The sequence below is a fragment of the Spongiimicrobium sp. 3-5 genome, assembly GCF_046557915.1.
Lineage (GTDB): Bacteria > Bacteroidota > Bacteroidia > Flavobacteriales > Flavobacteriaceae > JBHEBG01.
Genome location: NZ_JBHEBG010000002.1, coordinates 115,343 through 169,462 on the forward strand (window position 1 = coordinate 115,343; position 54,120 = coordinate 169,462).

Genomic DNA, 54,120 nt, shown 5'->3' on the forward strand with positions numbered 1-54,120 from the left:
CCCAGATATTGTTCTTTGTAATGCTATAGATGACAGGCATATAGATCATGCCAAAGGAAGTAAACTGGTAAGTGACGCTTGTTTTTTAAGCGGGTTGATAAAAATTGATAGTAAAGAGGAAGGCACGGATATCTGGCAAGAACCTTGGCGTCCAAAACAGGTCTATCATTATATACAATGGAAGAACTTGGAACCGCATTTTGTTGTTGACGTTTCTGGGTATATTGAAAAAAAGACCGAGGCTATTATGGCCTATGGGTCGCAATTCTATGATCCGAAAAGTAAAGAGCCAGAGACTCCGATCAGTAGCAAAAACTTTATTGATAGTGTTATTTACAGGGCTAGAGATATGGGCAGATTGGTAGGTGTTGGGTATGCAGAAGGTTTTACAACGGAGAGATCTATTGCCGTAGATCGATTGGATAACTTAATTTAAGCGGTTCTTTCATAGGTTTTCTCCGACTTCGGTAAAGTGAAATAAAAGCAAGATCCTTTTCTTAAGGTACTTTCTACCCAAATGGTTCCGTTGTTTTTCTCAACCATTTCCTTACAAAGGGAAAGGCCCAGGCCAGTTCCTTTTTCATCATTGGTACCATAGGTGGTAATATTGGAATTATTGGCAAAGATTTTCTCTTGCGTAATTTTATCCATTCCTATACCGGTATCCCTAACGGATACTTCCCAATGCTTGCTTTTTTCCGAAGCTTCTATGGTAACCATTCCATTTTCCGGGGTAAATTTAAGTGCATTACTAATAAGGTTCCGTACAACAATATCTATCTGATTGACGTCTGACCAGGTTAGCGTGTTTTCTGCTAATTTACTAACAAGTTTTATGGATTTGTTATCCGCAATTTCCGAAAGGAGGTTAATGTTTTCTAGCACCAAACTCTCCAAAGCCACTACCGAAGGTTTGGTAACCGCACCATTGAGCTGTGTTTGCCCCCAAGAGAGTAAGTTGTTCAATGTAAAGGAAATATGATCTACATCGCCTTTTAGTTTGGGAATGAACTCAAAAAACTCCGTTTTATTCACTTCACCATCTTTAAAGAGTTTAAGCAAACCTTGCAAGGCACCAATAGGGCCCCGCAGATCGTGTCCGATAATAGAAAATAATTTGGTCTTGGTTTCATTGATTGCGCTAAGCTCCTCTTCCCTTTTTTCCAGGGCTTCTTTTTTAGACTGCAGTTCCCTGTTCAGTTTTTTCTGAATTTTCTCACCTCTACGCACTAAAATGGTGATGACAATGAAAACAAGTATCACCGAAAGGGCAAAATAAACATAGTTACGTTGTTTTGCCAGCGCCTTTTGATTTTGGATCATAAGCTCCTCACGCTGTTGATCGTGCCTTACCTTGGTTTTTAACATGGTAAGACTTTTTTTGTTTTCATTTCTAGATAAGGTATCCGAAAGGCGTTGATACAGCTCATGATAATCCAAAGCGGTATCAAAATCCTTACGGTTCTTGTTTATCTTGTAAAGGGTCTTTGCACATTTTTGGGTTCCTTCCACAAATTTTATCTTGGTAGAAATCCTAAAGGCTTCCAAGGCGTACTCTTGTGAAATACTATCTTTTTGAAGACCTAGATATGCTTCTGCCATACCATTGAACAAATCAATTTTACCCCGATCGTCTTGCAGTTCCTTATGGAGCATATCGGCTTGGTTGTACCAGTAAAGGGCCCATTTAAACTTGTTTTCTTTTAGATAGGTCTTTCCTTTTATTTCATAGGCAAAGGCCAACCAATCCATAATCTTATGTTGCTCAAAAATGGTGATGCTCTTGTTTATATTGAACATGGCATAATCTAATTTGCCCATGTCTGCATACAACGATGCCACATTACTCATGGATTCTGCCATGTTTACGGGGTCACCAATATCGTTGTTTATCTTTGTAACTTTCTTATAGAACTCCAAAGCTTGCTCATAGTCCTTTTGCGAAGTATAGAGGTTGGCAATATTTTCGTTCATTATGGAAAGCATCACTTTTTCTTCAAATTTCGTGGCCAAATCAATTCCTTCTAGATAGCCATTGAGTGCTTCGGCATAATTACCCTTATAGGCATGTTCACCTGCAAGATTGTTCTGACTTCTTAGCATTAGACCAGAATTTTTTATTTCACTGGCTAGTGCTAAAGACTTTTCATAATTGTCTATGGCCTTGGTATTTTCTCCTTGGTCCGAATAATAATCGCCCAATCGTAATAATGAGCTGCTTTCTCCGGCTTTATAACCCGTAGATCTGCTGTATTTAAGCGCTTGTTTGCTCAATAGCAATAGGCTATCGGTATTTACAAATCTTATTTCTCTGGAAAGTTCGTTCAGTAGGTCTATATATACGGTGTCTTTAGGACTAAAGTCATGCTTGGCTTGTAAAGCATACAAGTCCCTTTTAATTTTTTCCCTTACATTTTCTTGTGCAATACATAGCTGTGTGCAGCAAAATAGCAGCATTAAAAGGATAGAGTACCTCGAAAACAGTTTTTGCAAGGCCAAAAAGTAGGTCACAAATGGGGACATTTAGTCTTAAATTAATAAGTTTATAAAACTAGTACCTAAACGTAGCTATAGCTAATTTATGTTGTGAAACTCCACTTTTTGTGTGTTTTAACGTTTAAAATGTGTATTTCATCGATGATTTATACTATGAGTTGACTTCTATGCTGTATTGGGAAGGTCTTTTAGGAAAGGTATATGAAGTGTTTTTATGTTGAAATATAAGTCTTTTTATTTGGATAGATTCCGTAAAAAAAATTACCTTTGCCACCGCTTACAAATGGTGGTTGTAGCTCAGTTGGTTAGAGCATTGGTTTGTGGTACCAAGGGTCGCGGGTTCGAATCCCGTCTTCCACCCAAAAAGGCAGCCCCGTCCGAAAGGACGGGGCTTTTTTGTATTTTTATTTTACTCACACAGGAAGGTGTAGCCAAGAAGTTCTTCGTTAGCCCTATTTACTTTGTGGTTTTATCTACAACAACGCGCTGCCCTCTATTGGCAACCTCCCAAGCCGTATGGAAAATTAGACGGGTTCTGTTCTGTAGCAAATCATAATTTATTTTATCGGGAGTATCCGTAGGCCTGTGGTAATCATCGTGGGTTCCGTTAAAGTAAAAAATTATCGGAATGTTGTTTTTGGCAAAATTGTAATGATCACTTCGGTAATAAAAACGGTTTGGATCATATTCATCGTTGTACGTATAATCTAACTCTATATTGGTATATTTGCTATTTACCTCTTCCGAAAGTTTATGCAAATCCATACTCAATTTATCGGACCCAATTAGATAAACATAGTTTCTACCACCGTCTCTTTTGGGATCGATTCTACCGATCATGTCAATGTTTAGGTTGGCCACTGTCTGGGCTAAAGGAAAAATAGGTTCTACATCCGTATAGTATTGAGATCCCAACAATCCTTTTTCTTCCCCGGTAACATGCAGAAAAACAACGGATCTCCGGGGCCCGTTGCCTTCATCCGCAGCTTTTTTAAAAGCTTCCGCTATCTCCAATAAGGCTACCGTGCCCGAACCATCATCGTCTGCACCGTTATTTATTTGCCCACCAGAAGTAACACCTATATGATCTAAATGCGAAGAAATTATTATATACTCATTGGGTTTTTCACTGCCCCTAACAATGGCAACAACATTCTCCGATTCAACATCACGGTTAGAACTTTGCACGTTCAAAGTAAGAGATACCGCTATAGTTTTGGGCTTATTGTCATTTGCAATGCCAGGAAGTAACTTTTCGGCCAAATCATTGTTTATATAAAAACTGAGAAAGCCATCGCCCATTTCGTTTTTTATACCCATACTTCCATTATCGTTGTTCTTCAGGTATCGAAATCTACTTCTGAACCTCTTAAAATTGGCATTATCAAAATAAATTACCCCTTTGGCTCCTTTAGCGGTAGCCAGTTCCATGCGTTTCCCCAAGGATTCCGATACATTGCTCCAGATCGATTTTTTCCCATCCTCGGAAAGTATGTAAGTACCTTCTTTGTCCTGGGGTTCTCCGGCTTTCATTAGAAGAAGTTTTCCGGCTACATCCAACCCCTTATAATCCGAATAATCACCGTCTTCAATACCATAGCCCACATAGACAATATCCGTATAGGCTCCGCTAGCTTCGGTAAAAGAAAGGAAGTCGTCCCCAATGGGATAATCCGTGCCATTGAGGGTAATGGACCCGTACGGCAGTTTACTTATTTCCAAAGGCACTTTTTGAAGATATTCCCCGTTGGCCTTGGCAGCTGAAATGCCCATCTTTTTGTACTGTTCTTCTATATATGCAGCGGCTTTCCTTTGGCCCGGCTCTCCAGTTTCGCGGCCTTCGAACTCGTCCGAAGCATAGGTGTATAAATACTCCTTTAATTCAGCCTCGGTAATGGTTTGGGCGTAAGTAACAGGGGTAATCGTGGCTTCGGCATTCTTTACGGTATCATCAACAGTCTTCTGAGAAGAGTTACATGCCATGGCCAAGCCTACGATCATCAATATTAATTTCTTCATTATCTTATAATTAGTTCCTAGAAAATTCCCCAAAAATAGTGAAAAGAAAACGAATTCTAATTCCATAAACACAAAATGACCTTGGCAATAATGTTATTTTTGCCATGAAAATTAAGCTTGGTATAGAGCCAAAAGAAGTGTATTTTGCAAGCAAGTAATAACACATTTTTGAACTCTTAAATTATTAGGTTTATGAATTTAAATTGGGAAGGCATAATGCCTGCGGTCACTACAAAATTCACCAAAAACGACGAGCTTGATCTTGACATGTTCGAACTCAATATAGAGGCCCAGATACGTGCTGGTGTTCATGGTATCATCCTAGGGGGAACTTTGGGAGAGGCAAGTACGTTGACAGAAGAAGAAAAAAGACAGCTCATAGAGAAGACCGTTACCATTGTAAAGGGAAAAGTACCTGTAATAATGAATATAGCCGAGCAGACCACAAAAGGGGCAAAAGAGGCCGCCGCAAAAGCTGCTGCTTATGGAGCCACGGGCCTAATGATGCTTCCGCCAATGCGCTATAAGGCCAATGATTATGAAACGGTTACTTATTTTAAAGAGGTGGCCAACAGTACCGATTTGCCTATTATGATCTATAATAACCCCGTGGATTATGGCATTGAGGTAACCCTGGATATGTTTGAAGAACTATTGGCATGTGATAATATAGAGGCCGTTAAGGAATCTACCAGGGATATTTCCAATATATCGAGAATAAAGAATAGGTTTGGTAATCGGCTAAGGGTCCTTTGTGGGGTAGATACACTGGCCTTGGAGAGCCTTCTTGTTGGAGGAGACGGTTGGGTAGCTGGCCTTGTATGTGCTTTCCCCGAAGAAACGGTAGCAATTTATGAACTTGCAAAAGCAGGGAGGGTTAAAGAAGCAGTATCCATTTACAGATGGTTTTTGCCTTTGTTGGAATTAGACATAAGCCCTCAATTGGTACAAAATATTAAATTGGCAGAAGTTGCCACAGGTATTGGCACTGAAATGGTTAGGGCGCCAAGGTTACCGCTGATAGGTGAGGAAAGACAACGGGTACTTAAGATCATTGAAGAAGGAATGATAACCAGACCAGTATTGCCAGATTATAAAGCACTTCAGGAATGTTAGAAATAAGGCCCAGTTGCGAAAACTGTAATGAAGAACTACCGTTCAACTCCGAAGAGGCTATGATCTGTACCTTTGAGTGCACGTATTGTAAAAATTGTGTAGAAAATATACTTAGACATGTTTGTCCAAACTGTGGTGGCAATTTTGAGAAGCGGCCCATACGACCCGAAGCACTCTTAAAGAAATATCCGGTTTCTCAAAAGGTGGTACATAAACCGGTAGATGTTGAGGCACATTTAAAAAGAATAGGGTTAAAATGATATCTGGAAAAAATTACATAGGCAACAGGTCTTCGGCCTTAGGTGACGTCACCTTTAAAACCTTCAATCCAGAACTAAATCTGGAGAACGAAGGCGTCTTTACGGAAGCTACCGAAGCAGAGGTAGCTGAGGCGGCACAGTTGGCTTCTAAAGCGTTTAAAACCTACCGTAATCTTACAGGAGCCAGGAGAGCACTATTTTTAGAGGCCATAGCAGATAATATAATGGCTTTGGATGAGAATTTACTGAACCGATATTGCGAGGAAACGGGTTTGCCTCAGGGAAGAGCGGCAGGTGAAAGAGGAAGAACGGTAGGGCAGTTAAGGGCCTTTGCGGAGCTTTTGAAAGATGGTTCTTGGGTAGAGGCCACAATCGATACCGGGGAACCCGAAAGAAAGCCCTTACCTAAACCGGATTTACGTAAAATGTTAGTGCCCCTAGGACCCGTTGCCGTATTTGGAGCCAGCAATTTTCCCTTGGCATATTCCACCGCCGGTGGTGATACGGCTGCGGCTCTGGCCGCCGGATGCCCAGTAATCGTTAAGGGCCATATGATGCATGCAGGGACTGGGGAATTAGTAGCTAAGGCAATTCTTAAAGCAGCAGAAGAAACTGGCATGCCCAACGGCGTCTTTTCCAATTTAAATAGCAAAGGTATCGATGTTGGTGTACAGTTAGTGCAGCATCCAGATATAAAAGCCGTAGGTTTTACGGGGAGTATTATTGGTGGTAGAGCCTTGTACGATCTAGCAAGCCGTCGTAAAGAACCTATTCCCGTTTTTGCGGAAATGGGGAGTGTAAACCCGGTAATCCTATTTCCAAAAGCACTTCAAAACAGGGGAGAGGCCCTTGCAACAACATATGCAAACTCCATTACTCTTGGAACAGGACAGTTTTGTACCAAACCTGGATTGCTATTGGGAATAAAGGACGCATCCCTTCTTAATTTTATTGAACAACTTTCCAATGAAATATTGACCATAGATCCTTCGTGCATGCTACATCCGAATATTGAAGGGAATTATGTTCGGAATAAAGCCAAGGCCCTAGACCAAAACGATATAGTGTTAAAGGCGGATTACAAGGGCAAATTGCCCGAAAACTATGCCCGACAGGCAGTAACAACAGTCGACGGCAAGACATTTATTGAAAACCCAACGTTGCACCAAGAAATTTTTGGGCCATATTGTATTGTTGTCCAATGTAATGATATGGACGAGTTGCAAACAATAGTTGGAGATTTGGAGGGGCAGCTTACCGGTACCGTAATCTCTCATAACGATGAACTTTTCCTTTATCCAGATGTAATAGATGCACTCCAAAACAGGGTAGGACGGATTATCTTTAATGGCGTACCCACAGGTGTAGAGGTGTGCCCGGCAATGCATCATGGAGGGCCATATCCGGCGTCCACGGATAGCCGCTTCACTGCAGTGGGTGTTCATTCTATAAAAAGATGGGTAAGGCCCTTTAGTTTTCAAAATTGGCCCAATGATCGCTTACCACATGAACTGAAAAACGAAAACCCTTTGGATATAACCAGATCAGTAAACGGTAGCTTATCCAAAGTTAAATTGTAAAAGGTGGGAAAAACTACTTTTCATTGTATAGATGGGCATACCTGCGGAAACCCTGTACGACTTGTTACTAAAGGAACTCCAGAATTGGTTGGCAATTCGATGAGCGAAAAACGACAGCACTTTTTAAACAACTATGATTGGATTCGTAAGGGATTAATGTTCGAACCCCGTGGACACGATATGATGAGCGGAAGTATGCTGTTTCCTCCGCACGATCCTAAAAACGATTTTGCCGTTTTGTTTATTGAGACCAGCGGCTGCTTGCCCATGTGCGGGCATGGTACAATTGGCACCGTCACCATGGCCATCGAAGAGGGACTTGTAAAACCAAAGGAACATGGAAAAATACGAATGGAAACACCGGCCGGCCTCGTAGAGATTACCTATGGACAGACTAATGAAAAAGTAGAGTGGGTACGCCTTAACAATGTAAAATCGTACTTGGCCGAGGCAGATTTGGTCATAAAAAGCAGCGAGTTGGGCGAGTTGGTCTTTGATGTTGCCTATGGGGGTAATTTTTATGCCATAATAGATCCCCAAAAGAACTTTTCCGGAATCCAAGATTTCTCGGCCAGTAAGTTAATCCAAATGAGTGGGGAAATACGCGATAGCATTAATTTAAAGTATCCCGACCTATTTGTTCACCCGGAAAACGATACCATTCGCAATGTAAGCCATATCCTTTGGACGGGCGATACCATATCACCTAAGGCCACTGCCCGAAATGCCGTGTTTTACGGAGATAAAGCCATAGACAGATCGCCCTGTGGGACAGGAACTTCGGCCAGAATGGCCCAGTGGAACGCTAAAGGGAAATTAAAAGTAGGAGAGCCTTTTATTCACGAAAGTTATATTGGTTCCACATTTATAGGCAGGGTAGAATCCGAAACTACCTTGGCAAACAAAAATGCCATTGTTCCCAGTGTTCAAGGGTGGGCCAGAAGCTATGGTTACAATACAATTTCTATTGATGACAATGATCCGTATGCGCATGGATTTCAGGTAATATAAAAACATAACCTGGTTCATGAAGTATTTTTTATAGATCGAGATCTACTGATATATATCATTGACATTTTTTTCCCTGACCTTTAACTTTGGTGCCATCAAAATGAAAGAAAAATGTCGGTGGAAACTAAAAAGATCGGTTTGGTGTTATCCGGGGGCGGATACCGGGCTGCTGCACATGCAGGTGCCATAAAAGCCTTGGAGGAACATGCCATCTATCCCGATATGGTCTCTGGAACCAGCGCCGGAGCTTTGGTAGGAGCACTATACGCAGCTGGGTACTCACCACAAGAAATAGTTGCGGTCTTAAAAAAAATTAAGCTTTTCAGTTTTTCGCGTTACGCGCTAGGAAAACCAGGTTTTGTAGATACCGATACGTTTAAGGAGTTCTTGTTGGAATATCTGCCCGACAACGATTTTCAAACCCTCCAAAAAAGATTGTATATAACTGCCACCGATTTGGTGAATGGTACTGCAAAGATATTTACTAAAGGCGATTTAATAAGCGCCATCTTGGCATCATCGGCATTCCCTGGTGTCTTTACCCCTGTTATCATTGACAACACCCTTTATTCAGACGGGGGAATAGTCGATAATTTTCCTGTGGATCCCCTAAAAAATAAATGTGATGAGCTCTATGGGGTATATGTAAGTCCGGTAAAAAAAATGAACATGGAAGAATTTAGGCATTCTTATAATGTTGTGGATAGGGCATTGCATTTGAAGATGCATCGGAACTCGGTGGCCAAATTTCCGATTTGCAATTTGGTAATATACCCGGATAAATTGGGGGATTATGGGCTGTTTAGTCCAAATCACCTGGATGAAATTTTTGAAATAGGATACTCGGCCACCAAAATGGAATTGGAAAAATGGTATGCCGAAATGGCTTTTTTGAAACACTAAGGTAACGTTCAAAACCTATCTAGCCTATTGATTTTGATAGGATTAACTTTTTTGGACCACTGTTTTTTTGTAACTTAAAAAACACTGTCTACAATCAAAAAAGGTATCCCATCTTTTTTTGGATTGATGTTTTAAAGCTAGAGACTCCATGTAGTTGGTATCAGCATCCTTATAGAAATTCTACCTAATCCTATAGACTAGGTCAAAAAAACAACGTAAACTTTAATAGCATGAATCCATTAGTATTGTTCAGTATCATTTTTGGGCTAATTCTAATAGCCGGAATTCGCATAGTTTTTGAATATAAAAGAGCTCTGAAATTCCGTTTTGGAAAATACATAAAAACCTTACAGCCCGGTTTCCGATGGATTATTCCAATTGTAGAAACAATTCAGATCGTAGATATCCGTGTTATAACCATCAATGTAGTTTCCCAGGAAGTAATGACGGAGGATAACGTACCCTGTAGCATTGACGGTGTAGTATTTTTCAGGGTTAGGGATCCGGAGAGGGCCGTATTGGAGGTAGAGGAATATTCCTTTGCCATAACCCAGTTGTCCCAGGCAGCACTAAGGGATGTTTGTGGCAAGGTAGAGTTAGATACCATCTTGTCTAAGCGAGAGGAAATGGGTAAGAATATCAAAACAATTGTGGAACAAGAAACCAAAGAATGGGGTATAGAAATCATTGATGTTAAGATTAAGGATATTCAGCTACCCGAAAACATGCGGCGTATGATGGCCAATCAGGCAGAGGCGGAAAGATCTAGACGGGCAAGGATTATTCTGGCTCTCGCCGAAGAACAGGCCGCTGGCAAACTTCTAGAGGCAGGTAAACTCATAGATCAATCACCATCGGCCATAAAATTACGTCTATACCAAACCCTATCGAACATAGCGGCGGAAAAAAATTCCACCATCCTTTTCCCGTTTCCGGAAGAAGTGTTGCCCCAGAAAACACAGAAAAGTAGCAAGAAGAAAAGGGGCTAAGAAGAATATTATGGAAGGGTGTTATAGTCCAAATGGGTAATTTCTAGATGTAACCAATCAAAATCGCCTTGATCTAACCTCCAGACTACCCTGCTCTTGTGCGGAATTTTAATACCATCGAAGGTTTTATGTCCCAGTGCTTCAATAAACCATTTTTCCAAACGCGCATCTTTTCCAGTTCCATAATAGCGTTCACATTCAAAAGAAACCATTTCACCTTTATCGGTAAACGTAAAGATTCCTGTTACACTTTTATCATTTATGGTGAGCGTTGCCTTGGCCGTGTTTGGGGCAATTTCTTCCCAAATGATGTTTTCGTTAAGTGCTGCTGTGGGAAACCAACTCGTTTCCGCCAGATATCGGAGCATGGAGGCGGAATTTACTTTGGGGTGATTTCTTTCATCGACTACCGTGAAGAATCCCAAGAGCTTAATCAACATTTCTCCTTCTCCATGGATCAACTTGTCTCGCCCTAGTAAATGCACTAATGGCATAGCCTTTACATTCGCCTGCCAAATAAAAGCTGACCGATCTACCCTAAAATGTTGTGTAGCCGTAAAAGGCATCCATTTAGAGTTGGGCTTGGTACGCATTTGCCCTTCTTGCCCAATGCTTACATAAACAATACGCTCCCTTCCTACAAAACCCGAGTTTAAGATCCATTTCCTTACTATTTCTGGTAAATGGGCTATATCTTCATTGGTTATGTGGGGCAAGTTTTTAATATTATCGGTCCGAGACAATACTTCGATCTCCTTTTGCACCATGCCGTTAAAACGGTATGTAGCGTATGACGAAATGGCGACCAAAAAAACGATTAGATTTACAATGGTGCCGTATTTGGCATCTTTCCAATAGTAGATTATCAGAATCTGAGAGAGCATTATAGCAATCATTCCTAGGACGGGCCACCATTGCTGTTTTAGTAGTAAGGCTACAAAAGCGATCACAAACAAAAGACCTGTAAAGAACCAGAAAACGCCTGTGGTTTTGGAGATGGATAGTGTTAATTGGGATACCTCTTGGAGTTTAAACGCTTTAACAAAGCCCATGAAGTGTATTATGCCATGTATTAAAAGGATAAAAACAAAAAGATATTTCATTAGAGTCTTTTTTAGATCAATACCGTTTGTGTATCACGGGTATGCTAAAATGGAATCATTTTATGATACGACCATCCTCCATTTTAATAATTCTGTCGGTTCGTTTTGCAAAATCCTTATCGTGGGTCACTACAAGCAGGGATAATCCCTTTTCTTCTTTCAATTGTTTAAAGATCTGGAATACGTTTTCGGCATTGTAACTGTCCAGATTTCCTGTAGGTTCGTCGCCCATCAGAATCGAAGGGTTATTTATAAGCGCACGGGCAATGGCAACACGTTGCTTTTCACCACCCGATATTCTAGATGCGCGCTTCCTTGCCAAATTTTCAATATTCAGTATTTTAAGATTTTGTATGGCATTATGTTCTATTTCGCCATGCGATTTTTCACCCAGTTTCTTTGCCGGAAGCATCACATTCTCTAGAACACTGAATTCTGATAACAAATAATGAAATTGAAATACAAAACCAATATGTTTGTTTCTAATTCTAGACAGTTCGGTAGAGGGCTTACCACTGACCAATTGTCCGTTTAAATGCAAAAGACCCTCGTAATCCGTATCCATAGTAGAAAGAATGTACAGCAAGGTAGATTTACCAGAACCCGATTTCCCCATAATTGAAGCAAATTCGCCTTGTTTTACTTCAAAGGAAATGTCTTTGAGCACATGGAAGAGCACGGGCTTTTTAAAGTGTTTGTTTATATCTATTGCTTGTAAAACAGACTTCATTTAATTAGATTAAGTTCCTCGGATAATACGTACAGGATCAATATGTTTGGCCTTGTTTGAAGGTAAATACCCTGCTATAAATGTAGAAACAAGGGCAAAGGAAATACCTATAAGGTAATACGTAATGTTGTAGTTGATAGGGTAGGTGGTTATCGTTGGCAGGGCCTCGGTCTCAAAAGCAAGGTTATCTATAAGTGTAGATAGCAAATAACCAATTGCCAACCCCAGTGTACCACCTATTCCGCCAATGATCATGGCCTGACTCATAAAAATCAGTTGCACATCTACCCCGGAAAACCCCGTAGCTTTTAGAATGGCTATATCTTTCATCTTTTCATAGATCAACATATTAAGAATGTTATAGATGCCAAAACCCGCCACAATAAGTAATGTTATGGAGACCGAATATGTAATTAGGTTACGGATGTTTGAACCTGTTTCAAATTGGGCGTTGGCCTCATTAATATCGGTTGCCTTAAGATCAAATTGCCGCTCTAATTGGTTAGACATAGGTTCTGCCAAGGCAATATCATACAGCTTAACATTGATATCGGTTACGTAGTTTTCTGGCTCACCCAAAATACGCTGCACCGTTTTTAAGTTGGCATAACTCTGTACATTGTCAATTTCAGCAATTCCACTTTGATATATACCTACTATTTTCAGTGGAAAAATAGCTCCTTTGGTAGTACTTACCTGTACACGATCTCCTGGTGACAAAGACATTTTGTCCGCTACCCCTGCGCCCAGGAGAATACCATTCTCATTATTTTTTAATGCAGCCGGACTCCCTTGAATAATGTAAGATTGCATATTGGAAAGACGTACTTCTTCCATAATGTCTATGCCCGCTAAATTTCCCCCTAACTCTATGGATCCGGATAAATAAAATATTTGCGCCCTTAATTGAGGCGTAGCACCCTTTACTTTTTTATCTGCCTTAAGGTGGTTAAGAATTGGAATGGCGTTATGAATTTTTTTTTGACCTTGTTTCGGTTTTATGGAGTGCACAATATTGAGGGCACCCTTAAAATCGTCATACCTAGAAATGGGCTGTTCCTTAGAAGGTTCAATTTCGTTATAGATATGAATGTGGGGTGTTTGGTTTAGTACGAGATCGTCCAACATTTGGTTCAATCCGGTCATAAAGCTTACCAGGGTAATATAAGCTCCAATGCCAAAAGTTACCCCAAGGGCTGCAGTTATGGTAGACTTCATTTTAGTAATTAAATGGGTCTTTGCAATATTGAGTATAACTTTCCAATTGATCATTCCTTCGGCTTTTGGATGTAAGTATCCGGGTCTAAACCAGAAATTATTTCAACCACATCCATATTGCTCAAGCCCGTAACTACCTCTACGATGCCCTTGTCCGTGAGTACCTTATTTTTATCAATAAGATATTCGTTAGGGATGGTAAGGGCATTATTTTTTTTGGCAACAATGATATTGCCCTCTCCGGCAAGACCGGGATAAAGCATATCTGGAGCCTTATCAAAAAGGGCCTCAACTTTAAAGGTTTGCGACCTTTCGTCCTTGGAAGGGTATATTTTGCTTAGCGTTGCCTCAAAAAGATCGGATTTGTATGCATCTAAAGTAATAATTGCCTTCTGACCAATTCTCAATTTTACGATGTCTACTTCGTCTACAAGCAATTCTATTACAAAGGAGTTGGTAGATCCTACCGAAGCCAATGGTTCTAGGGTATTTACAATTTCACCTGTGTTTTTATATAGATCGTAAACCGTGCCGTTTATTTTACTTTCTACGCTATAGTCCTTGGTGGTGATTAATGAGGTCTTGTAATTGTTTTCGGCCTGTTTTAGGGTAGTCTCCAATTCGTTTTTGGTTCGTTGGTATTTGTTCTTAAGTAGAATACTGTTGTTTTGGGAAAGTTCATAGGCAAGTTTTCGGTTGTCATATTCTACTTTGGATCCGATTTGCTGGTCCCAAAGGTTTTTTTGCCGGTAATAGTTTACGGAGTCGTTTTGCAACTGCAATTTAGCCGTACTGAGCTGTTCTTTTAATTCGCTAAGAAGCGTTGCCTTACCGCTATAATTTTCTTTGGCCAATTGCAATTGTAGTTTCGCATTTTCGGTGTTCAACTTTGGCGTGGCGTTCACAATTTGAATGATTGGGTCGTGTCGCCTAACCGTATCGCCTTCCTCTACCAAGTTTTTCTCCAATATTCCTGCAACTATAGCATAAACTTTGTAAAGGCTGTCTGGCTGCACGGTAACAGAGGAATAAACAGATTCTGTGATTTTGGTTTTTGTAGGAAGTATTCGTTCTTCATTGGTATTACAAGAGCCTAACAATAGGGCAACAATAATAGAAAGCGCTATAAATTTAAGTGCTTTTATATAGACCATAATCCGAAACCATTTATAATATTCCAATAGGGCAAAGCCGATAGCTAAGCATATGGTAATATGGATGCTATCTTTTAAAATCAAGATTTCCTTGGACCACAAAAAAATCGGAAGAAACACAAACTTTTACAGTTGTAGCGTACGTATTTTCCAACCGTTTTCCTTAGTGCGCAAGGCAATTAGATTATCGGCGAGCAATTTGGCGCCCAGCTTTGGAAGTTGGTATCTTCTCTTGGTCATCTGAATGTTGTATCGTCTATCAAAAAACTCTACGATTTCTCCAGAAAGATCCATAAGGACATCATGAAACTTATAATCATATATTTTGAGGTTGAACTCATTGTTCCCTCTAAACACCTTGTCAAATACCACTCCGGTAGTATAGCCATTGTTAAAATTGGACACGTTTAAGAATTGATAATCTATTACCAGATTCCCCTTGGTATCTATAAATCCATAAATAGGGATTTCATCCACCATCTTTTTTACGATACATCTTCCTTCCTTAAAAACTGGATATCCTGTTCCGGTAATATCCCTCGAAGATTTGTTTGGGGCGGTGTTCCAGTGTAGATCGTCCCTAAAGTCAATGACCAAAACCCCATCGGTGTTTATAAAACCCCATTGCTTACCTTTTCTTACGGCCGCTATACCGTCGTTAAAAGGAGCTATCTCATCAATATTATCGAGGGATTGGGAAAAAACCAATACGGGTACCATTAAAAAAAGTACAAAATGGAAATATGCGTTTTTCATGACCAGTTTTTTAAAATTAATGCGAAGATAGGTTTCCCAAGAATCGGGAAAAATGACATTGGTCATTTTTACTTCTGTTACGGCGCACTACATTTGGCCGACCCATAAAACATCAAAATTTTGAAAAAGAAAAGAATTTTAGTGCCCGTAGATTTTTCCCAACATTCAGAATATGCCTTGGAAGTGGCGGCTGCATTGGCAAAAAAAAAGGATTCGGAAATTATAGTTCTTCATATGTTGGGCCTTTCAGAAGCTATGTTCACTAAAGATGAAGCCCAGGAATTTATGGAGGCTACTTATTTTATGCGGTTAGCGAAAAAAAGATTCGGAACATTTCTGGATAAACCATATTTAGATGGAATAGTGGTAAAGGAAATGATCCAGAACTATAAAGTGTTCGGAGAAATTAACCAAGTGGCCCAAGAGCAGGATGCCTATTTAATAGTTATGGGCTCGCATGGAACTGCTGGGTTGAGTGAGATTTTTGTTGGCTCAAATACAGAGAAAGTAGTACGTACTTCTGAGGTGCCCGTTTTAGTGGTAAAGGAGAGGAAGCCAAATTTTGAGATCAAAAAAATGGTATTTGCAAGTGATTTTAAGAACAAAGGCCTGTTAACGTTTAGGGAAGCCAAACGTTTTGCAGATTATTTTGGGGCAGAATTTCACCCTATTTTTATCAACTTGCCCGGAGATAACTATTTAAGCACTAAAGACGCTGACCATAGGATAAATGGTTTTTTAGAGAAATTAGGATTAAAGATGCCCGTTAATATATATAATGATTACAGTGTGGAGAAAGGCGTATTAAACTATGGTCAGGAGATTAACGCGGATGTGGTTGGTGTAGCCACCCACGGAAGAAAGGGGTTGGCACATTTTTTTATGGGCAGCATTGCTGAGGATATGGCCAACCATTCCAATACGCCTGTGATTACTTTTAAGATATGATTCCTATACCTGATCTAAAAGCAGTTTAAGTTTGGCCAATATAACCAGTTCGGACTTATTGGTCCCCGCAAAAGACCGTGCAATTGCATTAGCGGTAGCCATAATTAAATCTTTGATCTCTGGGGTAAAATGCGAGGGATGCTCCTTAAAGAAAACCTTAAATTCATTGAAACAGTTATGGCCGTCTTTTTCGTATTCTAACAACCAATCGAACACAACCTCTATCTGAAATGCAGCATCCTCACCGTATTCGTCCTCAATATCATCAACATCAAGCCAATGCTTGCGTACCATTTCCTTTAATTTTTCCAACTCTTTTAGATGTATGGTCCTATCCGCAATGGCAACGGCATAGAATAGTTTCCCTAAATATTGATAAAGTTCGTTTCCTACTTTTTCCGAATTCAACATATTATTACAGCATTATGAAGAGGACAAATTTAGGCCGCATATCCAATATTTTTTATGATAAAAATCAGTTATATGCTTTAACTTTGGGGTGTGAAGGTTTTTAAGAAGAATAGCAATATTTTCAATCTACTATCCGAAGGTGTTTCGGAGGGAATTGTGGTAGTCAATAGCAAGCAACTTATAGTGGCCAACAATTCTTCAACAGAGGAAATATTTGGGTATGAAAAGGACGAACTTGTAGGTAAACCTCTTAACATTTTAGTCCCTCAAACCTATCATGCCTCACATCACGGACACTTCGAAAATTTTTTTGAGAACAGTGGTAAGCGACAAATGGCGGCGGGTAAGGAACTCTACGGTCTAAGAAAATCCGGGGAAGAATTTCCTTTGGAAGTAGGTCTTAATCCTTTTGAGTTGTATGGAAATAAATATGTGATGGCTTTAATCATGGACATTTCTTCTCGAAAAGAACAAGAGCTTAAGATAACCGAGCTAAATACCAAACTAGAGGAAAAGATAGAAAAAAGAACATCCGAGCTAAATACAACCATCGGTAAGCTTACGGAAGAAGTGAAACTGAGGGAGGAAGCAGAAAAATCCGCCAAGGAGGCACTTAAAAAAGAGCGCGAGCTCAACGATCTAAAAACCAAGTTTTTGTCCATGGTATCCCATGAATTTAAAACTCCCCTTAGTAGCATTCTTACCTCTACGGTCCTCCTGTCCAAATACTCCTCCACAGAACAGCAAGACAAACGAGAAAAACACATAAACACTATTAAGAACAAGGTAAAATACCTAGACAATATTCTAAATGATTTTCTATCGGTAGAACGGTTGGAATCTGGAAAGGTAAACTATAAGTTTTCCCGTTTTCCCCTTAGCAAATTGGTGAATGAGGTAGTATACAGTGCCAATATGTTACTAAAGACCGGACAGCAGATTTTATATCCACGAAATATTGATGAGGTTACCATAGAGTTCGATGAGAAAATCCTGGAATTAATCTTATCCAACTTAGTGCACAATGCCATAAAATATTCCCCAGAAAATACCGAAATCGATATTAAGATAGCCGTACGAAAAAAAGTACTTTATATCCAAGTTATAGATCAGGGTATTGGTATTCCGGAAGAAGAACAAAAATATGTGTTCAATAGATATTTTAGGGCAGAAAATGCCCTTTTGGTACAAGGTACGGGTATTGGTCTAAATATAGTTAAGGCCCACCTAGAAAATTTGGGTGGTACCATTAATTTTAAGAGTAAAGAAAATGTTGGGACTACTTTTTCCATACAAGTACCTTTTCTAAACAAACCTGTAGCACTATGAAATCGGTATTATTGATAGAGGACGATATGGCTTTGCGCGAAAACACCCAGGAACTTATGGAGCTTGCCGGTTACAAGGTGCTTACCGCCGCAAATGGACAAATAGGAATAGATTTGGCCTTGGCCAATAAACCCGATGTAATAATTTGTGATATAATGATGCCGGAAGTTGATGGTTATGGGGTGTTGCGAGAGCTTTCCAAAAATGAAGACACCAGATCCATACCGTTCATCTTTTTGTCGGCGAAAACAGAACATAAGGAAGTGCGCAAAGGGATGGATCTTGGCGCTGATGATTATCTTACCAAACCCTTTGATGAAGAAGATTTAATAAGCGCTATAGAAAGTAGGCTGGCGAAGGCCAAGTTAATTGCCACATTAAACCCACAGGCTCAGCTTGAAATTTCGGAAAAATGTGAGCTTAGGAACCTAAATGAGCTTAAAAATTTCTTTGATGATAATGGTACCCTCTTTAAATTTAAAAATGGTGATGCAGTCTATCAAGAGGGAGCTAACTCCAACAAAGTATATTTAATTTTAAAGGGAGTTGCAAAATGTCATAAAATAGATGAAGAAGGAAAAGAATTGATTACTTCCTTACACAGGGCCGATGATTTTTTAGGTTTTTCCTCTTTTGTGGAAAATATCCCTTATCAGGAAACTGCCACGGCAGTGGAAGATCTGGAAATGGCCGGTATTTCCAAGGACGAACTCAAATCAATTTTAGAACAAAACCATGCCGTTGCCCTGGAACTAATTGGATTGCTATCTGAGAATCTCGCTGAAATAAAAGAGCAGTTATTGCAAATGGCTTACGGTTCGGTACGCAAAAAGACAGCACAGACACTTATACAATTCGCGGATATCATGAACAATGATAAAGAAGGCCCAATAAGAATTTCTAGGAATGATCTGGCCAGTGTAGCCGGTATAGCCACGGAAAGCCTTATCCGTACGCTTTCCAACTTCAAGAAACAGGGACTTATTGCTATTGAAGAAAGAAATATTAGGATTTTGGACCTGAAAACGTTGCGCAGCCTACATTAATAGACCAAGTGCGACATTTGTGGTTCTTTTTGTCTAGAAACATAGCGAATCTGGCTATGAGAAGCCCAGTTTGGTAAATCCATGCCTCCGTAGCCATTCTCCATTGGATATCCAATACTGCGTAATTCGCGCTTTACTTTTTCAAAGGCCATTGGGGATTGGTAAGCAAAGGAGATTATTTTGCCCTGAACATCAACTTCCAAAACCCTAACATCAAGGATTCTACTCAGATTACGCAAAATTTTACGTTTGCACGCGTCCGATTTAAGACTCGGGATGTTCATTGTTGCCTTCATTAAAAATACTTGAGTTATGGAATTAGTTTTCCAGAAATAAAATTAGGACAAAGTGATGATGGAGAAAATGACAATTATCATTTTGAGACAAACTTCATACCTATAATTTTATAAACTGATTAAACTAAGGTGATGATGCGGTTAAAATTGAAAGTCAAAACAATAAGACTCATAGGCCTGTTATCAATAGCTTTAATAATTCAATCGTGTACAATGGTGAAGATTGCGGTAAGTGAAAAAAGAAATACAAGGCTTCAACAATTTCAGTTGAACGAACAAACAATGGTTACCACGTGGGGAACCATAAAGGTTAATAAATCACATTTTTTCCCATCGAGCTTTCAGATTAGAACCCCAAAGCATACAGTTTATATCGATCCTGTGGAAATAAGTGACGGGGATAAGGCCGATTATATCTTTATAACGCATGCACATCCCGATCATTTAAACCTAGAGACGATTGCTCAACTCTACAAATCGGGAACCACTATCGTATGTCCTAAAGGAGTACTGAAAAAACTAAAAAAGCAAGGATATTTACCAAGGCTTATAAGACCCGGAGAGACTATGGTGCTCGGGGATATTGTATGCAGGGCGGTTGGGGCATACAATGTTAAGAACGTGTTCCTTTGGATAAAGGCACACCCCAAATCCAAGCAGAATGTGGGGTATGTACTTACTCTGGAAGGGGGCGAACGTATTTATCATGCAGGAGACACGGATTATATACCGGAAATGGATGGGTTAAAAGACATTGACCTTGCCATGATACCCATTGGCGGGGATAACCTTACCATGAATATGGCCGAGGCCACCAAAGTGATAAATACAACAAAACCCAAGGTGGTGATTCCTATGCACTATGAATTTAAGGATAGGCCAAGCCAGAGTAGCTTAGAAAATCAACTAAATGAAGATATTGAGGTAAGGCTAATGCATTAGCCTTCAATTTTAACCATAAACCAAAAAAATATGACCGGCATGAAACAAATTTTAATACCTACGGATTTTTCCGATAATTCTTGGAATGCCATTTTGTATGGCTTGGAGTTGTTTGGGAAATCGGAGTGTACCTTTCATTTACTCCATATAAATGCTATTCCATCCTATTCCGGAGCGGCAAGTTCTATTAGCACGTCTTCAAAACTTATGCAAGATGCCATCCTAAAGCAAAGTAGGGAGGCACTACAAGAGCTATTGGTACGTATAAAAAAATTACCCAACAATGCTAGTCATGATTTTACCTTAACAGCTGTTTACGATTTTTTTGTTGATGCAATTAAAAGACAGGTCGAAGAAAAAGATATTGATATGATCCTGATGGGAACCAAAGGGGCTACCGGGCTAAAGAAAGTTACTATGGGAAGCAATACGGGCGACGTTATCACCAAGGTAAAATGCCCTCTATTGGCCGTTCCGGAAGATGCCAGGTTTAAGCAACCTAAAGAAATTGCCTTCCCTACGGACTACTATAACGGTTATGATCTTAAGGTGCTAGATACGCTAATTGCAATAGCTTCGGTAAGCAATGCAGTACTAAGGATTTTGCATATATCGAAAAAAGGAGAGGAGCTAACCGAAGGACAGAAGGCCAACAAAGACTTTTTACATAATTATCTTGGAGATTTAGAACACACTTTTCATTTTGTAAGAGGCACAAAATTGGAAACCGCCGTACAGTGTTTCGCCGATAGTAGAGACATAGATATGGTTGCCATGGTGGCTAAAAATCTCAATTTTTTCCAACGTATTCTTTTTAGACCTGCTGTGGAGGAAATAAGTTATCATACAGAAATCCCTTTTCTGGTTTTACACGGTTAAACCCAATTAATAGCCTTTGAATATTGCTTTTATATCTACAATCAAAGGCAAAATAATCCTAGGATGTTTTGGTTTTCTTTTAGTGAAAACTGACCAATGTCATAGTTTTTGGTAGCCTTCAAATCTACTTTTGAACTACTATCAAAACCTCATGAAGAAGATATTGATTCCAACGGATTTTTCCGAAAACGCTATGAACGCGGTTAACTACGCGGTTTCTTTTTTTAAATATCAGAAGTGCGAGATTTTTTTTCTGCATGCTTACGCTGATGAGCTTTATAATGCAACGGTTTTGTTGTCTAGGGAGCTTTTTGAAAAGCATAAAGAAAAAATGGCAACGGAAACAGAAAAGTCGCTTAAGGAATTATCATCTGCGGTTAGGGAAGCATTTCCAAACCCCAGACACACATATCATACCTTGTCCGTATTTGGAAGTTTGGTAGATGCCGCAAACGATTTTATTAATAAGGAGAACGCGGATATTGTAGTAATGGGCACCAAGGGTAAAACCAACAACAAGGCCCTTACCTTTGGTAGTCACACACTGCAGGTGCTGAAATATGTGCAATGTCCGGTTTTGGCCATTCCGCATCGCTACAGTTATCAGCCACCAAAGAAGATGTTGTTTCCAACGGACTATATGCTACCCTATAAGCGGAGAGAGCTTAAATTGGTGTGTGAGATGGCATGGTCTTACCGATCGGAAATACACTGTCTTCATATTTCGGATTACAAACGTCTGTCCTTGCGGCAAGAAGATAACAAACGCTTTTTGGAAGATTCTATGCAAAAAGCCACTTTAATCTTTAAGACATTGCCCAATGGTACAAGGGCCAAGGCAATTATGGACTACATAGATCAACACAAGATTGAGATGCTGATTATGGTAAACAGCAGACATTCCTATATGGAAAACATGCTTTACCAATCTACCATAGATAAAATAGGTCTCAATATAGAAGTACCATTTTTGGTTATGCAAAACCTAATAAGATAAGAAGATAAATACGCTAAGAAATGAAACGAATTATATTGCCCACCGATTTTTCAGATAATGCGTACAACGCAATACGGTACGCTATGCAATTGTTTAAAAAACAGGAATGTACATTCTATCTACTGCATGCTTATACCCCGGCAATTTATCAGTCCGAGTACATCTTGCATAGTCCGGGCCAAATTGGTCTTGGCGATTTATATCAAACAAATACAACAGAACAGTTGGAAGAATTGCAAAGTAGAATACTAAAGGAATTTAAGAACCCAAAACATCATTTTGTACTTCGTTCGGCCTTTAACCTTTTAGTGGATGAAATAGTAGATACAATTAAGGCCGAAAAAATTGATTTGGTCTTAATGGGTACTCAGGGTGCCACTGGTGCCAAAGAAATATTGCTAGGCACACATACGGTACATGTAATAAAAAAAGCAAGTTGCCCAGTTATTGCAATACCTCCCAATTTTAAGTACGAAGCTCCAAAAGAGATACTTTTCCCTACGGATTACGAAATAGATTATAAGGAAGAACAGTTGAAAGAGCTATTGTCCATTGCCCTAAACCATATTTCTAGTATAGAGGTTATGCATGTTTCTACGGGTTATGAGCTTACCAAACAACAGCGCAAGAACAAGGTTACCTTGGATAAATTGCTAAGCAAGGTCGCCCATTTGTTTCATGATATGCCTAATCAGGAAGTAATAGATGGAATCAATAATTTTCAACTAAGGACCAAGGTAAACTTCTTGGCCATGATAAAGAACAAGCATACATTTTTGGAACGCCTATTTGTAGAACCGGTTATTAAGAAAATAGGTTTTCATGTAACCATACCCTTTATGGTAATTCCGTAACACTAAAAAATAACTAAAATGAAACATATTCTGGTCGCTACCGACTTTTCCAACAACGCTTATAGCGCACTGTTCTATGTAACAAGTCTTTTAAAGGAACAACAAGCTGTTTTTTATATCTTAAACACATACACGGAACTTACCCCCTTATTAAGTCTAAGCATTCCTAAGCAGGTAGGAAGAGAGTTAAAAGAGCAGTTGAAAGATGAGTCCATGGAAGGCTTGCAGAGCACCCTTCACAAAATAGTGTTGGACAATGGCAACCCTTTGCATCGCTTTAAAACCATTTCCAAACATGGCGATTTGGTAGAGGCCATAGCTAGTATCGTAAAAGAAGGGGAAATTGATCTTGTTGTTATGGGTACCCGCGGAATTACCGAGGCCAAAGCCATTTTTATGGGCAGTTCTTCCCTTAAGGTTATCGGAAATTTAACAAGTTGTCCTATACTAATGGTCCCTCAGCAAATGGATTTTAAGATTCCAAAGGAAATAGCCTTTGTTACGGATTATAAACGCGCATACCAAACCAAGGAATTGACACCGCTATTGTTCATTTCACAACTTTTTGATTCGTTCGTTAGGGTAATGCATATTAATGAAGACGATGTCCTGTCCAAAGACCAGCGTTCTTGTCTTCGAATACTAAAAAAACATCTAGCATCATTAAAAACTTCTTTCCATTGGATGCCTTATTTTTTAAGCAAGTCTAGAGTAATCAATAATTTTTTGGAAGAACAGCATATAGAGTTGTTGGTGATGGTGAATTATAAACATGGTTTTTTAAAACACCTTTTTAAAGAGCCGGTTATAAGAAAAGTAACATTCAATCTGGCTATTCCTTTTTTGGTGATTCCTGGTAATGACTGATTTTTATCATAGGACAGTTACTTGTGCATGGGTATTTTTAAACTAGAACATAAAAAAATACGTAATGGACAAAAGAATATTGTTACCCACGGACTTTTCCAAGAATGCCCTTAACGCTATTAGGTATGCCTTGGAGTTATATAAAAATGAGACCTGCGATTTTTACTTTTTAAATGCTTATCAGGTAAATGGCTATTCTATAGATAGCATGATGGTGCCAGAACCCGGGGAAATGGCCTATGAAGCAGCAAAAAAGGCTTCTGAAGATGGTTTTACCAAGCTAATGGCCATTTTGAAATTGAACAGCCAGCCCAATCATACGTACCACACCGTCTCTACCTTTAACTCCTTGCTGTATGCCATAAAAAATATGATAGCGATAAACGATATTGATCTTATCATTATGGGTACAAAAGGGGCAACGGGTTCGGATGCGGTCATCTTCGGAACCAATACGGTCAATATTATGGAAAATATAACCGAATGCCCGGTATTGGCGATACCCGAAGATTTTAAGTTCTCGCCTCCGAACGAAATAGCATTTCCTACCGATTATAAAACACCCTTCAAAAGAAGGGAACTCAATAACTTGTTAGAGATTGCCAAAATGCACAATACGTCCATAAAGGTATTACATGTAAAGCAAGCGCCTAAATTGAGTACCGTTCAGCAGAGTAACAAAGTATTGTTAGAATCTATTTTAAAGGGACACAATTATAGCCATCATGAGCTTACGGACATTAAGGTGAAAAAGGGAATATTGTCCTTTATTCAGAGTAGGGATGTGGATATGGTAGCGTTTATGAATAAAAAGCATCATTTTTTTGGTAGCATTTTAGCGAAACCTTTGGTAAAAGAAATAGGTTACGATGCGGAAATACCAATTTTGGAACTGAATGATAATTAAATAAAAGTAGCGAATGAAAAATGTAGGTATTTGGTTAGATAAGGAAAAGGCTCATATAATTACGCTCTTCCAAGGCGAGGAGAAATTTGAAACCTTGTTCTCTGAATTGGAGTTTTTTAACCCCAAAGGGGGTTCGCGCTCAAAAACAAGATGGGGCCCACAAGATGTGGTACAGGATAGCAAATATATGGAAAGGGAAAAACACCAATTAAAGAACTATTTCCAAGATTTGGCCATGAGTATTGCGGATGCAGAGGCCATTGCCATATTTGGGCCTGGTGATACCAATGAAAAATTTAGAGAATCGCTTATAAAAAACCACAAGGGTATCGCCAGTAAGGTGCAAACCGTTTCCAAAGTAGACAGTATGACGGATAATCAGGTAAAAGCATTGGTACGCGATTACTTTAAACAAAAGCGTTAAAAATGATAGGTAAAGGAAACGGAAATAGCAATAGGTTTAAATCCCAAGAGTTGCACATGGAGTTGCAGCAATGGAAATCGCACCTATGTCTCATTGATGATGAAATTACCTTTATAGACCGTCTATTAAATTCTTATGTGTTTGAACCCAATACCCCAAACCTTTTTGAGCGCCTGCAAGAATATCAGCAACGGTTAACGGCGACAAAAGGGAAAAAAGCTAAGGTAGGGGGATTGCTGGCAAAACACCAGAACGATTTGGGCGGAATACTGGAATGCTCGGATAACGGTTGCAACTTGTGGTACCAAAAGAAACACGAGACCCTTAAAACCAAGGTAAAAAAGTGCCTCGATGATTTTCAAGGACTAAAATCCGAGATATTCAATTACGCCGGCGGAATACTCAAAAAACGAAAATCGGACACCTAAGCATTACTAGCCCTAAAATAAGGGGTTTAACTGATATTTGTCATTTTTAAAAATGTAGAATACACCTACATTCGTCCTAACAGTATATATATTCATTAATCTTAAATCATGGTATTATGTCATTAATCAAATTTAACAGAAACAGATTTCCCTGGAATACTTTTGGTCATTTGGACACGGACAATTTCTTTTCGGATGATTTTTTTGTAGAGGAGGCCAGCTGGCCTGCAATGAACGTAAAAGAACACAAGGCAAATTTTGAAATTGAACTTGCAGCTCCCGGATTCAACAAAAAGGATTTTCAAATAACACTCAAGGACCGCAACTTGGAGGTGTCTGCAGAAAACAGTGCAGAACAGGTAGATACGGAGAAGGACTATACCCGCAAAGAATTTAGTTATAGTTCCTTTAAAAGAGCCATGCATTTACCAGATGCGGTGGACGATTCCAAAGAGGTAAAAGCCACCTATAAAAATGGTATTCTAACCTTAGAGCTTCAGAAGAAAGAAGAGACCAAGGAGAACCCTAAAAAAATAATAGCGGTGAATTAGCTATTTCAGGGCAACGGAGGGAAGGCTAGCTTCGTTGCCCTGTTTAAACATGTTGTAATGATGGTAGTTAAGAAAAGATATAAATATCTAGAATGGCTTAATGCCCAGGAAATGCACGATGCCTGTACTCTATGGTTGTCACAGTTAAAGTTTGCGAGGGATGAACAGCGCTTTTTAAACAATCTCATAAAATCTCATACCCTTCAACTTATAGACGCCTCAGTTTTAGAACAGAGCAAAGAAACGGTCGATGCGCTTTTAAGGAAAGAGAAAGAGTTGGTTTCCCTTATGAAGCAAGTGCAACTTCATGGAAATCAAACAGTGATCATGGTAGATGAGGTAGATCAGTTAAAAATGGAAAAGGCGCATATTGAAACCCATAAAGACTTAACATATCTTATGGAACGCTACATGGCACAGTACAATCATTTAAAGGAAAAAATATTTAAGTTGGTTTCCCATGTAATGAAGAAAGAAAAGCAAAAGCGATTGTTAAAGTAATTAAATTTAAATCATTGATTAATAATATTTTAGTATAACAAATATATGAAAAAAATTTTAATATTATCTGCTTTGTTTTTTGTTGGTTGCTCTACCACCCAGTTGGTCAGCAATTGGAAGAATCCGGATATTGTTTTGTTCGATGCCTATAAAGTATTGATTGTAGGCATGACCCAAAACGAGGAGGCCAGAGAGAATTTTGAGACGAAACTTCGTAAAGAATTTAAAAAGAGAGGAGTAGTCGCGGTACGAAGTATAGACCTTTTTGACGTGGAGTTCACCTCATCCGAAAAATCTGAGGAAGAACTTTCGGAAGTAGAGCATCAATTACTGGATAAAGGCTTCGATGCAATTCTGTTCACCAAGATCGTGGGTTCGGAAAACAGACAGTCCTTTAGAAAAAAAATGTCACAACTAGATACTTATTACGGAAAGTTTAAAGACGATTACCTAAGCTACCAAGACATTTATTATGAAACGGACTACTACGATGAATTTACCATATACCATGCGGAGACTTCTTTGTATTGCATTTGTGTAGACAAAGAACGAGAACTTATTTGGCGGGGAGCCATAGACATTATGGATCCGGTGAACATTGATAAAACTGTGGAAGATTATATAAAACTGGTGGTTTTGGCTTTAGAAGAGCAAGATATCATCTTTAGAAAGGAGCCAAAAAATGAAATTACTGGTATATAGTGCAAAGGAGTTTGAGATTCCGGCCTTAAAACGGGCAAATAACAACGTACACCAAGTTACCTACATTTCTCAGGCCTTGGATACCCATACGGCTATAAAAGCTGTTGGGTACGACGCTATTTGTATTTTCTCTGGAGACGATGCCTCTCTGGTGGTGTTGGAAAAACTTAAGGATCTAGGTGTAAAGTACATTACACTTCGCTCGGCCGGTTACAATAATATTCATATCAAAGCCGCCAAACGTTATGGATTGCGGGTGGCCAACACCCCTGTTTATTCGCCATATGCCATCGCCGAACACGCTACCGCTTTACTACTAGCTCTCAATAGAAATATAATTTTGGCAGATAAACAGGTGCATGCCCATAATTTCTTATTGGATGGTTTAATGGGTTTCGATTTACACGGTAAAACTATAGGTATCGTAGGTACTGGCAATATTGGATCGGTAATGGCCAAGATAATGCACGGCTTTGGATGCAAGATTTTGGGGTGCGATCTTATCCCCGACCATAACTTGGTGGAGCTTTGCGGTGTGGAATATACCGATTTGGACGAGCTATGCTCCAAATCCGATGTCATCAGTTTACATGTACCCCTTACCTATGAAAATTACAACCTAATCAGTAAATCAAGATTATCCCTAATGAAGAAAAATGCCATCCTGATAAATACGGCACGCGGATCTATTGTGGACACCACTGCTCTTATAGAAGCCTTGGAAAATAAGGAAATAGGAGCTTATGGCGCGGATGTGTTCGATAGGGAAAGAGGCGTTTTTTTTAAGGATAACTCCAAAACAGGGATAGTCAATGAACAACTGATAAAATTACTTTCCTTTTCCAATGTATTGCTAACACCACATCAGGCATTTGTAACAGAGGAAGCAATTAAGAACATTGCGTCAACTACCTTTGAGAATATCAATGCATGGGAAACCGGGAATACGTGCACAAATGAATTGGGTTATGAAACACTGATTACAGGATAGGACTAAAGATTTTGGCAACACCTTCCCTAAGCTTGTGCAACCAAGGTCGGTTCAGATAGGTTTCACGAATCAATTCTTTACTTTTTGAACAGTCGGCCATAAAATCGGCCTTTAATGTTTTAGTCAAGGTAGTATCGTAGATTACTGCGTTCACTTCATAGTTCTGCTCAAAACTGCGCACATCAATATTGGCGGTCCCTATGGTACAAATGTTATCATCACTTATAATTATTTTACTATGCACAAACCCATCGGGGAAAAGATAGATTTTAACACCGGCCCTTAAGAGCGATTCAAAATAAGAGCGTACACTCCATTGCACCATTTTACTATCTGCCTGTTCCGAGATCAACAAACGTACGTCTATACCACTTAAAGCGGCGGTTTGCAAGGCGCCAAGGATAGCTTGACTGGGAATTATATACGGATTGGTAATGTAAACATACTTTTCCGCCTCGTTGATCATGGAAAAATATACCAGTTCAATGGTTCCAAAATCATCATCGGGCCCGCTGTGCACAATTTGCACCAGAGCGCCCTGCTCGGTAGCATCATTGTCCTTGGCAGGTATGGGTGCAATCCTTTTTTCGGACACCAGATTCCAATCCATGGAAAACACATTATCCAAATTAACAACTGCCGGACCATTTATTTGCAGATGCATATCGTGCCATTTGCCCAGGACCGGATCACCTTTTAGATATTTATCAGAAATGTTAATACCACCGGTAAATGCCACTTCTCCATCCACAACGATAATTTTCCGATGGTTTCTATAGTTTACGGACGAAAGAAAACGTCCAAACCGAAAAGGGAGGAAAGGAAAAACGTCTACCCCAGCCTCCTTCAGTTGGGAAATATAAGATTTGCTTAGCGAGAAGCTACCAATACCATCAAAGATCATTCTGACTACAACCCCCTCGGAAATTTTTTTCCGAAATAACTCTAAAAGTCTGGTAGCCAAAGCACCTTCCTCATAAATATAGTACTGAATATGAATGTAGGAACGCGCCCCCTCCAAGGCTTTAAAAATAGACTCGAAAGTGGTTTTCCCATCTTTTAATAGCCTTAAACGATTGTTGACCGTAGGAGGAAACGAGCAGTTTTTATAAATTAGGGAAACAATTTTTTGATACTTGGGCATGGTTTGGACCATGGAAGGTATCTTGGATGGGTGTTGACTTATGAATGCGCTTTTTTTAAGTTTGATGAGCTTGTTCTTTCTTCGGTTACGGCCTAGCATCAGGTACAGCAAGATACCACCTACCGGAATGGTAAATATGGCCAGCAGCCATGCCAAGGTCTTTGAAGGCCTCATGCCGTTTACCAAAAGCCCGATTACGAGAACGATGGCAAGCAAGAAATAGGTAATAATGAGTATGGTAAATAACATGCGCCTCTTAAATTGAACCCAGTAAAATACAAATAATCAAATTGTGGAGCATATGATATTTCTCAGGAAACAAATATTTTATGCCTATTGCTTACCTTTGAATTTGCATCATCTTATTTAAAGCCTATTGGAAGATGTAAAAATGCTGGTAATGCTAGGTAAACAATACAAAATGTTTAAATGAAACGACGTAATTTCACAAAGAATGCCCTTCTGGGTTCTATGGCGGCACTCCTAGGAACCGATATTGTCTTCGGGGCCCACATGCCTTCTGGATATAGCCCCTTGGGATTACAAGACCCAGACCCTTTTAAGCTGTTCAACATAGACCCGCAATTGGTGGTATTGAACAATAAACCATGGAATATAGAGGCTAGGGCACATTTGTTGGATGATAAAATTACCCCTAATAAATTTATGTTTATCAGAAATAACGGGTTAATTCCGGAAGACATAGATGCAGCTAGTTGGAAGCTAACAATTGACGGGGAATCTGTACAGCAAACAAAAACATATACTCTGGCCCAACTTAAAAGTAAATTTCAACAACATACTTATCAGCTGACTCTGGAATGTGGGGGAAATGGACGAAGTGAGTTCGATCCACCAGCAAAAGGTAACCAATGGACCATAGGGGCCGTATCTTGTGCCACGTGGACCGGGGTACGCCTGCGCGATGTTTTGGAAGATGCAGGAATAAAGAGCGATGCTGTTTATGTAGGATACCATGCTGCTGATATACATCTTAGTAGGGATCCCAACAAAGAACCTATATCAAGGGGAGCCCCCATGGCCAAGGCTTTGCAAGATGAAACCTTACTGGCCTTTAAAATGAACGGACAAGATATTCCTATTGCCCACGGTTATCCATTACGTCTTGTAGCTGGTGGATGGCCTGCCTCGGTATCTGGAAAATGGATAAACCGGATCAGTATACGTAATAAGATTCACGACGGTACTAAAATGACCGGCACTGCCTACCGGGTACCATGTAACCCCGTAGGACCTGGAGAGAAGGTGAAAGATGAAGATATGTGCATTATAGAATCCATGCCTGTGAAGTCTTTAATTACATATCCTAAATCTGGCGCCACGCTTAACATGGGGAAAAAGCTAAACATTAGGGGACATGCATGGGCCGGAGAACTAGAAGTTTCCAAAATGGAATATTCCATAGATTTTGGTGCTACATGGCACACATGCCCAGTAGAAAAACCTGTGAACAGATTGGCTTGGCAACATTTTTCCGCCAGTATTTCATTTCCCAAAAAGGGATACTATGAAGTATGGGCAAGAGCCACGGATACCCAAGGAATAAGTCAACCTATGCTATTGCCCGGATGGAATCCCAAAGGATACTTAAATAATGCCTGTCACAGAATAGCCGTCAAGATTACATAAGCATGGAAGACCACAAGAAGTTTAGAGAACAAGTAGGGGGTATCTACAGACTTTTGGTAACCCTATTGGTGCTTTTCGGTGTTTTTGGTATTACAATATTCTATTTAATCTCCAATCCTGAGATGTTGTCCCCAAGCGCAGTATCACCTTCAGAGGAATATGTAAATGTTCCTGATGAAGACGATTATGATAAAATAGAAAACGGAATCCATGTTCGTACCGGATTGGTGGAAGCCGAAGGGTTAATGGAGGTGGTTAATAATTGTACCAATTGCCATTCTGCCCTGTTGGTGATCCAAAATAGGATGAACCGCGAACGATGGATAGCCACCATACGCTGGATGCAAGAAACCCAGAATTTATGGGATCTAGGTAAGAACGAGGCTATTATTTTGGATTATCTGGTAGAAAATTATCCGCCAACTGAAAAGGGGCGAAGAGCAAATTTAACGGATATTGAATGGTATGAGTTACAATAAACACCTTATAATCTTAATGGTTTTCCTTGCGGGTGCATGCAACCCAAAGAAGGAAAAAGAATTGCCCAAAGTGCAGGCTCAAACCACCTATGCCCATGAAGAACGACTGATAGAAGCCCAGGAATTACTGGACTTGGAAGAAGGGGCGGTTAAAATCATAGATTTTAGAAAGCCCGAAGCCTTCGCATCTGGTCATATAAAAGGAGCGCTAAACCTTGGGCGTGGCCATATAGAAGACCGTATTTCTTATCCTTATCGAGGTATGAAGGCAAAAAAGAAAACAGTTGAGAACCTTCTAAGCGATTTGGGAATAGGGAATGAGGATACCTTGATAGTGTATGACGATAGTGGGGCAACCGGAGCGGCACGCTTCTGGTGGGTACTTAAAACCTACGGTTTTGATGCGGTCCGGATATTGAACGGCGGCCTAAAAGCTTGGACTGACGCCGGGGGCGCATTGAGTACAGAGGGAACACAAGCTACTGCTACTTCACAGTTTAACTTTCCGGAAAACGGAAGTGCAGAACTGTGGGTAGGTAAGGACGAAATGTTACAGTTGGTCAGTGCAAAAGGCAACGAAATTATTGTAGATGCCCGTTCGCCCAAAGAACATGCAGGAATGGGAGGACCTACCGGTTCAAAACCGAACAATATTCCTGGTAGTATCAATATAGAATGGAGGGAGGCCATTGATAGTGAAGACATAGGCAAGTTTAAACCTTACAAGGAGTTGGAACGGATATACGCAAAAATGGGAGCCGGCAAGGAAGACCCCATTGTGGTTTACTGTCAGTCTGGGGTGCGATCGGCACATACTACCTTTGTGCTTACTCAACTGCTGGGATATAAAAATGTGAGGAACTATGACGGATCTTGGGCAGAGTGGAGTTATTTAAATAATTTAACCTCTAAAGAACGCGGCGTGCAAACGCTGAAAAAATAGCGATGGAAAAATATTTGACCGCCTTTACGGACGCATTTATGGGAAGTGTACAATGGACATGGAGGTCAATACTCTTCGAGGTGCCTTGGTATATGAATTATTTTTGGGGACTGACGGCGATCTCGTTGGTGCTATGGTTACTAGAAATAAGCTTCCCATGGCGCAAAGAACAATCGATATTCAGGAAGGACTTTTGGTTGGACGCATTTTATATGTATTTCAATTTTTTTCTTTTCGCAATAGCAATAAGTGGGTTTTATAAGTTATTGGGTCTTTTGTTTTCAGATTTGGGCATTTCTACAACAACTTTTGCGATAATAGACCTCTCATCCATGCCTATATGGGTTCAATTAGTGGTTTTCTTTGTTATTCTCGATTTTGTTCAATGGTTTACACATATTCTATTGCACAAATACTCCTTTTTGTGGCAGTTTCATAAAGTACATCACTCTGTCAAGGAAATGGGTTTTGCCGCACATTTACGGTATCATTGGATGGAGAATATTTTTTACAAACCCTTAAAAACTTTGGGTGTTATGCTTTTAGGAGGTTTTGAACCCGAACAGGCATACATTGTACATTTCTTGGCGATTGCTATCGGACACTTCAATCACTCCAACATAAAGATTACCTGGGGACCCCTCAAATACATTCTCAATAACCCGGTAATGCATTTATATCACCATAGCTACGTACTTCCCGAGGGGAGGTATGGAGTTAATTTTGGAATTAGTCTAAGCCTTTGGGATTATATTTTTAAGACCAATTACATTCCAGAGGACAGTGGTACCATTGAATTGGGATTTCCGGGAGAAGAAAACCTTCCCAAGGATTTTTTCGGTCAAATCATACACGGTTTCCGTAATTCAGTTCGCAAAAAAAAGTAAATTTTGTTAGATAGTAGGGGCTCCAAGCGCAATAAAACTTAAGGCTTTTTTTAAAAACCAATTGTGCTATAGCGCACATACTTTGTGGTAGGTACAATCGAAGAAGAACTACTTCAAAATTCCGTAGCAAGGAAAGCTTGTTGAATACGGAAAAAACCAAATGGGAATAGCGACTTTTTAAATGGAAGTCACAATTTTAGGAACCATTTCCTCTTCAAATATTCCCATTCGTCATCACATATTCCTTTTTGTACTAGCCTTTTTGAAGGTAAGAAGTTTCCATATAATTTGGTGTTAAGCAGAAGTCTCGGATAGCACGTAGAACAGCTACATAATAGTAAAAATAAATCATTGTTAAGCAACTAGGTTTAATGTATTGTATGCCTATGTGCTTATAGCATTTGGGTTGCATGTTCTATGAATAAGCTAAAGACTAGAAAAGTAAAAAAAGCTTTAGTGATGAATAGTTAAGTATGATGATAATTTCCTCGATAGCCTAAATAAATAGGTCAAGGGTGTAAAATGAATGATTGTACTTATTCGGAATGAAGTTTTCTTAATCAAGCATGAATAAATTAAAACCAAACTTAATATGAAAAAATGTTTACTGTCAATTGTCTTACTAATGAGTGCAATGTCCTATGCCCAGATTGGTGTAGGAACAATAGTTCCGGACAATTCTTCGCAAATGGAAGTAGTATCATCGGACAAAGGGGTGTTAATTCCAAGGATAGCTCTGCAAAGTTCAGCCGATAATACCACGATAACCAATGGCAATAAACTCAGTCTGTTGGTTTTTAATACAAGTAATATTGCCGACATTACTCCTGGATATTATTATTGGGACGGAGCCAAATGGCAACGTTTCTCCAATCCGGATGATGTGGCAGCTATCTCCTCAGGATTAGATACCAATACAACCAACATAAGTTTAACGGAGGACGGTACTAACCTAATCCTAACAGACAGCGATGGAGGTACTGTAACCATTCCTCTGGCCACGGTATCCGCCAGTCTAGGAGAGGATGTAACGAGCACATCCGGTGTGATCACCGGGGGCCAGCCCGATGCCGCTTTGGTAGCGATGGACCTTGATGTTGCGGATGGCAGTATAGAAACGGTACATATCGCGGATGTCAACATCACCACAGCTAAGATAGCTGACGACAACGTAACGGTAGCCAAAGTAGGAGCCACCTTGGCCGATGCCAATAAGATTTTAGGGACCGATGCGACTGGAAATGCCGAATGGCAGGATGCTACAACGGTAGCCACCAGCCTGGGAGAGGACGTAAGCTCCACCAACGGATCGATCACAGGAGGTCAGGCCGATGCCGCTTTGGTAGCGATGGACCTTGAAGTGAACGTTGACGATACCACCATAGAAGTGGATGCGGTGAACGGGGTACAGGTAAAGGACGATGGGATCACCACGGCGAAGATAGGCACTGCCGGAGCCGGTGACGCGAACAAGATATTGGGAACCGATGCAGCTGGCGATCCCGAATGGCAGGATGCCGCCACGGTATCCACCAGCCTGGGAGAGGACGTAAGCTCCACCAATGGATCGATCACAGGAGGTCAGGCCGATGCCGCTCTGGTAGCGATGGACCTTGAAGTGAACGTTGACGATACCACCATAGAAGTGGACGCGGTGAACGGGGTACAGGTAAAGGACGATGGGGTCACCACGGCCAAGATAGGCACTGCCGGAGCCGGTGACGCCAACAAGATATTGGGAACCGATGCAGCGGGGGATCCCGAATGGCAGGACGCCGCAACGGTATCCGCCAGTCTAGGAGAGGATGTAACGAGCACATCCGGTGTGATCACCGGGGGCCAGCCCGATGCCGCTTTGGTAGCGATGGACCTTGATGTTGCGGATGGCAGTATAGAAACGGTACATATCGCGGATGTCAACATCACCACCGCAAAGATCGCTGACGACGGAGTCACCACGGCCAAGATAGGCACCGCCGGGGCCGGTGATGCCAACAAGATATTGGGAACCGATGCAGCGGGGGATCCCGAATGGCAGGACGCCGCCACGGTATCCACCAGCCTGGGAGAAGATGTAACCTCCACATCCGGTGTGATCACCGGGGGCCAGCCCGATGCCGCTCTGGTGGCGATGGACCTTGATGTGGCAGATGGAAGCATAGAGACGGTACATATCGCGGATGCGAACGTAACCACCGCAAAGATAGCTGACGACAACGTAACGGTAGCCAAAGTAGGAGCCACCTTGGCCGATGCCAATAAGATTTTAGGGACCGATGCGACTGGAAACGCGGAGTGGCAAGATGCAACAACGGTAGCCACTAGCCTGGGAGAGGACGTAAGCTCCACCAACGGATCGATCACAGGAGGTCAGGCGGATGCCGCTTTGGTGGCGATGGACCTTGAAGTGAACGTTGACGATACCACCATAGAAGTGGATGCCGTCAATGGCGTACAGGTAAAGGACGATGGGGTCACCACGGCCAAGATAGGCACTGCCGGGGCCGGTGATGCCAACAAGATATTGGGAACCGATGCAGCGGGCGATCCCGAATGGCAGGACGCCGCCACGGTATCCAACAGTCTAGGAGAGGATGTAACCTCTACTTCCGGTGTGATCACCGGGGGCCAGCCTGATGCGGCCTTAGTGGCAATGGACCTTGATGTGGCCGATGGCAGTATAGAAACAGTACATATCGCGGATGCGAACATCACAACAGCTAAGATAGCTGACGACAACGTTACGGTAGCCAAGGTAGGAGCCACCTTGGCCGATGCCAACAAGATACTGGGCACGGATGCAGCGGGTGATCCCGAATGGCAGGACGCCGCCACAGTATCCACCAGCTTGGGAGAAGATGTAACATCCACCTCAGGAGTTATTACAGGTGGGCAGCCCGATGCCGCTCTGGTAGCGATGGACCTTGATGTGGCCGACGGAAGTATAGAAACGGTACATATCGCGGATGCGAACGTAACCACCGCAAAGATAGCTGACGACGGTGTCACTACGGCGAAGATAGGCACTGTCGGGGCCGGTGATGCCAACAAGATATTGGGCACGGATGCAGCGGGTGATCCCGAATGGCAGGACGCCGCCACGGTAGCCACCAGCTTGGGAGAGGATGTAACATCCACCTCAGGAGTTATTACAGGTGGACAGGCCGATGCCGCTTTGGTAGCGATGGATCTGGATGTTGCCGATGGCAGTATAGAAACGGTTCATATCGCCGATGCGAACATCACCACCGCAAAGATAGCTGACGACGGGGTCACTACGGCGAAGATAGGCACTGCCGGAGCCGGTGATGCCAACAAGATATTGGGAACCGATGCAGCGGGGGATCCCGAATGGCAGGACGCCGCCACGGTAGCCACCAGCTTGGGAGAGGATGTAACGAGCACATCCGGTGTGATCACCGGGGGCCAGCCTGATGCGGCCTTAGTGGCAATGGACCTTGATGTGGCCGATGGAAGTATAGAAACCGTACATATCGCGGATGCGAACGTAACCACCGCAAAGATTGCGGACGATAATGTAACCGTAGCCAAAGTAGGCGCCACATTAGCCGATGCCAATAAGATTTTAGGAACCGATGCGACTGGAAACGCGGAGTGGCAAGATGCTACAACTGTGGCGACAAGCTTGGGTGAGGACGTAAGCTCCACCAATGGATCGATCACTGGCGGTCAGGCAGATGCCGCCTTGGTGGCGATGGACCTTGAAGTGAACGTTGACGATACCACCATAGAAGTGGATGCCGTCAATGGCGTACAGGTAAAGGACGATGGGATCACCACGGCGAAGATAGGCTCTGCCGGGGCGGGTGATGCCAACAAGATATTGGGCACGGATGCTGCGGGGGATCCCGAATGGCAGGACGCCGCCACGGTAGCGACAAGTTTGGGAGAAGATGTAACCTCCACATCCGGTGTGATCACCGGGGGCCAGCCCGATGCCGCTCTGGTGGCGATGGACCTTGATGTGGCCGATGGAAGTATAGAGACGGTACATATCGCCGATGCGAACATAACCACGGCCAAGATTGCGGACGATAATGTAACCGTAGCTAAAGTAGGCGCCACCTTGGCCGATGCCAATAAGATATTAGGGACCGATGCTGCAGGAAACGCAGAGTGGCAAGATGCTACAACGGTAGCCACCAGCCTGGGAGAGGACGTAAGCTCCACCAACGGATCGATCACAGGAGGTCAGGCCGATGCCGCTCTGGTGGCGATGGACCTTGAAGTGAACGTTGACGATATCACCATAGAAGTGGATGCCGTCAATGGCGTACAGGTAAAGGACGATGGGATCACCACGGCGAAGATAGGCACTGCCGGGGCCGGTGATGCCAACAAAATATTGGGAACCGATGCTGCGGGGGATCCCGAATGGCAGGACGCCGCCACGGTATCCACCAGCCTGGGAGAAGATGTAACGAGCACATCCGGTGTGATCACCGGGGGCCAGCCCGATGCCGCTCTGGTGGCGATGGACCTTGATGTTGCGGATGGAAGTATAGAGACGGTACATATCGCGGATGCGAACATCACAACAACCAAGATCGCTGATGACAACGTTACGGTAGCTAAAGTAGGAGCTACCTTGGCCGATGCCAATAAGATTTTAGGAACCGATGCGACTGGAAACGCGGAGTGGCAAGATGCTACAACTGTGGCGACAAGCTTGGGAGAGGACGTAAGCTCCACCAACGGATCGATTACCGGGGGTCAGGCCGATGCCGCCTTGGTGGCGATGGACCTTGAAGTGAACGTTGACGATACCACCATAGAAGTGGATGCGGTGAACGGCGTACAGGTAAAGGACGATGGGATCACTACGGCGAAGATAGGCACTGCCGGGGCCGGTGACGCCAACAAGATATTGGGCACGGATGCAGCGGGGGATCCCGAATGGCAGGACGCCGCCACGGTATCCACCAGCTTGGGAGAAGATGTAACCTCCACTTCCGGTGTGATCACCGGGGGCCAGCCCGATGCCGCCTTGGTAGCCATGGACCTTGATGTGGCCGATGGAAGCATAGAAACGGTACATATCGCTGACGACAACGTTACGGTAGCTAAAGTAGGTGCGACATTAGCCGATGCCAATAAGATATTAGGGACCGATGCGACTGGAAACGCGGAGTGGCAAGATGCAACAACGGTAGCCACCAGCTTGGGAGAGGATGTAACCTCCACTTCCGGTGTGATCACAGGGGGCCAGCCCGATGCCGCTCTGGTGGCAATGGATCTGGATGTGGCCGATGGAAGCATAGAAACGGTACATATCGCGGATGCCAACATAACAACCGCAAAAATCGCAGACGATAATGTAACTGTAGCCAAAGTAGGAGCCACCTTGGCCGATGCCAATAAGATTTTAGGAACTGATGCGACTGGAAATGCCGAATGGCAAGATGCAACAACGGTAGCAACAAGCTTAGGAGAAGATGTAACGAGCACATCCGGTGTGATCACCGGGGGCCAGCCCGATGCCGCTCTGGTAGCGATGGACCTTGACGTGGCCGACGGAAGTATAGAAACGGTACATATCGCGGATGCGAACATCACAACAGCCAAGATTGCGGACGATAATGTAACCGTAGCTAAAGTAGGAGCCACCTTGGCCGATGCCAATAAGATTTTAGGGACCGATGCGACTGGAAACGCGGAGTGGCAAGATGCTACAACGGTAGCCACCAGCTTGGGAGAAGATGTAACATCCACCTCAGGAGTTATTACAGGTGGCCAGCCCGATGCCGCTTTGGTGGCGATGGACCTTGATGTGGCCGACGGAAGTATAGAAACGGTACATATCGCGGATGCGAACATAACCACCGCTAAGATAGCTGATGACGGTGTCACCACGGCCAAGATAGGCACTGCCGGGGCCGGTGATGCCAACAAGATATTGGGAACCGATGCAGCGGGCGATCCCGAATGGCAGGACGCCGCCACGGTAGCGACAAGTTTGGGAGAAGATGTAACCTCCACCTCAGGAGTTATTACAGGTGGGCAAGCGGATGCCGCTCTGGTAGCGATGGACCTTGATGTGGCAGATGGAAGCATTGAGACGGTACATATCGCCGATGCGAATATCACCACCGCCAAGATCGCTGATGACAACGTAACGGTAGCCAAAGTAGGTGCGACATTAGCCGATGCCAATAAGATTTTAGGAACCGATGCAACTGGAAATGCCGAATGGCAAGATGCAACAACTGTGGCGACAAGCTTGGGGGAGGACGTAAGCTCCACCAACGGATCGATCACCGGGGGGCAGGCAGATGCCGCCTTGGTAGCCATGGACCTTGAAGTGAACGTTGACGATACCACTATAGAAGTGGACGCCGTGAACGGGGTACAGGTAAAGGACGACGGGGTCACTACGGCGAAGATAGGCACTGCTGGGGCCGGTGATGCCAACAAGATATTGGGAACCGATGCAGCGGGGGATCCCGAATGGCAGGACGCCGCCACGGTAGCCACCAGCTTGGGAGAGGATGTAACCTCCACTTCCGGTGTGATCACAGGGGGCCAGCCCGATGCCGCTTTGGTGGCGATGGACCTTGATGTGGCCGATGGAAGTATTGAAACGGTACATATCGCGGATGCGAACATCACAACAACCAAGATCGCTGATGACAACGTTACGGTAGCCAAAGTAGGAGCTACCTTGGCCGATGCCAATAAGATTTTAGGAACCGATGCGACTGGAAACGCAGAGTGGCAAGATGCAACAACGGTAGCAACAAGCTTAGGAGAAGATGTAACGTCAACCTCAGGAGTTATTACAGGTGGGCAAGCGGATGCCGCCTTGGTTGCGATGGACCTTGACGTTGCCGATGGCAGTATAGAGACGGTGCATATTGCTGATGCAAATATCACCACCGCAAAAATCGCAGACGACGGAGTCACCACGGCCAAGATAGGCACTGCCGGGGCCGGTGATGCCAACAAGATATTGGGCACGGATGCAGCGGGGGATCCCGAATGGCAGGACGCCGCCACAGTAGCCACCAGCTTGGGAGAAGATGTAACATCCACCTCAGGAGTTATTACAGGTGGGCAAGCGGATGCCGCCTTGGTGGCGATGGACCTTGATGTGGCCGACGGAAGCATAGAAACCATACATATCGCGGATGCGAACGTAACCACTGCAAAGATTGCGGACGATAATGTAACCGTAGCTAAAGTAGGAGCCACCTTGGCCGATGCCAATAAGATTTTAGGGACCGATGCGACTGGAAACGCGGAGTGGCAAGATGCTACAACGGTAGCCACCAGCTTGGGAGAAGATGTAACATCCACTTCCGGTGTGATCACAGGGGGCCAGCCCGATGCCGCTTTGGTGGCGATGGACCTTGATGTGGCCGATGGAAGTATTGAAACGGTACATATCGCGGATGCGAACATCACAACAACCAAGATCGCTGATGACAACGTTACGGTAGCCAAAGTAGGAGCTACCTTGGCCGATGCCAATAAGATTTTAGGAACCGATGCGACTGGAAACGCAGAGTGGCAAGATGCAACAACGGTAGCCACCAGCCTAGGAGAAGATGTAACGAGTACATCCGGTGTGATCACCGGGGGCCAGGCCGATGCCGCTCTGGTAGCGATGGACCTTGATGTTGCCGACGGAAGTATAGAGACGGTACATATCGCGGATGCGAACGTAACCACCGCAAAGATAGCTGACGACAACGTAACGGTAGCTAAAGTAGGTGCGACATTAGCCGATGCCAATAAGATTTTAGGGACCGATGCGACTGGAAACGCAGAGTGGCAAGATGCTACAACGGTAGCAACAAGCTTGGGAGAGGATGTAACATCCACCTCAGGAGTTATTACAGGTGGGCAAGCGGATGCCGCCTTGGTAGCGATGGACCTTGATGTTGCCGATGGAAGTATAGAGACGGTACATATCGCGGATGCGAACGTAACCACCGCAAAGATAGCTGACGACAACGTAACGGTAGCTAAAGTAGGTGCGACATTAGCCGATGCCAATAAGATTTTAGGGACCGATGCGACTGGAAACGCGGAGTGGCAAGATGCTACAACGGTAGCAACAAGCTTGGGAGAAGATGTAACATCCACCTCAGGAGTTATTACAGGTGGGCAAGCGGATGCCGCCTTGGTAGCAATGGACCTTGATGTGGCCGACGGAAGTATAGAAACCGTACATATCGCGGATGCGAATATAACCACCGCAAAGATCGCTGACGACAACGTAACGGTAGCCAAAATTGTACAGGGTACTGATGGTCAGGTATTGACCACGGTAGCAGGAGAAACAGCATGGGCCGATGCAGCTGCAGAAACGGTGACAACCTTAACAGCAGTTGTAGCAGACCCAAATAACTATGAGTACACCAGTGAAGACAATACAGTAACTACGATAAGTCCGGATTTACGTGTAGTAAATGGAGATAGTCACATTACAATAGATGCAGGCCCAGGTGGTAATGGTACTTCTGCAGGAGGTACAAGAAGTATTATCATGGGAGCAGGTGCTGGTGCAGCTAATACCGGGAATGCAAATATATTCATAGGACATCAGGCGGGTGAAGACAATACTTCTGCAACTAATAATCTATTTATGGGGGTTTTTACAGGATTTAATACAACCATTGGTAATCAAAATACATTCTTGGGAAACACTACAGGATTGAACAATACTACAGGTGCTAACAACACATATTTAGGATTTTCTTCTGGGATCGATAACGTAACGGGATCTGACAATGTATTTATAGGCCACTCAGCAGGATTAAGTGCATTAGGTGATGAAAATGTTTTCTTAGGAACTGCGGCAGGTTCCCTATTAGCTTCTGGATCTGATAATATAGTAATAGGTACTGGAGCCCAATTTACTGCTGCAAGCGTAAGCAATAGCTTAAACATAGGAAATCTTATTTATGGCAACGGATTGGATGGAGCACATATAGATGGTACCCCTAATGCAATAAGTACTGGAAACATAGGGATAGGTGTAGAAAACCCAACGGAAAAATTGGATATAGATGGTAAAGTACGCGTTCGCGACCTTACGGAAGCGGCCACCGCTGGGGATCTTGTTGTTACGGCAGACCCTGTTACGGGAGTACTTAAAACTGCTGGTGTAGCGTCGAAAGTAGTTGCCGATGTCTATAGCGCCGAATATGCCGGGGCAACTTTGTTTGCTGATGGGTCAGATAATCTAGGTATGATGACTTCGGACAACACAGGAGCAACTGGAAATTGGATGAACTATTATGAATGGTCTAGCGGGGAAGCAACCGCACAGGACTATGATGTGATATTCCGATTTACCTTACCAAACGATTTTACGGCTTGGGATGTTACAAATCCAATTGTAATAGACTATCAGGCACAAGGAACATCCAATTTTTCTGCGACCATGTTTTTGGAAAACGGAACGGCCTTAGGTACTATTGCAGCAACTTCATCAGTAGCATGGGCCACGGCAAATCTTAATCCTGGAGCAATGGCAGCTGGGGATACGGCCGTTATCATATTAAAACTCACCAGTGCTCCCAACGATGATACGCAAAAAGTAAGAATAGGGGATATAACATTAAACTACATAAAGTAGTAAGACTTTGAAGAGAAGAAAAAAAGGATTAATACCTTCATTACTGATGGTTATGGGTGTTGTAAGTTCAGTATTATCACAGAATCCAGGGGGAGTAACAGGAAGCTCTGTATGGTTTAAAGCGGACGAAGGAGTTTATGAAAATAATGCAGGAACGAATACGGCGGAAAACGGGGATGTGGTAAGAAACTGGGCAGAGCAATCGGGTAATGCAACGCTCACCCAAGTACGGATAAGAACAGGAAATCCAAGATTTAGACAATTGGGGGCCAACTTTAACCCCATGATAGAACTAGACGGAAATGATATGTTGAGGAACATAGGAGGGCGTTTCAGTCACACCGCTATTATCGACAATACCGAAAACACCTTTTTTATGGTTAAAAACCGCCACTCCTTTAGCGGTGTAGAAGCGGGTTTTAGCAATGCCAGTGCAGATAGGGCCGGATATTATGAAGGCTTCGGTAATCGTCAAAGGGTAGATTATGGGAATCCCAATCAAGCTATGGTAGGAACGATCAATAGTAGAAATGTATATTCCTTAGCACGCTATGGCACAAGTAATGCCTCGGCAAATAGGACCTTGGCACTTAATGGAACTACAGATGTAAGCTTAGGTAGTTTAAACTCTATGGCCGGAGCTCCCACTGGGCGTTTCGGTTTTGGGGCGGAACCTAGATTTATCTTTGCCTTTTCTACCGTGGATATAGCCGAATACCTTATTTATCCATTGTCCTTAAATATGACGGATGTAGAAAAGGTAGAATCATACCTGGGGATAAAATACGGGATTACCTTGGGTCATAATTACTATGCAAGCGATTGGAATGGTACCACTGGCACAATACTTTGGACGCTTGGTGGAGGGTACGACAATGACATCGCGGGCATAGGTAGGGACGATGCCTCTGAATTGAACCAAAAACAGTCCAGATCCGAAAATTCAGATGCTCTGGTGACCATAGGTTTAGGCAATATCCAAACCACCAATATTGCCAACACCAACACTTTTGCGACGGACAGAAATTTCTTGGTTTGGGGAAATGACAATGCCAGTACAACAGTAATTAATACGGGGATTCCTAATGGTTTTGTGGAGAAAATAAATCGTAATTGGCAAATTAACGAAACGGGTAGTGTAGACACCACTTTGGTACAAATACCAAATAGTGCCGTTACTGGTTTTTCCAGTACTTCCGCCTTAGTAATGGTGGTTGCCGACAATGATACCTTTAAAGGCAATGTAGTAACGGTTCCTTTAATACAAAATGGAACAAATTGGGAAGCATCCTTTGATTTTGATGGGATAAAACATTTTACGTTCGGGATTGTTACTTCTCCGGATTTTATGAGACACGGAAAGTCATTTCAATGGAGTACAAAACAATCGATGGAGTTTTAGCAAATAGCTTAAAACGGATTTTTTTGGATACATGATCGGCCTATAAAGCAAATGGGATCTTTAACTTTTTGGAATACATTGGACGACTATAGTTGTGCTTTTACAAACAACAGTTAGTCTAAAAGTGATATCAAAAAGTATGGAATACGTAATGGTGCATTAAACTACAAAAGCAATGACTATAGGAAACACATCTACAAGAATAGAAATAGTATTTACTATATTACTTATTTTAAGTTTCATGACTGCTTTACATGGCCAGAGTCCTGGAGGCGTTTCCACTAATCTGGATTTATGGCTAAGAGCGGATGTAGGTACGGGGGCAACGATTCAAGGCGATGCAATTGGCACATGGTTAGATCAATCCGGTAATGCCAGGGATGCGATTGCTATAGGAGATCCTACTTTGGAAATAACAAATGGGAATAATTTCAATCCAGCAATTTTCTATGATGGCAATGACGGCCACAATCCTGTTACATCCGTTAATGGGCAATATACGATGTTCACCATGTCCAAACTTGCCGGAACCTTAAACGGAAGAATATTTGCTTCAGATGTGGGTAATACATTAATGGGGTATTGGAATAATAGGGAAGATGTCCTATTTCTTGATGGAACACCCAGCATCTTGGGCGGATCACTAGCTACCACCAATCCACATTTGTACACTTTAAAGCGTGAAGTTTCAGGAACCTATACCATGAATAAATCCGGAAATAGCCTGTACACAGGAGCTTCTGCAAATTCCACATGGGATATGAGTATTTCTGCGGGAGGAACTTTTGGAGAGGCAGCTGCATCCTATGTGTCGGAAACGATACTATATAACCGCGCTTTAACAACAGTGGAATTGGATAAAGTAGAAACATATTTAGGCATTAAATATGGATTTACCCTAGGACATAACTATTATGCCAGTGATTGGAACGGTTCTACAGGAACCACATTATGGACGCTAGGTGGCGGTTATGATAATTCCATTGCTGGTATTGGTAGAGATGATAATTCAGCATTGAATCAAAAGCAATCCAAAACCATCAATACAGATCAAATGGTTACTATTGGTCTAGGAACAATAGAAACTACTAATGACGGAAATATAACTACGTTTACAGCAGACAAGAACTTCTTGCTATGGGGCAACGATGGTGGCAGTACAGGTTTGCAGACTACTGAATTACCCCTCGGAGCGGCAGCAACAATGCGTTTGGGTAGGGAATGGAAGGTATCAGAAACAGGATCAGTAAGTAATTTGGCTGTAGCTTTTGATAACATATCTACGGTTGCTTTTGATATTGAGTTGTATATAGATACCGATGGCGATGGCGATTTTAATACGGGATCCCCTACGATTGTAACGGGAGGGACCTTGGTGGCAGATGAAGTTACTTTCTCTGGAGTAAATTTGGACGATGGGGATGTATTTACATTAGGATTCACACAGGCAGCCCCAGGAGGGGATAGTGTAACCTTAAGAGCTTGGTACAAGGCAGATGATGGTATTTCAACAGCAGCACAATGGTTTGATGCCAGTGGTAACACCCATAACATGATCGGGGTATCGGACCCGGCACCGGTAGCTGCCGAAGACCTGTACAATTTCAACCCTGCCGTGGATTTTGACGGTAATGATTATTACTATACCCTGGACAATCTGGGAATTTTCGGAACCAACGAGTATACCATATTTGCGATACAATCGCCCGATGCCGCCAATTTCCCCATAGGGTCGTATTCCTCAGCCAATCATACTTTATGGGGATCATCCGGAACCACCGCCAATCATCTTTACGGAGGGTCTGTAGGGTGTATTACAGGAGCCACCACGAACACCAAGCCCTTAACGGAAACAGGTTTGTACACTTATGGTAGGCGGGCAGATACGAATATTATAGCCTCTTTAAACGGAGGAGTAGATGCCATAGACCCGAATGGCTGTGGAGGAAGTTTACCCAATACGGCAAGAAGTGAGTTGGCACGCATACGTTGGGTATTTAGTGGGGAAAGATTAAGTTATTACAATGGTCGCATGTCCGAGGTTATTGTATACAACTCCTTTTTATCGGATGCCGATAAGTTAAAAGTAGAATCTTACTTAGCCATAAAATATGGCATTACCCTAGATCAAATATCAGCGGCGTCCAATTATGTGGATTCGGATGGCACCATTATTTGGAACGGTACTATAAATGCCGCTTACGGTAATGATATTGCCGGCATCGGTACCGATGAAGCGTCTGCATTGAATCAAAAACAGTCCAAATCGGTAAATGACGATGCCATTGTAACTATAGGCTTAGGGAGTATAGAAGCCACGAACATGGATAATACCAACACTTTTGCAAATGACAAGAGCTTCTTGCTATGGGGCAACGATGATGCGAGTACCGATGCACAAAGTACGGAGTTACCAGCTAGTGCTACTTCAGTTTTTCGGATGGGAAGGGAGTGGAAAGTTTCCGAAGCGGGTTCGGTAACTAACCTTTCAATAACTTTTTCCAATTTACTTTCCAGCTATTTCGATTTAGAACTGTTTGTAGATACCGATGGAGATGGTGATTTTACCAATGCGATCGCAATTGCGGCCAATTCTTTTGCCGGTGGAACGGTAACATTTATTGGCGTAGATCTTAACGATGGGGATGTTTTTACATTGGGATTTAGCCAGGCCTTACCAGGCTGTAATCCAACTATTGCCGCATGGTATAAAGCAGATGATGGAATTTCTAGTGGCGCCCAATGGAATGATATCAGTGGAAATGATAATCATGCTCCATCACCAAGTTTAGATCCTACCGTAGTAACAAATGAGAGTTTGAATTTTTTACCTTCCTTTGATTTTCCCAATAATGCCAATTACTACTTTCAACCACCAAATAGCGATGATTTTAGATTTTTAAATACAACAGAACCAGATTATACGTTCTATGTGGTTTATCAGGCCGATGGAGGTGGATTATTTTGGAGTCAGCAAAATTGTGCTGCACCCAACAATAATTTTATGCTTTCGCCGAATTTTGTACAAAGACGACCAGATGGAGGATCGAATAGCTCTCCAGGAAATACCGGAACATTGAACATCGGTTATGCCTCAAGGGAAGGAACCACCTATTATACAGGTGCAAATGGCGCCGAGATTTCACTTGCGGCCACTGCTTTTGATATTAATAGGCAACCCCTCATTGGACGCCGTTTCAATTGTGGTGGTAATTCTCAATATGACGGTAGAATATCCGAAATATTGGTTTATAGAGGTTCTCAAAGAGGACTTGATAATGAACGAATACATAGTTATTTGGCCTTAAAATATGGCGTAACACTTCCATATGATTATTTAGCCGGAGATGGGGCCGTTATATGGGCAAATGGGAGTGGATATGATAATGACATTGCCGGTATAGGTAGGGACGATTGTCAAAAATTGGATAAACGACAGTCCAAATCCGTAAATACAGATGATATCATTACTATGGGACTTGGAGAAATTGCTGTGGATAATACCTCTAACAGCAACGCATTTGCAGCTGATGAAAGTTTCTTGCTATGGGGCAACGATGATGCAAGTACAGCAGTGATAAATACAGGGATACCAAGTAGTTTTTCAGAGAAGATAACCCGTAATTGGTTGGTTAACGAAACAGGAACGGTTGGTAGTACCCTGGTACAGATACCCAATAGTGCAGTAATCGGCTTTAGTACTACAACAGCGCTTATGCTTTTTGTAGCGGACGACTCCGGGTTTACCACAAACCTTGTGTCTATTCCGCTTATACAGAATGGTGTAAATTGGGAAGCAACCGTAGATTTTGATGGCACAAAATATTTTACGTTTGGTATCGTAGCTTCCGGAGATTTTATGAAGCACGGAAAAACATTCCAAGGAGGCATAGAACAACCTATGAAGTTTTAAACAGGCACCTAAAGTAAGTTTTCCGAATGTACTAAAGACTTTTATTGTAAGGCTTTTTATTGGGAAAGATTCATTGAGCTATCATCTGTAACAGGAGTAAAGGAAGAAGAGATTAACAAACAATTAATTTAGGACGTTTTTAAGTACCGCTTCTGATTCAATGCAATAAATATTACTCAGTTTTTCTGAATTTTCCGTGTTTTTCCAGCTAGAAAATAGGAAGTACTTTCCATTGTGGGATAGTATAGGACTATCTTCATAAGCCGAAGAATTGATTGTGGTATCCAAAAGTATTGGTTTCCCCCAATCTCCGTTTTCCTTGTTTATAAGGTAAACATCATCACCGCCTAATCCGGTTTTTCTAATGGAACTAATCAATAACAGATCTCCTTTTTCATTGATGTAGCTTGGCCATTCACCATTTTTGGAATTAACATTTTGATTTAATTTTTTCACGTTGATAAACTTGTTATCCCTGTATGTTGCCTGATAAATATCCCAAGATCCGTCTCGGTCCGATGAAAAAAAGGTTTCGCCTTTTTTGTTCATTGTAAGGCAACATTCCATACCGGTAGAGTTTATTGGTGGTGGTATGATATCTGGCTCTCCCCAGCTGCCATCTTGCCTTTTGGAGATACTCCAAATATTCCACGCTTCGCTCAAATTGGGTTTGTTAGGATTTCTTTTTGAGGTAAAGAAGGCTCTGTTTTCGTTGGATGTAAAGTGCAAACCAGCATCATAGTAAGAACCTGAAAAAGGCATCTTTTTAGCCGCTTCCCATTTGCCATTCACAAATTGTGCACTATAAAGTGTAGAAGTTTCAAAACCTTTGTTGCTTCTTGTGAAGTAGAGGATACTGCCGTCTTCACTTATATAATTAACACTCTCGTGAAATTCATTTGTAGAAATATTACCCCAGTCCAGCACAGTAGGTGTATTAGCTATACCCTCAAAAGGTTGCTCTTTATCAATTTCGTTACAACCAATAAGAAGTAAGTAAAGTATGATATAATTAGTTTTCATGCTATGGACTAATCCATTTAATTATAGCCAATTGTTTGAACATGAACAACGGCTCTTAAGAACAGTACCCTTCCTCACTCCATAAATGTATTAAAAAATTGCCTTTCTTATAATAACTCTAAGGTCATCAGAATAGGGCGGTGATCAGATGCCCTGTCCTCTTCTATAACAACTACATCAATAACACGCCATTTTTCCTTAGGTCGTATTAAAACATAGTCTATTTGTTTGGTTGGTATATCAACCGGAACTGTTAGCAATTCCTTGCCCTGATTTTCATTGATCCAGCCTTTTTTCTCTAGAAGTTGTAGCGGGTCAGACATGGGGGTAGCGTTTAAGTCGCCTGTCAATATATAAGGCATATCCGTACTATCATGTACAAAGGCTTTTTCAATGACTTCAACGGAGGCCTTTCTTGCTATTTTAGACCCTATACTTTCCAAATAATCAAAATGGGTGTTGATGAATCTTACCAAGGCCTTTTTTTTGTTTTTGCTAGAAAAATCCACATCAACGCACATGGCCTCATAGCGACTGCTACTAGCACTGGGAATTGAAAGATTACCAATGAACTGCATTGGGAACTTGGACAATATTCCATCTCCGTAAAACAATTGGGCGGTTGGTACGGGTATGCCCAATAAGCGATAAAGATTGGGTGGTTCTATCTCTGTGGAGGCCCCAAAAACCCCGTTCATATTGGTCAGTTCACTAAGTGTTGCCACCATTAAGGAATCGGATACCTCTTGCAGGCCAACAATATCAGGGTCAAATCTATTTATTACTTCCGCAATTCGCTCTAAATCCTTTTTGGCATCCATACCAACACCGTAGTGGATGTTATAACTTAAGATCTTAATTTGTGTAGGACTACTTTGTGAATATCCATGAAAAAGCAATGAGGATACTAAAAAGGTTAATAAAGCATATGGAAAAGCTTTCTTCATAACAGGGAATTGCTTTTTTATTTCAATTGAGCGAGAATCGAAAAAATGAAAATTCATAAGATAAGAAGTATTCCAAGGCATCTCCCGTTCAAAAGACCAACCATTTGCAATGGCTATGGCATATTGTGGTTAATCCGCTTCTACAGGTTTAATTTTTACATTTCGAAATCTGATCTCTCCCTGCCCGGCAGCTTGTAGGGCAACATAGCCCTCTTTTAGGTCTTGATCCGTATAATCTGCCGTTAAAGTTCCATTGATCCATACCCGAATGCGTTCTCCTACATTTTTAATCTTATAGGTATTCCATTTATCCAAAGTTTCTACTACGGCTATGGGAACCGCTTTTGTGACAATAGCCCCTGTTCTGTTGTCTTGGTTAGGGTGTAAATCCCAAATATTCATTTCATGACAATCCGATGAACTGATATCAATATTCTTACAGCGTACAAAAACTCCAGAATTAATGGTGCTATCGGGTTTAAATTCTAGCTCCAATACAAAATCACCATAAGACTTGTTGGTCATTACAAATCCAGTGCCATCACCAGAGACCTTACCGACCAATTCCTTGTTGGAAAAGCTCCAGGTGGCATCTCCTTTTGTAATCCAGTTTCTATTGTTTTCTTCAAACAAGGATTGGGAGCTGGCTAGGGATACACTTAGCAATGCTACAATGATAAATAAAGGAAGGCGGTTAATTTTTTTTAAACTGTGGATAGTTTTCATAGGAAAGTAATATGGTTTATAGAGAAATCTTTTAGTATCGCATAAATGTATTAAAAAACTACAAGCTTTTATAACTTACTCGGTTGACTATTAATTTTATACGTTGTTGTGTTTATGTAACTTAGTTACTACTTTTTTTATACCACGTATTATATTCTAAAATCAGTTCTTTTACTTTTTCTGGATATGTGTTGGACAAGTTTGTCATTTCATCTGGGTTAGCAAGTACATTTACCAAGAATAAAGAATCATTTTCAGTAATAGGCGCTTTGTTAGATGTGTCGTTGGGGTTTTTAAGTAGCTTCCAATCCCCCTTTCTTACTGCCCAGGTATTTTCATTCTGGTACCACCAAAAGGCATCATGTGGTGTGGAATCGTTCTCAATAATCACTTCTTTTAAACTCATTCCTTCAAATTCGTTAGGTCGGTATTCTATATTGCACATATCCAGAATTGTGGGAAACCAGTCTACATTAATGCCCATCTGATCTCTGGTTTCATGCTGTGGAATAGCTTTTGGCCAACTTATTATTGCAGGAACTCTAATGCCTCCCTCAAAAAGGGAGAATTTGGCACCTCGGTATGGGCCGGCACTTCCTCCTCCTCCAAATGCCCTTTTTTCTGTAGAATGTCCATGGTCAGATTGAAAAATAATAATTGTGTTCTCTCTTAATTTAAGTGCTTCCAACTTTTCCAATAATATTCCAATCCGTTCGTCAACTGTTGAAATACTGGCAGCATACTTATCTCTTGGGCTATCCAAGTCTTTATAGTACTCCCTCCATTTATTGGTTCCTTGCAATGGATAATGAGGCAGATTAATAGCGTAGTAAAGAAAAAAAGGGACATCCTTGTTTTCTTGAACAAAGTTAAGCGCCTTTTGATTTATGATATCCTGAAAATATTCGCCATCCATCCATACCTCTTTATTGTTTTCCCATAGATCATGACGATTTGGTCCATTCCAATAAAAGAAGTGAGAATAATTATCAATGCACCCACCCATATGTCCAAAGGAGTAATCAAACCCTTGTCCGTTGGGCATTGTTTCTTCCGTATATCCTAAATGCCATTTTCCGATATGACCGGTAACAAATCCATTGTCCCTTAATTTTTCGGCTATTGTTATTTGTTCGGAAGGTAAACCGCGTTCTCCTTTTCGAGAAGGTGCATTATTTGGCAACCCGGCAACTAAGGGTGTTTTACCGGTTAGTAATGCAGCCCGGGAAGGAGAACAAACAGCGGCAGCGGCATAAAATTGATTAAACTTTACCCCCGTTTCTGCCAGCAGATCCATATTTGGTGTATATAAATCCTTCGCTCCATAACAATTTGCGTCAATGCTGCCCTGATCATCCGTGTATATAATAATTATGTTGGGTAGCCTATTTGAATTTAGAGGAGTACTATTGCATGCATAAGCTAGAGCGACTGTTAGCGTTACAGTAATCAAACTCCGAACTTTAAGTATTGGTCTAATCAAAATATCATTTTTAAGTTTACTAACCAGGACATTAAATATGTGCGGTGGCCTTGGTGCTGTGTTGGTATTTAAGGGCTATTGTCTATGGTTTTGTGTTTGGTTCTAGGTACTTTTCTTAAATTTAATTTTTCCAACTCCGAACTTGGTATCTTATTAGGCTACATGAAGTTAACAATAATTACGCATGATTTTCAATGCAGCAAAACAAATCAATTAATTATGGCATCGGTGTTAGCCTTTCGTTATTCCAATTCATTGTTAATCAATTCCAAAATAGCGTTTAAATCTTCCATTAATGGGTTATAATGTGCATTTTCTGTGGCGTAATTTGTAAGTATAAACATTAAAACATTATTTTCAAATGCTGTCGATTTTAATAGTTTTAAGTTGCTTATGTTGTTTTCAATTTTTGGCAATCCCAATTCTTGATTTACCCTGGTAAGGTTAAATACGGTTCTTAAACTGGTTTCGTTTGTTCTAAAAAAACCGAGAACTTTTTCCCTTTGAATTCCCAGCTCATTTTCTTGTTTGGATATATCTTCTATTGTTGAAAGCCAATTGGTCAATTGTTTTCTTAATTCCGCATTTGAAATGTCTTTTAAACTTCCAGAACTTATCATTTCGTTTAAAAGTGAGTTGTTCGGATTAAAAGAAATGTCAGAAGAAAAAGTGTTGAGCAGTAATTCCGAGAATAGCGTTTCGGTCGGCAGCTCATTTTTATTGGATGCATATGCTATTAATTGTTGGGCTCCATGGAAATTGCTTTTATTTACTTTGATCAATTCACTTAATTTTAGTTTACTCGTTTGAAAATCATTTTTTAAACCACTTAAATAGGTTTGTTCTTTTTCTCGAGTAACTCGATTCTGATTATTGTTATTGATGGCAAGAGCAATTAAAATTCCAAGGACAACAAGTATAATTTCACCAATGGCATAAATTAAATACTTACTGAACCTGTTTTCTGTCAGCGCTTTTTGTCGAATTTTTCTAAAGAATTTTATCATCGTTCTATAGTTAGGGGTAATAAAGGTTAACGTTTTGTATATGAATAGCACCCAGATACGGACCTCATTCCTGTCACGTTACAAGAAAGTAAAAGCTGACCATAACTTTTAAGTTTACTACTATCTGGGTTATTGGTTTTATACACGGTTATCAAATGTATATATAATTATTATTTCATTTATTGGTTATAGGTTTCCTTTTGAAGAGAAAGAGGGATTACCTTCGGTTTTCCCTGGGATCCTCCACACCTTACCATAAAGCTCAAAACTGCTGGAGCAGTTTCTTCCCTTTTCAAATTTATTCCATACGGTTCAAACTGCGTTTGCCCATTCTATAAAATTGAAAAAGCCCGATATCCTTATCGGATATCGAGCTTTGCGCTAAGCGGAGAAAGAGGGATTACCTTCGGTTTTCCCTGGGATCCACACCTTACCATAAAGCTCAAAACTGCTGGAGCAGTTTCTTCCCTTTTCAAATTTATTCCATACGGTTCAAACTGC

At 41.7% G+C, this 54,120-nt stretch carries 44 protein-coding genes and 1 tRNA gene (1 of these 45 running past the window's edge); 30 read left to right on the plus strand and 15 right to left on the minus strand.

Going from position 1 to position 54,120, the window contains the following annotated elements:
* A protein-coding gene (gene bshB1 / locus ACEQ81_RS08685; RefSeq protein WP_411030488.1) for a bacillithiol biosynthesis deacetylase BshB1 crosses the window boundary here: on the plus strand, positions 1-436 show its 3' portion. It extends 287 nt beyond the left edge of the window; 436 of the gene's 723 nt are visible here — the last part of the coding sequence; its start codon lies off the left edge, out of view; its stop codon occupies positions 434-436.
* On the opposite strand, the gene ACEQ81_RS08690 is transcribed toward bshB1, so the two are convergent.
* On the minus strand, positions 433-2,523 hold the full coding sequence (locus ACEQ81_RS08690) for an ATP-binding protein (protein WP_411030489.1): 2,091 nt from the start codon (positions 2,521-2,523) through the stop codon (positions 433-435). The two genes, bshB1 and ACEQ81_RS08690, sit on opposite strands and share 4 nt — an antisense overlap.
* A 258-nt stretch (positions 2,524-2,781) precedes the next feature.
* Here ACEQ81_RS08690 and ACEQ81_RS08695 point away from each other — a divergent pair.
* Positions 2,782-2,857, plus strand: a tRNA-His gene (locus ACEQ81_RS08695).
* 95 nt (positions 2,858-2,952) lie between these two features.
* Here ACEQ81_RS08695 and ACEQ81_RS08700 read toward each other — a convergent pair.
* Positions 2,953-4,515: a M28 family peptidase gene (locus ACEQ81_RS08700; RefSeq protein ID WP_411030490.1), complete on the minus strand. Its 1,563-nt coding sequence runs from the start codon at positions 4,513-4,515 to the stop codon at positions 2,953-2,955.
* Between the two features lie 192 nt (positions 4,516-4,707).
* On the opposite strand from ACEQ81_RS08700, the gene ACEQ81_RS08705 reads away from it, so the two are divergent.
* The 6 genes from ACEQ81_RS08705 to ACEQ81_RS08730 all read left to right on the plus strand — a co-directional run bounded on the left by ACEQ81_RS08705 (position 4,708) and on the right by ACEQ81_RS08730 (position 10,374).
* Positions 4,708-5,631 carry a dihydrodipicolinate synthase family protein gene (locus ACEQ81_RS08705; RefSeq protein ID WP_411030491.1) on the plus strand — a complete coding sequence of 308 codons (924 nt, stop codon included), beginning with the start codon at positions 4,708-4,710 and terminating at the stop codon, positions 5,629-5,631.
* Entirely contained in the window at positions 5,625-5,891 is a 267-nt protein-coding gene (locus tag ACEQ81_RS08710; protein ID WP_411030492.1) for a DUF1272 domain-containing protein, read from the plus strand. Before ACEQ81_RS08705 ends, ACEQ81_RS08710 begins: the two co-directional genes overlap by 7 nt.
* Entirely contained in the window at positions 5,888-7,471 is a 1,584-nt protein-coding gene (locus tag ACEQ81_RS08715; RefSeq protein WP_411030493.1) for an aldehyde dehydrogenase (NADP(+)), read from the plus strand. The genes ACEQ81_RS08710 and ACEQ81_RS08715 overlap by 4 nt, the downstream gene beginning before the upstream one ends.
* Positions 7,472-7,474: 3 nt before the next feature.
* On the plus strand, positions 7,475-8,482 hold the full coding sequence (locus ACEQ81_RS08720) for a 4-hydroxyproline epimerase (protein WP_411030494.1): 1,008 nt from the start codon (positions 7,475-7,477) through the stop codon (positions 8,480-8,482).
* Between the two features lie 111 nt (positions 8,483-8,593).
* A complete protein-coding gene (locus ACEQ81_RS08725; RefSeq protein ID WP_411030495.1) occupies positions 8,594-9,385 on the plus strand; it encodes a patatin-like phospholipase family protein in 792 nt (263 codons plus the stop codon).
* A gap of 230 nt (positions 9,386-9,615) precedes the next feature.
* Entirely contained in the window at positions 9,616-10,374 is a 759-nt protein-coding gene (locus ACEQ81_RS08730) for a slipin family protein (RefSeq protein ID WP_411030496.1), read from the plus strand.
* An 8-nt stretch (positions 10,375-10,382) separates the two neighbouring features.
* On the opposite strand, the gene ACEQ81_RS08735 is transcribed toward ACEQ81_RS08730, so the two are convergent.
* From ACEQ81_RS08735 to ACEQ81_RS08755, 5 genes are all read right to left on the minus strand, one after another.
* A complete protein-coding gene (locus tag ACEQ81_RS08735; RefSeq protein ID WP_411030497.1) occupies positions 10,383-11,477 on the minus strand; it encodes a DUF6544 family protein in 1,095 nt (364 codons plus the stop codon).
* Positions 11,478-11,532: 55 nt separating this feature from the next.
* The gene (locus tag ACEQ81_RS08740; protein WP_411030498.1) at positions 11,533-12,207 is read right to left on the minus strand and encodes an ABC transporter ATP-binding protein; all 675 of its coding nucleotides are present in this window, start codon (positions 12,205-12,207) and stop codon (positions 11,533-11,535) included.
* A gap of 9 nt (positions 12,208-12,216) precedes the next feature.
* A complete protein-coding gene (locus ACEQ81_RS08745) occupies positions 12,217-13,479 on the minus strand; it encodes an ABC transporter permease (protein ID WP_411030499.1) in 1,263 nt (420 codons plus the stop codon).
* On the minus strand, positions 13,476-14,579 hold the full coding sequence (locus tag ACEQ81_RS08750; RefSeq protein ID WP_411030500.1) for an efflux RND transporter periplasmic adaptor subunit: 1,104 nt from the start codon (positions 14,577-14,579) through the stop codon (positions 13,476-13,478). The genes ACEQ81_RS08745 and ACEQ81_RS08750 overlap by 4 nt, the downstream gene beginning before the upstream one ends.
* A 126-nt stretch (positions 14,580-14,705) precedes the next feature.
* The gene (locus ACEQ81_RS08755; protein ID WP_411030501.1) at positions 14,706-15,335 is read right to left on the minus strand and encodes a WG repeat-containing protein; all 630 of its coding nucleotides are present in this window, start codon (positions 15,333-15,335) and stop codon (positions 14,706-14,708) included.
* A 120-nt stretch (positions 15,336-15,455) separates the two neighbouring features.
* Here ACEQ81_RS08755 and ACEQ81_RS08760 point away from each other — a divergent pair, with 120 nt between their 5' ends.
* Positions 15,456-16,283, plus strand: coding sequence for a universal stress protein (locus ACEQ81_RS08760; RefSeq protein ID WP_411030502.1), 828 nt, complete (start codon positions 15,456-15,458; stop codon positions 16,281-16,283).
* 3 nt (positions 16,284-16,286) lie between these two features.
* Here ACEQ81_RS08760 and ACEQ81_RS08765 read toward each other — a convergent pair whose 3' ends face one another.
* Complete coding sequence (locus ACEQ81_RS08765) at positions 16,287-16,694, minus strand: hypothetical protein (RefSeq protein WP_411030503.1); 408 nt, start codon at positions 16,692-16,694, stop codon at positions 16,287-16,289.
* Positions 16,695-16,784: 90 nt separating this feature from the next.
* On the opposite strand from ACEQ81_RS08765, the gene ACEQ81_RS08770 reads away from it, so the two are divergent.
* Both ACEQ81_RS08770 and ACEQ81_RS08775 read left to right on the plus strand, forming a co-directional pair.
* On the plus strand, positions 16,785-18,023 hold the full coding sequence (locus tag ACEQ81_RS08770) for an ATP-binding protein (protein ID WP_411030504.1): 1,239 nt from the start codon (positions 16,785-16,787) through the stop codon (positions 18,021-18,023).
* Complete coding sequence (locus tag ACEQ81_RS08775; protein WP_411030505.1) at positions 18,020-19,069, plus strand: response regulator; 1,050 nt, start codon at positions 18,020-18,022, stop codon at positions 19,067-19,069. Before ACEQ81_RS08770 ends, ACEQ81_RS08775 begins: the two co-directional genes overlap by 4 nt.
* On the opposite strand, the gene ACEQ81_RS08780 is transcribed toward ACEQ81_RS08775, so the two are convergent.
* Positions 19,066-19,365, minus strand: coding sequence for a hypothetical protein (locus ACEQ81_RS08780; protein WP_411030506.1), 300 nt, complete (start codon positions 19,363-19,365; stop codon positions 19,066-19,068). The two genes, ACEQ81_RS08775 and ACEQ81_RS08780, sit on opposite strands and share 4 nt — an antisense overlap.
* 213 nt (positions 19,366-19,578) lie before the next feature.
* On the opposite strand from ACEQ81_RS08780, the gene ACEQ81_RS08785 reads away from it, so the two are divergent.
* The 12 genes from ACEQ81_RS08785 (at position 19,579) to ACEQ81_RS08840 (ending at position 28,408) form a co-directional block, all read left to right on the plus strand.
* Positions 19,579-20,307, plus strand: coding sequence for an MBL fold metallo-hydrolase (locus tag ACEQ81_RS08785; RefSeq protein WP_411030507.1), 729 nt, complete (start codon positions 19,579-19,581; stop codon positions 20,305-20,307).
* 39 nt (positions 20,308-20,346) lie between these two features.
* Complete coding sequence (locus tag ACEQ81_RS08790) at positions 20,347-21,186, plus strand: universal stress protein (protein WP_411030508.1); 840 nt, start codon at positions 20,347-20,349, stop codon at positions 21,184-21,186.
* 151 nt (positions 21,187-21,337) lie between these two features.
* Entirely contained in the window at positions 21,338-22,183 is an 846-nt protein-coding gene (locus ACEQ81_RS08795; RefSeq protein WP_411030509.1) for a universal stress protein, read from the plus strand.
* 20 nt (positions 22,184-22,203) lie between these two features.
* A complete protein-coding gene (locus ACEQ81_RS08800) occupies positions 22,204-23,037 on the plus strand; it encodes a universal stress protein (RefSeq protein WP_411030510.1) in 834 nt (277 codons plus the stop codon).
* Between the two features lie 18 nt (positions 23,038-23,055).
* Entirely contained in the window at positions 23,056-23,904 is an 849-nt protein-coding gene (locus tag ACEQ81_RS08805; protein WP_411030511.1) for a universal stress protein, read from the plus strand.
* Positions 23,905-23,968: 64 nt separating this feature from the next.
* Complete coding sequence (locus ACEQ81_RS08810; protein ID WP_411030512.1) at positions 23,969-24,811, plus strand: universal stress protein; 843 nt, start codon at positions 23,969-23,971, stop codon at positions 24,809-24,811.
* A 13-nt stretch (positions 24,812-24,824) separates the two neighbouring features.
* Positions 24,825-25,235 (plus strand): hypothetical protein, encoded by a 411-nt coding sequence (locus ACEQ81_RS08815; protein WP_411030513.1) that lies wholly within the window; start codon positions 24,825-24,827, stop codon positions 25,233-25,235.
* A 2-nt stretch (positions 25,236-25,237) separates the two neighbouring features.
* Positions 25,238-25,663, plus strand: coding sequence for a hypothetical protein (locus ACEQ81_RS08820; RefSeq protein ID WP_411030514.1), 426 nt, complete (start codon positions 25,238-25,240; stop codon positions 25,661-25,663).
* 116 nt (positions 25,664-25,779) lie between these two features.
* Entirely contained in the window at positions 25,780-26,214 is a 435-nt protein-coding gene (locus ACEQ81_RS08825; RefSeq protein ID WP_411030515.1) for an Hsp20/alpha crystallin family protein, read from the plus strand.
* A 57-nt stretch (positions 26,215-26,271) separates the two neighbouring features.
* Positions 26,272-26,715 carry a hypothetical protein gene (locus ACEQ81_RS08830; protein WP_411030516.1) on the plus strand — a complete coding sequence of 148 codons (444 nt, stop codon included), beginning with the start codon at positions 26,272-26,274 and terminating at the stop codon, positions 26,713-26,715.
* Positions 26,716-26,760: 45 nt separating this feature from the next.
* The gene (locus ACEQ81_RS08835; RefSeq protein WP_411030517.1) at positions 26,761-27,417 is read left to right on the plus strand and encodes a hypothetical protein; all 657 of its coding nucleotides are present in this window, start codon (positions 26,761-26,763) and stop codon (positions 27,415-27,417) included.
* Positions 27,398-28,408, plus strand: coding sequence for a 2-hydroxyacid dehydrogenase (locus ACEQ81_RS08840; RefSeq protein ID WP_411030518.1), 1,011 nt, complete (start codon positions 27,398-27,400; stop codon positions 28,406-28,408). Before ACEQ81_RS08835 ends, ACEQ81_RS08840 begins: the two co-directional genes overlap by 20 nt.
* On the opposite strand, the gene cls is transcribed toward ACEQ81_RS08840, so the two are convergent.
* The gene (cls, locus tag ACEQ81_RS08845) at positions 28,398-29,801 is read right to left on the minus strand and encodes a cardiolipin synthase (protein ID WP_411030519.1); all 1,404 of its coding nucleotides are present in this window, start codon (positions 29,799-29,801) and stop codon (positions 28,398-28,400) included. The genes ACEQ81_RS08840 and cls overlap by 11 nt on opposite strands.
* Before the next feature lie 180 nt (positions 29,802-29,981).
* On the opposite strand from cls, the gene ACEQ81_RS08850 reads away from it, so the two are divergent.
* The 7 genes from ACEQ81_RS08850 (at position 29,982) to ACEQ81_RS08880 (ending at position 48,433) form a co-directional block, all read left to right on the plus strand.
* Positions 29,982-31,202, plus strand: coding sequence for a sulfite oxidase (locus ACEQ81_RS08850; protein WP_411030520.1), 1,221 nt, complete (start codon positions 29,982-29,984; stop codon positions 31,200-31,202).
* A 2-nt stretch (positions 31,203-31,204) separates the two neighbouring features.
* The gene (locus ACEQ81_RS08855; protein WP_411030521.1) at positions 31,205-31,681 is read left to right on the plus strand and encodes a monoheme cytochrome C; all 477 of its coding nucleotides are present in this window, start codon (positions 31,205-31,207) and stop codon (positions 31,679-31,681) included.
* Positions 31,668-32,624, plus strand: coding sequence for a sulfurtransferase (locus ACEQ81_RS08860; RefSeq protein WP_411030522.1), 957 nt, complete (start codon positions 31,668-31,670; stop codon positions 32,622-32,624). Before ACEQ81_RS08855 ends, ACEQ81_RS08860 begins: the two co-directional genes overlap by 14 nt.
* A gap of 2 nt (positions 32,625-32,626) precedes the next feature.
* Positions 32,627-33,511, plus strand: a complete 885-nt coding sequence (locus ACEQ81_RS08865; RefSeq protein ID WP_411030523.1) for a sterol desaturase family protein — start codon at positions 32,627-32,629, stop codon at positions 33,509-33,511.
* 592 nt (positions 33,512-34,103) lie between these two features.
* The gene (locus tag ACEQ81_RS08870; protein ID WP_411030524.1) at positions 34,104-43,118 is read left to right on the plus strand and encodes a beta strand repeat-containing protein; all 9,015 of its coding nucleotides are present in this window, start codon (positions 34,104-34,106) and stop codon (positions 43,116-43,118) included.
* A 7-nt stretch (positions 43,119-43,125) separates the two neighbouring features.
* On the plus strand, positions 43,126-44,520 hold the full coding sequence (locus ACEQ81_RS08875) for a hypothetical protein (RefSeq protein ID WP_411030525.1): 1,395 nt from the start codon (positions 43,126-43,128) through the stop codon (positions 44,518-44,520).
* A 175-nt stretch (positions 44,521-44,695) separates the two neighbouring features.
* Positions 44,696-48,433 carry a hypothetical protein gene (locus tag ACEQ81_RS08880; protein WP_411030526.1) on the plus strand — a complete coding sequence of 1,246 codons (3,738 nt, stop codon included), beginning with the start codon at positions 44,696-44,698 and terminating at the stop codon, positions 48,431-48,433.
* 123 nt (positions 48,434-48,556) lie between these two features.
* On the opposite strand, the gene ACEQ81_RS08885 is transcribed toward ACEQ81_RS08880, so the two are convergent.
* The 5 genes from ACEQ81_RS08885 to ACEQ81_RS08905 form a co-directional block, all read right to left on the minus strand.
* On the minus strand, positions 48,557-49,456 hold the full coding sequence (locus ACEQ81_RS08885; RefSeq protein WP_411030527.1) for a hypothetical protein: 900 nt from the start codon (positions 49,454-49,456) through the stop codon (positions 48,557-48,559).
* Positions 49,457-49,563: 107 nt separating this feature from the next.
* Positions 49,564-50,403, minus strand: a complete 840-nt coding sequence (locus ACEQ81_RS08890) for an endonuclease/exonuclease/phosphatase family protein (protein ID WP_411030528.1) — start codon at positions 50,401-50,403, stop codon at positions 49,564-49,566.
* 129 nt (positions 50,404-50,532) lie between these two features.
* On the minus strand, positions 50,533-51,129 hold the full coding sequence (locus tag ACEQ81_RS08895; RefSeq protein ID WP_411030529.1) for a DUF1080 domain-containing protein: 597 nt from the start codon (positions 51,127-51,129) through the stop codon (positions 50,533-50,535).
* Between the two features lie 121 nt (positions 51,130-51,250).
* Entirely contained in the window at positions 51,251-52,612 is a 1,362-nt protein-coding gene (locus ACEQ81_RS08900) for a sulfatase-like hydrolase/transferase (RefSeq protein ID WP_411030530.1), read from the minus strand.
* 242 nt (positions 52,613-52,854) lie between these two features.
* A complete protein-coding gene (locus ACEQ81_RS08905) occupies positions 52,855-53,619 on the minus strand; it encodes a DUF6090 family protein (protein ID WP_411030531.1) in 765 nt (254 codons plus the stop codon).
* Positions 53,620-54,120: the final 501 nt, after the last annotated feature.

What these genes read in the sequence shown, in the direction of transcription:
- ACEQ81_RS08885 (WP_411030527.1), bottom strand. Translation starts at nt 49,456, where the DNA reads ATGAAAACTAATTATATCATACTTTACTTACTTCTTATTGGTTGTAAC.
- ACEQ81_RS08815 (WP_411030513.1), top strand. Translation starts at nt 24,825, where the DNA reads ATGAAAAATGTAGGTATTTGGTTAGATAAGGAAAAGGCTCATATAATT.
- ACEQ81_RS08905 (WP_411030531.1), bottom strand. Translation starts at nt 53,619, where the DNA reads ATGATAAAATTCTTTAGAAAAATTCGACAAAAAGCGCTGACAGAAAAC.
- ACEQ81_RS08715 (WP_411030493.1), top strand. Translation starts at nt 5,888, where the DNA reads ATGATATCTGGAAAAAATTACATAGGCAACAGGTCTTCGGCCTTAGGT.
- ACEQ81_RS08705 (WP_411030491.1), top strand. Translation starts at nt 4,708, where the DNA reads ATGAATTTAAATTGGGAAGGCATAATGCCTGCGGTCACTACAAAATTC.
- ACEQ81_RS08805 (WP_411030511.1), top strand. Translation starts at nt 23,056, where the DNA reads ATGAAACATATTCTGGTCGCTACCGACTTTTCCAACAACGCTTATAGC.
- ACEQ81_RS08785 (WP_411030507.1), top strand. Translation starts at nt 19,579, where the DNA reads ATGGTGAAGATTGCGGTAAGTGAAAAAAGAAATACAAGGCTTCAACAA.
- ACEQ81_RS08735 (WP_411030497.1), bottom strand. Translation starts at nt 11,477, where the DNA reads ATGAAATATCTTTTTGTTTTTATCCTTTTAATACATGGCATAATACAC.
- ACEQ81_RS08755 (WP_411030501.1), bottom strand. Translation starts at nt 15,335, where the DNA reads ATGAAAAACGCATATTTCCATTTTGTACTTTTTTTAATGGTACCCGTA.
- ACEQ81_RS08860 (WP_411030522.1), top strand. Translation starts at nt 31,668, where the DNA reads ATGAGTTACAATAAACACCTTATAATCTTAATGGTTTTCCTTGCGGGT.
- ACEQ81_RS08725 (WP_411030495.1), top strand. Translation starts at nt 8,594, where the DNA reads ATGTCGGTGGAAACTAAAAAGATCGGTTTGGTGTTATCCGGGGGCGGA.
- ACEQ81_RS08830 (WP_411030516.1), top strand. Translation starts at nt 26,272, where the DNA reads ATGATGGTAGTTAAGAAAAGATATAAATATCTAGAATGGCTTAATGCC.
- ACEQ81_RS08765 (WP_411030503.1), bottom strand. Translation starts at nt 16,694, where the DNA reads ATGTTGAATTCGGAAAAAGTAGGAAACGAACTTTATCAATATTTAGGG.
- ACEQ81_RS08840 (WP_411030518.1), top strand. Translation starts at nt 27,398, where the DNA reads ATGAAATTACTGGTATATAGTGCAAAGGAGTTTGAGATTCCGGCCTTA.
- ACEQ81_RS08710 (WP_411030492.1), top strand. Translation starts at nt 5,625, where the DNA reads ATGTTAGAAATAAGGCCCAGTTGCGAAAACTGTAATGAAGAACTACCG.
- ACEQ81_RS08730 (WP_411030496.1), top strand. Translation starts at nt 9,616, where the DNA reads ATGAATCCATTAGTATTGTTCAGTATCATTTTTGGGCTAATTCTAATA.
- ACEQ81_RS08825 (WP_411030515.1), top strand. Translation starts at nt 25,780, where the DNA reads ATGTCATTAATCAAATTTAACAGAAACAGATTTCCCTGGAATACTTTT.
- ACEQ81_RS08870 (WP_411030524.1), top strand. Translation starts at nt 34,104, where the DNA reads ATGAAAAAATGTTTACTGTCAATTGTCTTACTAATGAGTGCAATGTCC.
- ACEQ81_RS08895 (WP_411030529.1), bottom strand. Translation starts at nt 51,129, where the DNA reads ATGAAAACTATCCACAGTTTAAAAAAAATTAACCGCCTTCCTTTATTT.
- ACEQ81_RS08890 (WP_411030528.1), bottom strand. Translation starts at nt 50,403, where the DNA reads ATGAAGAAAGCTTTTCCATATGCTTTATTAACCTTTTTAGTATCCTCA.
- ACEQ81_RS08855 (WP_411030521.1), top strand. Translation starts at nt 31,205, where the DNA reads ATGGAAGACCACAAGAAGTTTAGAGAACAAGTAGGGGGTATCTACAGA.
- ACEQ81_RS08750 (WP_411030500.1), bottom strand. Translation starts at nt 14,579, where the DNA reads ATGGTCTATATAAAAGCACTTAAATTTATAGCGCTTTCTATTATTGTT.
- ACEQ81_RS08745 (WP_411030499.1), bottom strand. Translation starts at nt 13,479, where the DNA reads ATGATCAATTGGAAAGTTATACTCAATATTGCAAAGACCCATTTAATT.
- ACEQ81_RS08700 (WP_411030490.1), bottom strand. Translation starts at nt 4,515, where the DNA reads ATGAAGAAATTAATATTGATGATCGTAGGCTTGGCCATGGCATGTAAC.
- ACEQ81_RS08740 (WP_411030498.1), bottom strand. Translation starts at nt 12,207, where the DNA reads ATGAAGTCTGTTTTACAAGCAATAGATATAAACAAACACTTTAAAAAG.
- ACEQ81_RS08800 (WP_411030510.1), top strand. Translation starts at nt 22,204, where the DNA reads ATGAAACGAATTATATTGCCCACCGATTTTTCAGATAATGCGTACAAC.
- ACEQ81_RS08795 (WP_411030509.1), top strand. Translation starts at nt 21,338, where the DNA reads ATGAAGAAGATATTGATTCCAACGGATTTTTCCGAAAACGCTATGAAC.
- ACEQ81_RS08810 (WP_411030512.1), top strand. Translation starts at nt 23,969, where the DNA reads ATGGACAAAAGAATATTGTTACCCACGGACTTTTCCAAGAATGCCCTT.
- cls (WP_411030519.1), bottom strand. Translation starts at nt 29,801, where the DNA reads ATGTTATTTACCATACTCATTATTACCTATTTCTTGCTTGCCATCGTT.
- ACEQ81_RS08865 (WP_411030523.1), top strand. Translation starts at nt 32,627, where the DNA reads ATGGAAAAATATTTGACCGCCTTTACGGACGCATTTATGGGAAGTGTA.
- ACEQ81_RS08880 (WP_411030526.1), top strand. Translation starts at nt 44,696, where the DNA reads ATGACTATAGGAAACACATCTACAAGAATAGAAATAGTATTTACTATA.
- ACEQ81_RS08820 (WP_411030514.1), top strand. Translation starts at nt 25,238, where the DNA reads ATGATAGGTAAAGGAAACGGAAATAGCAATAGGTTTAAATCCCAAGAG.
- ACEQ81_RS08690 (WP_411030489.1), bottom strand. Translation starts at nt 2,523, where the DNA reads ATGTCCCCATTTGTGACCTACTTTTTGGCCTTGCAAAAACTGTTTTCG.
- ACEQ81_RS08775 (WP_411030505.1), top strand. Translation starts at nt 18,020, where the DNA reads ATGAAATCGGTATTATTGATAGAGGACGATATGGCTTTGCGCGAAAAC.
- ACEQ81_RS08790 (WP_411030508.1), top strand. Translation starts at nt 20,347, where the DNA reads ATGAAACAAATTTTAATACCTACGGATTTTTCCGATAATTCTTGGAAT.
- ACEQ81_RS08850 (WP_411030520.1), top strand. Translation starts at nt 29,982, where the DNA reads ATGAAACGACGTAATTTCACAAAGAATGCCCTTCTGGGTTCTATGGCG.
- ACEQ81_RS08835 (WP_411030517.1), top strand. Translation starts at nt 26,761, where the DNA reads ATGAAAAAAATTTTAATATTATCTGCTTTGTTTTTTGTTGGTTGCTCT.
- ACEQ81_RS08780 (WP_411030506.1), bottom strand. Translation starts at nt 19,365, where the DNA reads ATGAAGGCAACAATGAACATCCCGAGTCTTAAATCGGACGCGTGCAAA.